This is a genomic window from Paractinoplanes brasiliensis, from assembly GCF_004362215.1.
GTDB classification, from domain to species: domain Bacteria; phylum Actinomycetota; class Actinomycetes; order Mycobacteriales; family Micromonosporaceae; genus Actinoplanes; species Actinoplanes brasiliensis.
Genome location: NZ_SNWR01000001.1, coordinates 5202352 through 5260022 on the forward strand (window position 1 = coordinate 5202352; position 57671 = coordinate 5260022).

47 protein-coding genes and 1 pseudogene (2 of these 48 only partly in view) are annotated in these 57671 nt (G+C 70.2%); 33 read left to right on the plus strand and 15 right to left on the minus strand.

Annotated features, from left to right (window positions below):
• The 6 genes in view from C8E87_RS23680 to C8E87_RS23705 are tightly spaced (each overlapping or abutting the next) and all read left to right on the plus strand, a layout consistent with a single transcriptional unit that may run on beyond the window.
• Positions 1-882: the 3' portion of a glycosyltransferase family 4 protein gene (locus tag C8E87_RS23680; RefSeq protein WP_166661221.1), read on the plus strand. Its footprint begins 243 nt before the window's first position; only the last 882 of its 1125 coding nucleotides appear in the window; its start codon lies beyond the left edge, outside the window; the stop codon is at positions 880-882.
• Positions 879-2810 carry a hypothetical protein gene (locus C8E87_RS23685; RefSeq protein WP_133875126.1) on the plus strand — a complete coding sequence of 644 codons (1932 nt, stop codon included), beginning with the start codon at positions 879-881 and terminating at the stop codon, positions 2808-2810. The genes C8E87_RS23680 and C8E87_RS23685 overlap by 4 nt, the downstream gene beginning before the upstream one ends.
• Positions 2807-3568 (plus strand): hypothetical protein, encoded by a 762-nt coding sequence (locus tag C8E87_RS23690; protein WP_133875127.1) that lies wholly within the window; start codon positions 2807-2809, stop codon positions 3566-3568. The genes C8E87_RS23685 and C8E87_RS23690 overlap by 4 nt, the downstream gene beginning before the upstream one ends.
• A complete protein-coding gene (locus C8E87_RS23695) occupies positions 3562-4845 on the plus strand; it encodes a lipopolysaccharide biosynthesis protein (protein ID WP_133875128.1) in 1284 nt (427 codons plus the stop codon). Before C8E87_RS23690 ends, C8E87_RS23695 begins: the two co-directional genes overlap by 7 nt.
• On the plus strand, positions 4842-6074 hold the full coding sequence (locus tag C8E87_RS23700) for a glycosyltransferase family 4 protein (RefSeq protein ID WP_133875129.1): 1233 nt from the start codon (positions 4842-4844) through the stop codon (positions 6072-6074). The genes C8E87_RS23695 and C8E87_RS23700 overlap by 4 nt, the downstream gene beginning before the upstream one ends.
• On the plus strand, positions 6046-7287 hold the full coding sequence (locus C8E87_RS23705) for a glycosyltransferase (RefSeq protein WP_133875130.1): 1242 nt from the start codon (positions 6046-6048) through the stop codon (positions 7285-7287). The genes C8E87_RS23700 and C8E87_RS23705 overlap by 29 nt, the downstream gene beginning before the upstream one ends.
• On the opposite strand, the gene C8E87_RS23710 is transcribed toward C8E87_RS23705, so the two are convergent.
• Positions 7221-8774 (minus strand): glycoside hydrolase 5 family protein, encoded by a 1554-nt coding sequence (locus C8E87_RS23710; RefSeq protein ID WP_243755156.1) that lies wholly within the window; start codon positions 8772-8774, stop codon positions 7221-7223. The genes C8E87_RS23705 and C8E87_RS23710 overlap by 67 nt on opposite strands.
• 317 nt (positions 8775-9091) lie before the next feature.
• On the opposite strand from C8E87_RS23710, the gene C8E87_RS23715 reads away from it, so the two are divergent.
• From C8E87_RS23715 to C8E87_RS23775, 13 genes are all read left to right on the plus strand, one after another.
• Entirely contained in the window at positions 9092-10849 is a 1758-nt protein-coding gene (locus tag C8E87_RS23715; protein ID WP_133875131.1) for a galactose-binding domain-containing protein, read from the plus strand.
• 85 nt (positions 10850-10934) lie between these two features.
• Entirely contained in the window at positions 10935-11981 is a 1047-nt protein-coding gene (locus C8E87_RS23720) for a LacI family DNA-binding transcriptional regulator (protein ID WP_166661222.1), read from the plus strand.
• A 74-nt stretch (positions 11982-12055) separates the two neighbouring features.
• A complete protein-coding gene (locus C8E87_RS23725; protein ID WP_133875132.1) occupies positions 12056-12769 on the plus strand; it encodes a tetratricopeptide repeat protein in 714 nt (237 codons plus the stop codon).
• A 29-nt stretch (positions 12770-12798) separates the two neighbouring features.
• Positions 12799-13194 carry a hypothetical protein gene (locus tag C8E87_RS23730; protein WP_239079899.1) on the plus strand — a complete coding sequence of 132 codons (396 nt, stop codon included), beginning with the start codon at positions 12799-12801 and terminating at the stop codon, positions 13192-13194.
• An 80-nt stretch (positions 13195-13274) separates the two neighbouring features.
• Entirely contained in the window at positions 13275-13949 is a 675-nt protein-coding gene (locus tag C8E87_RS23735; protein WP_133875133.1) for a DUF6766 family protein, read from the plus strand.
• Between the two features lie 127 nt (positions 13950-14076).
• Positions 14077-15498 carry an Hsp70 family protein gene (locus C8E87_RS23740; protein ID WP_133875134.1) on the plus strand — a complete coding sequence of 474 codons (1422 nt, stop codon included), beginning with the start codon at positions 14077-14079 and terminating at the stop codon, positions 15496-15498.
• 9 nt (positions 15499-15507) lie between these two features.
• Positions 15508-16413 carry a TIGR03619 family F420-dependent LLM class oxidoreductase gene (locus C8E87_RS23745; RefSeq protein WP_133875135.1) on the plus strand — a complete coding sequence of 302 codons (906 nt, stop codon included), beginning with the start codon at positions 15508-15510 and terminating at the stop codon, positions 16411-16413.
• Between the two features lie 773 nt (positions 16414-17186).
• On the plus strand, positions 17187-18212 hold the full coding sequence (locus tag C8E87_RS23750; protein WP_203720454.1) for an ABC transporter permease: 1026 nt from the start codon (positions 17187-17189) through the stop codon (positions 18210-18212).
• Positions 18213-18267: 55 nt separating this feature from the next.
• Complete coding sequence (locus C8E87_RS23755; RefSeq protein WP_203720455.1) at positions 18268-19989, plus strand: ABC transporter substrate-binding protein; 1722 nt, start codon at positions 18268-18270, stop codon at positions 19987-19989.
• Between the two features lie 169 nt (positions 19990-20158).
• Positions 20159-21136, plus strand: a complete 978-nt coding sequence (locus tag C8E87_RS23760) for an ABC transporter permease (RefSeq protein ID WP_133875137.1) — start codon at positions 20159-20161, stop codon at positions 21134-21136.
• Positions 21137-21185: 49 nt separating this feature from the next.
• The gene (locus tag C8E87_RS23765) at positions 21186-22274 is read left to right on the plus strand and encodes an ABC transporter ATP-binding protein (RefSeq protein WP_133875138.1); all 1089 of its coding nucleotides are present in this window, start codon (positions 21186-21188) and stop codon (positions 22272-22274) included.
• A gap of 11 nt (positions 22275-22285) precedes the next feature.
• Positions 22286-23341, plus strand: a complete 1056-nt coding sequence (locus tag C8E87_RS23770; protein ID WP_275408939.1) for an ABC transporter ATP-binding protein — start codon at positions 22286-22288, stop codon at positions 23339-23341.
• Between the two features lie 5 nt (positions 23342-23346).
• Positions 23347-23970: a carbohydrate-binding protein gene (locus tag C8E87_RS23775; RefSeq protein ID WP_239079900.1), complete on the plus strand. Its 624-nt coding sequence runs from the start codon at positions 23347-23349 to the stop codon at positions 23968-23970.
• 30 nt (positions 23971-24000) lie between these two features.
• On the opposite strand, the gene C8E87_RS23780 is transcribed toward C8E87_RS23775, so the two are convergent.
• Together C8E87_RS23780 and C8E87_RS23785 are read right to left on the minus strand one after the other, a co-directional pair.
• Complete coding sequence (locus tag C8E87_RS23780; RefSeq protein ID WP_133875139.1) at positions 24001-24372, minus strand: Hsp20/alpha crystallin family protein; 372 nt, start codon at positions 24370-24372, stop codon at positions 24001-24003.
• A 134-nt stretch (positions 24373-24506) separates the two neighbouring features.
• On the minus strand, positions 24507-24947 hold the full coding sequence (locus C8E87_RS23785) for a cupin domain-containing protein (protein WP_133875140.1): 441 nt from the start codon (positions 24945-24947) through the stop codon (positions 24507-24509).
• 43 nt (positions 24948-24990) lie between these two features.
• Here C8E87_RS23785 and dinB point away from each other — a divergent pair, with 43 nt between their 5' ends.
• Positions 24991-26166 (plus strand): DNA polymerase IV, encoded by a 1176-nt coding sequence (dinB, locus tag C8E87_RS23790; RefSeq protein ID WP_203720457.1) that lies wholly within the window; start codon positions 24991-24993, stop codon positions 26164-26166.
• Between the two features lie 319 nt (positions 26167-26485).
• Positions 26486-26872 (plus strand): annotated as a pseudogene (locus tag C8E87_RS45670) (IS110 family transposase); the annotation flags it as partial.
• Positions 26873-26944: 72 nt separating this feature from the next.
• On the opposite strand, the gene C8E87_RS44630 reads toward C8E87_RS45670, so the two are convergent.
• Both C8E87_RS44630 and C8E87_RS23805 read right to left on the minus strand, forming a co-directional pair.
• A complete protein-coding gene (locus C8E87_RS44630; protein ID WP_203720459.1) occupies positions 26945-28645 on the minus strand; it encodes a caspase, EACC1-associated type in 1701 nt (566 codons plus the stop codon).
• The gene (locus C8E87_RS23805) at positions 28645-29022 is read right to left on the minus strand and encodes a hypothetical protein (RefSeq protein ID WP_203720460.1); all 378 of its coding nucleotides are present in this window, start codon (positions 29020-29022) and stop codon (positions 28645-28647) included. The genes C8E87_RS44630 and C8E87_RS23805 overlap by 1 nt, the downstream gene beginning before the upstream one ends.
• Positions 29023-29117: 95 nt before the next feature.
• Here C8E87_RS23805 and cobF point away from each other — a divergent pair, with 95 nt between their 5' ends.
• Both cobF and C8E87_RS23820 read left to right on the plus strand, forming a co-directional pair.
• Complete coding sequence (cobF, locus tag C8E87_RS23810; protein WP_133875142.1) at positions 29118-29807, plus strand: precorrin-6A synthase (deacetylating); 690 nt, start codon at positions 29118-29120, stop codon at positions 29805-29807.
• A gap of 87 nt (positions 29808-29894) precedes the next feature.
• Complete coding sequence (locus C8E87_RS23820) at positions 29895-30542, plus strand: lipoprotein (RefSeq protein ID WP_203720461.1); 648 nt, start codon at positions 29895-29897, stop codon at positions 30540-30542.
• On the opposite strand, the gene C8E87_RS23825 is transcribed toward C8E87_RS23820, so the two are convergent.
• Positions 30520-31716, minus strand: a complete 1197-nt coding sequence (locus tag C8E87_RS23825; RefSeq protein ID WP_133875143.1) for an MFS transporter — start codon at positions 31714-31716, stop codon at positions 30520-30522. The two genes, C8E87_RS23820 and C8E87_RS23825, sit on opposite strands and share 23 nt — an antisense overlap.
• Before the next feature lie 204 nt (positions 31717-31920).
• The gene (locus C8E87_RS23830) at positions 31921-34641 is read right to left on the minus strand and encodes a putative bifunctional diguanylate cyclase/phosphodiesterase (RefSeq protein ID WP_133875144.1); all 2721 of its coding nucleotides are present in this window, start codon (positions 34639-34641) and stop codon (positions 31921-31923) included.
• Between the two features lie 172 nt (positions 34642-34813).
• Between C8E87_RS23830 and C8E87_RS23835 the strand changes: the two genes are divergently transcribed.
• Positions 34814-37990, plus strand: a complete 3177-nt coding sequence (locus tag C8E87_RS23835; RefSeq protein WP_133875145.1) for a GH92 family glycosyl hydrolase — start codon at positions 34814-34816, stop codon at positions 37988-37990.
• Between the two features lie 187 nt (positions 37991-38177).
• On the opposite strand, the gene C8E87_RS23840 is transcribed toward C8E87_RS23835, so the two are convergent.
• Together C8E87_RS23840 and C8E87_RS23845 are read right to left on the minus strand one after the other, a co-directional pair.
• Positions 38178-38861: a SprT-like domain-containing protein gene (locus C8E87_RS23840; protein ID WP_239079901.1), complete on the minus strand. Its 684-nt coding sequence runs from the start codon at positions 38859-38861 to the stop codon at positions 38178-38180.
• A 204-nt stretch (positions 38862-39065) separates the two neighbouring features.
• Entirely contained in the window at positions 39066-39920 is an 855-nt protein-coding gene (locus tag C8E87_RS23845; RefSeq protein ID WP_133875146.1) for a helix-turn-helix domain-containing protein, read from the minus strand.
• Positions 39921-40105: 185 nt separating this feature from the next.
• Between C8E87_RS23845 and C8E87_RS23850 the strand changes: the two genes are divergently transcribed.
• Complete coding sequence (locus tag C8E87_RS23850; RefSeq protein ID WP_133875147.1) at positions 40106-40843, plus strand: S1 family peptidase; 738 nt, start codon at positions 40106-40108, stop codon at positions 40841-40843.
• A gap of 56 nt (positions 40844-40899) precedes the next feature.
• Here C8E87_RS23850 and C8E87_RS23855 read toward each other — a convergent pair whose 3' ends face one another.
• Positions 40900-41667, minus strand: coding sequence for a phytanoyl-CoA dioxygenase family protein (locus C8E87_RS23855; RefSeq protein ID WP_133875148.1), 768 nt, complete (start codon positions 41665-41667; stop codon positions 40900-40902).
• Between the two features lie 17 nt (positions 41668-41684).
• Between C8E87_RS23855 and C8E87_RS23860 the strand changes: the two genes are divergently transcribed.
• On the plus strand, positions 41685-42119 hold the full coding sequence (locus C8E87_RS23860; protein ID WP_133875149.1) for a VOC family protein: 435 nt from the start codon (positions 41685-41687) through the stop codon (positions 42117-42119).
• Positions 42120-42286: 167 nt separating this feature from the next.
• On the plus strand, positions 42287-44326 hold the full coding sequence (locus C8E87_RS23865) for an NAD(+) synthase (RefSeq protein ID WP_243755157.1): 2040 nt from the start codon (positions 42287-42289) through the stop codon (positions 44324-44326).
• A gap of 84 nt (positions 44327-44410) precedes the next feature.
• Here the strand turns inward: C8E87_RS23865 and C8E87_RS23870 are convergent, their stop codons facing one another.
• Together C8E87_RS23870 and C8E87_RS23875 are read right to left on the minus strand one after the other, a co-directional pair.
• Positions 44411-45469 (minus strand): DNA glycosylase AlkZ-like family protein, encoded by a 1059-nt coding sequence (locus C8E87_RS23870; RefSeq protein ID WP_239079903.1) that lies wholly within the window; start codon positions 45467-45469, stop codon positions 44411-44413.
• 56 nt (positions 45470-45525) lie between these two features.
• Positions 45526-49773 (minus strand): GH92 family glycosyl hydrolase, encoded by a 4248-nt coding sequence (locus tag C8E87_RS23875; RefSeq protein WP_133875151.1) that lies wholly within the window; start codon positions 49771-49773, stop codon positions 45526-45528.
• Positions 49774-50520: 747 nt separating this feature from the next.
• Here C8E87_RS23875 and C8E87_RS23880 point away from each other — a divergent pair.
• Positions 50521-51570 carry a hypothetical protein gene (locus C8E87_RS23880; protein WP_133875152.1) on the plus strand — a complete coding sequence of 350 codons (1050 nt, stop codon included), beginning with the start codon at positions 50521-50523 and terminating at the stop codon, positions 51568-51570.
• Between the two features lie 9 nt (positions 51571-51579).
• Here C8E87_RS23880 and C8E87_RS23885 read toward each other — a convergent pair whose 3' ends face one another.
• Entirely contained in the window at positions 51580-52542 is a 963-nt protein-coding gene (locus C8E87_RS23885) for a helix-turn-helix transcriptional regulator (RefSeq protein ID WP_133875153.1), read from the minus strand.
• 53 nt (positions 52543-52595) lie between these two features.
• On the opposite strand from C8E87_RS23885, the gene C8E87_RS23890 reads away from it, so the two are divergent.
• From C8E87_RS23890 to C8E87_RS23905, 4 genes are all read left to right on the plus strand, one after another.
• On the plus strand, positions 52596-53255 hold the full coding sequence (locus C8E87_RS23890; RefSeq protein WP_133875154.1) for an alpha/beta fold hydrolase: 660 nt from the start codon (positions 52596-52598) through the stop codon (positions 53253-53255).
• Positions 53256-53360: 105 nt separating this feature from the next.
• Entirely contained in the window at positions 53361-54455 is a 1095-nt protein-coding gene (locus C8E87_RS23895) for a sensor histidine kinase (RefSeq protein ID WP_133875155.1), read from the plus strand.
• Positions 54452-55108, plus strand: a complete 657-nt coding sequence (locus C8E87_RS23900; protein WP_133875156.1) for a response regulator transcription factor — start codon at positions 54452-54454, stop codon at positions 55106-55108. Before C8E87_RS23895 ends, C8E87_RS23900 begins: the two co-directional genes overlap by 4 nt.
• Positions 55109-55113: 5 nt before the next feature.
• Positions 55114-55635 carry a P-loop NTPase family protein gene (locus tag C8E87_RS23905; RefSeq protein WP_133875157.1) on the plus strand — a complete coding sequence of 174 codons (522 nt, stop codon included), beginning with the start codon at positions 55114-55116 and terminating at the stop codon, positions 55633-55635.
• Here the strand turns inward: C8E87_RS23905 and C8E87_RS23910 are convergent.
• Both C8E87_RS23910 and C8E87_RS23915 read right to left on the minus strand, forming a co-directional pair.
• Complete coding sequence (locus tag C8E87_RS23910; RefSeq protein ID WP_133875158.1) at positions 55623-55859, minus strand: type II toxin-antitoxin system Phd/YefM family antitoxin; 237 nt, start codon at positions 55857-55859, stop codon at positions 55623-55625. The genes C8E87_RS23905 and C8E87_RS23910 overlap by 13 nt on opposite strands.
• 21 nt (positions 55860-55880) lie before the next feature.
• Positions 55881-56861, minus strand: coding sequence for an alpha/beta fold hydrolase (locus C8E87_RS23915; protein WP_133875159.1), 981 nt, complete (start codon positions 56859-56861; stop codon positions 55881-55883).
• A gap of 63 nt (positions 56862-56924) precedes the next feature.
• Here C8E87_RS23915 and C8E87_RS23920 point away from each other — a divergent pair, with 63 nt between their 5' ends.
• A protein-coding gene (locus C8E87_RS23920) for a helix-turn-helix transcriptional regulator (RefSeq protein ID WP_133875160.1) crosses the window boundary here: on the plus strand, positions 56925-57671 show its 5' portion. It continues 201 nt past the right edge of the window; the window shows 747 of its 948 coding nt (coding positions 1-747); the start codon lies at positions 56925-56927; its stop codon lies beyond the right edge, outside the window.

The following is a 57671-nucleotide window of genomic DNA, read 5'->3' on the forward strand; positions in this document are numbered from 1 at the left end:
CGCTACGACGTGCTGCACGCGCACAGCTACCACGCGCTGGCCGCGCTGCCGGCCGCGCTGACCAACCGCACCCCGCTGGTGTTCACCCCGCACTATCACGGGACCGGGCACAGCCGGCTGCGCGCGGCCCTGCACCCGATCTATCGCCCCCTGGGCCGCCGGATCGTGGCCCGGGCCGGCCGCATCATCTGCGTCACCCGGGCCGAGCGGGAGCTGCTGATCGGTCACTTCCCCGAGGCCCGCCGGCGCATGCTGGTCGTGCCCAACGGCACCGACCCGGCCCCCGACCTGGTGGCCGGGCCCGAGCCGGGTCGCAGCATCCTCTGCGTCGGCCGGCTCGAGCGCTACAAGCGGGTCGACCGGATCATCCGGGCCATGACCCGGCTGCCCGCCGACCACCGGCTCGACGTGGTCGGCGCCGGACCGGCCGCCGAGGAGTGGGAGCAGCTCGCCGACCGCCTCGGGCTGGGCCCGGACCGGGTCGTCTTCCACGGCCGGCTGCCCGACGGCGCGTTCCACGCCCGGATGGCGTCGGCCTCGGCCGTGGTCTCGGCCTCGGCCCACGAGGCGTTCGGCATGGCGGTGGCCGACGCGCTGACCGCCGGCATCCCGACCGTGGCCTCGTTCATCCCGGCGCACCGCGAGCTGGCCGCGATGGCCGCCCCCGGGGCGCCGCTGTGGCTGGTCAACCCGGACGACGAGGTGGCGCTGGCCGACGCGCTGCGGGTCGCGGCGGGCACACCCCGGGCCGAGCACGGCCGCAACTCGCTGCCCACCTGGAGCGACGTCGTGCTGGCGACCCGCGAGATCTACGCCGGCGTGGCCGCGCCGGTGCACATCGTGCAACAGGCCAGGGCAGGCGCCGGAGCCGGCGAGCGATGACCCTGACCCAGCCGGTCGCCGACGATCGCCTCGACCTCGCCGTCGCGAGCACGCCCGGACCGCCCGCGACGGCGTCCCGCACGCCCGCCCTGACCTGCGCGGCCACCCTGGCCGGGACGGGGGTGGCCGGCGCCGCCCTGCTCGTGGCGGCCAACCGCGCCGCCGAGTGGGACACCGGGGACCAGTTCGGACTGTTCTGGCTGGGCATGCTGATCTTCACCCTGCCCGCGGTCGCCTGGCTGGTGCGCCGCGGCTCGAGCGCCCGCCTGCGCCTCACGGTGCTGACCGCGTACGCCGGCTTCACCTATCTGCCCAAACTCCTGCGTACGCCGGACGGCCCGCTCTATCACGACGAGTTCGCCCACTGGCGCCAGGCGCACCAGATCCTGCTGGACGGCCGGCTCTTCGAGCAGAACCCGATCGTCAAGGTGGTCGGCGACTTCCCCGGGCTGCACTCGACGGTCGCCTCGGTGTCGGCCCTGACCGGCGTCTCGATCTGGCACGGCGCGCTGCTCGTGCTGATCGCCGCGCACCTGCTCGTCGTGCTGGGCGTGGCGGTGCTGGCCGAGGAGATCTGGCAGGACGCCCGGATCGCCGCCGTAGCTGCCGTCCTCTACAGCCTGAACAGCTCGTTCCTGTTCTTCGACACCCAATTCGGGTACGAGTCGCTGGCGATCCCGCTGCTGGTGTGGACGCTGGTCGCGTTGCACCGGGCGATGCGCGGGCCGGCCGGACGCACCCGCCTCGGTTGGTCAGCGGTCACGATCGTGCTCTCGGCCGCCACCATCGCCACACACCACCTGACCGCGCTCGGCCTGCTCGGCGTCATGCTGATCCTGTGCGCGGTGGCCACCGCCCGCGCGCTGCGCCGCAGCCATCCGCGCGCGGTCACCTGGACGGCCTGGGCGCTCACGGTCTCGGCGGCTGTGCTGGTGGTGACGTACCTGGCCGTGGTCGCGCCGCGCACGGCCGGGTACCTCGACCCCTACCTGGCCAAGGCGCTCGACCAGTTCGCCGGGATGGCCGGCAGCAGCGGCTCGGGCAAGCGCACGCTGTTCCGCGAGTCGGTCGCGCCCTGGTGGGAGCGGTACGCCGCGTTCGGCGCGCAAGGTCTGGCCGGCGTCGCCATGGCCGCGGCCCTGTGGCGGCTGCGGTACCGCCGCACCGGCGACGCGGTCTCGCGTACGGGGGCGCTCGCCATGCTGGTGCTCGGCTCGCTCTATTTCCCGGCCGCCCTGCTGATCCTCACCCCGAGCGGGGCCGAGGGCGCGCGGCGGTCGTGGGCGTTCAGCTACCTCGGGATCGCGCTGGTCGTGGCCCCGGTCGTGGTGGCGCTGCTCGACCACGCGACCCGCCGCGCGACCCGGATCGCGGTGGCCGGGGCGCTGTTCGCGGCGTGCGCGGTGGCGCTGGTCGGCAACACCGCGGCCGGCATGAACCCGTCCTACCGCTTCCCGGGCCCGCCGGTCTTCGGCTCGGACACCCGCTCGTCCATCCCCGAGGTGTCCGCCGCCTCAGACTGGCTGCGCGCGACCCAGGGCCGGGACCTGCGCATCGTGGCCGACCGCTACTCCGGGCTCATCTTCGGCTCGTACGGGGAGCAGCGGCCGGTCACCGGGTCGCAGTCGTTCCGCACGTACGACCTCTACCTCGCCCAGCCCGGCCGCGAGATCCCGCCGCGGCTGATCGAGCAGCTCAGCTCGTGGCGGTTCGGTTATCTGATCGTCGACCGGCGGATGGCCCGGGAGGTGCCGGAGATCCAGATCTACTTCGAGACCAACGAGCCCGTCCCGCACGACGGCAAACCCGCGTTCACGCTCGGCCAGCTGACCAAGTTCGACCACACCCCGTGGACCATCAAGATCTACGACGGCGGGAACATCGCGATCTACCGGTTCGACTTCTCCTCCTACCGGAGTGGCCGGTGACGACGCCGCGCCTGGTCCTCGGCGTTCACGCCGCCCTCCTTCTGCTCGCCCTGGGCGAGGGGCTGCTGTCCTGGGCGCTGGCCGGGGTCTGCCTGGCCGCGCTGGTCGTGATCGGCGAGCTGTGGCTGCGCGCGTTGACCGGCGAGGCGATGCCCCCGGCGCACCGGATCGGCCTGGCCTGCGCTGCCGGGCTGGTCAGCCTGCCGTTCGTGGCCCTGACACTGCACGTCTGCGGAGTGCTCATCGAGGCCCGCTCGGTCGCCGCGGGACTCGCCGTCCTGGCCACCCTGCTCGGCGCGGTGGTGCTGGTGCGCGAGCGCGGCGCCTCGGCCCCGGCCGATCCGCGTCTTCCGCGCATGATCGGCGCGGTCGTCCTCCCCGGCCTTCTCACGCTGGTCGTGGGGTTCCTCGCCCTTCAGGCGTACGGGCGGCTGCCGCACCCGCCGCAGCCCGGCTACACCAGCCTGGCGCTGAGCGGGTGGGCCGCCGGCATCGAACGGCCGGTCAGCATCCCGGCCCGGGGCGTACGTGTCCCGCTGCTGGTGAGCAGCACCGGGAAGCCGGCCGCGACCGAGCCGCTGCGCGTACGGGTGGGCGGTCGTCTCGTCTCGGGGCGGCCGATGACCGTCAAGCCGGACGTCACCCGGGCCGTCGACGTCCTCGTGCCCGCCCCGCCCGACGGCTGCGTGCACCGCATCGAGATCAGCCTCGGCCCGGCCAGCACGGTCTTCTACGGCCGGGGGCCCGCGACGTGCTGAGAACGGTCACGCGGGACTCGCTGGCCCGCAACAGCGTGCTGATCATGGCGAGCACGGTGGGCACGGCCGGGCTCGGCTACCTCTACTGGCTGCTGGCCGCGCGACAGCTGAACCAGCCGTCGATCGGCACTGCCACCGCGCTGATCTCCGTCTCGACCGTCGTCAGCATGGTGTCCAACCTGGGCCTCGGGCACATGTTCATTCAGCGGCTGCCGGGCGCCGGCGTACGGGAATGGTCCCGGATCGTCAGCGCGGGCCTGCTGACCGGTTGCGTCGCCACCGCGGCCGTCTCGTTCGCCGCGGCCGCCGTGCTGCCCTCGGTCGCCGTCAACTTCGCCTTCCTGCGCAGCTCGTCCGGCGTGGTCGCGCTGGTCGTCACGTCGGTCGCGCTCACCGCCACGACGCTGCTCGACAACGTGTTCGTCGCGCACCGGGCCAGCCACGGCATGTTCACCCGCAACCTGGCCCTGGCCGGCGGCAAGCTCGCCACCCTGGCCGCGCTGACCTGGGCCGGGTACGGCGGGACGGCCGTCGTGCTGCTGGCCTGGACGCTGCCGTCGGTGGCGGTCACCGGGTACACCCTGGCCACGATGCTCGGCCGGCTGCGGCCCGGGGCCCGGCTCACCGGCTCCGGGCTCGCCCCCGAACTGCGGCACGTGCGGGGCTCGCTGAGCGGCCACCACCTGATCAACCTGGCCCAGGCCGGGCCCACGGCGCTGCTGCCGGTGCTGGTCACCGCCCGGCTCGGCGCCGAGGCCAACGCCCACTTCTACGTGGCCTGGATGACCGCGTCGGTGCTGTTCATGGTCTCGCCGGCGGTTGCCTCCGCGCTCTACGCCGAGCGCACCAACGCGGCCGCCGCCGGCCTGGGCCGGGCCTCGGTCGTCGTGCTCGCCGTGACCGGGCTGCCCGCGCTGGTGCTGTTCCTCGCCGGCGAGCGGATCCTCGGGCTGTTCAGCGCGGGCTACGCCGCCGAGGGCGCGATGCTGCTCCAGATCCTCGTGCTGGCCGCGCTGCCCGACGCGATCACCAACCTGGCCGTCGCGCACTGGCGCTCGCTCGGCGAGTTCCGGCGCTGCCTGCGGCTCAACCTGCTGATGGCCACCGTCTGCCTGACCCTCACGTGGCTGTGGCTGCCCGGCAGCGGGATCGAGGCCGCCGGGATCGCCTGGCTCGTCGGCCAGACCACGGGCGCCCTGGTGGTGGCCGTCCGTTCCCTGCCCAACCTGGCTGTCGTCCGTTCCCTGTCGAACCGTCGAAAGGCCCCCGCCGGATGAGAATCCTGCACCTGTCCAACCTGTACGCGCCCGTGATCGGCGGGCTCGAACGCAGCATCGCCACCAGCAGCGAGGAGCTGGTACGCCGCGGGCACGAGGTCACCGTGCTCACGCTGGCCACCCCGCTCACCGCGCACGACGAAGAGATCGGAGGCGTACGGGTCAAACGCGTGCGCAGTGTGGCCAACACCCTGCTGCCCGGGATGAACGCGGACCCCGCCAAGCCGTTCCACCCGACCACGGCCGACCCGCTGACCACCGCGGCGATCCGCAAGGTGCTGCGCGAGGGCCGGTACGACCTGGTGCACAGCCACGACTGGATGATGTACAGCTACCTGCCGCTGCGGTTCGGCCGCGGGGGCCTGCCGCACGTGCACACGGCCCACGACTTCGGCTTCACCTGCGTCAAGAAGACGTTCGCCCGCAACGGCCGTACGTGCGGCGGGCCGCGCCTCGGGCAGTGCGTGCCCTGCGCGTCCCCGCAGTACGGACGGCCCCGTTCGGCGCTGCTGACCACCGCGCTGCGGGCCCAGCGGCACCGGGGGATCGACGCGTTGACCGCCATCTCGCCGGCTGTCGCCGAGGGGGTCAGCCGGGGGCGGCTCCCGGGCGACCTGCCGGTGCGGGTGATCACGTCGCTGGTGCCGGACGGGCTGGACGAGCTGGCCCGCAACACGCCCCGCCCCGCCTGGCTGCCGGACCGGCCGTACCTGCTGTTCGTCGGAGCGCTCGGGCCGCACAAGGGCATCGACGTGCTGTTCGACGCGTACCGCGGGCTGGTCTCCCTCGGCGAGGCGCCCCCGTTGGTCTGCATCGGCACGCCCCGCGACGACACCCCGCCCATCCCGGACGGCGTGATCGTGCGCCACAACGTGCCGCACCCCGAGGTGATGGCGGCGTGGCACGGCGCCGCGGCCGGGATCGTGCCGTCGGTCTTCGAGCCGATGGGCCAGGTCGCGGTGGAGGCCCTGCTGGCCGGCACCCCGCTGATCGCCACGGCGGCGGGCGGCCTGGCCGACATGATCCGCGACGGCGAGAGCGGCCTGCAGGTGCCCGTCGGCGACCCGGACGCGCTGGTGGCCGCGATCCGCCGGCTGCTCACCGATCCCGGCCTGACCGCGCGTCTGCGAACGGCCGGTCACCGGCGCGGGCTCGACTACACCGCCGCCCGCGTCGTCCCGCAGATCGAGGAGGTCTACCGTGCCTGCATCGCCACGGCCGCCCGCTGACGGCCGCACCCGGGTGGTGGTCGTCGGCTCCGGCTGGCGCTTCCTTTCCGGCATCAGCTACTACACCTGCCGGCTCAGCAACGCGCTGGCCACCCGCTACGAGGTGGGCGCGATCCTCATGCGGCAACTGCTGCCGACCCGCCTCTACCCCGGCCGCGAGCGCGTCGGGCAGCGGCTCAATGCGCTCTCGTACGATCCCCCGGTCCACGTTTTCGACGGGATCGACTGGTGGGGCGTGCCCAGCCTGGTCCGCGCGGTGCGGTTCCTGCGCGCGTTCCGCCCCGATGTGCTCGTGCTGCAGTGGTGGACGGGCACCGTGCTGCACTCGTACCTGGTGCTCTGTTTCGCCGCCCGGTTGCTCGGCATCCGCGTGGTCGTCGAGTTCCACGAGGTGCAGGACACGGGGGAGGCCCAGCACCGGTGGGCCGCCCTCTACTGCCGGACGCTGATCAAGCCGCTGCTGCGCCGCACCGACGGGGTGATCGTCCACTCCGCCTTCGACCGGGCCGCCTTGCGCTCCACGTACGACCTGGCGGGCGTCCCGGACGAGATCGCCCTGCACGGCCCGTTCGACCACCACGACCACAACCCGGTCCCCACCGCGCGCCGCGCCTCCGGCGATCACGTACGCCTGCTCTTCTTCGGCACCATCCGCCCGTACAAGGGGCTCGAGGATCTTGTGGAGGCGTTCGCGCAGCTGCCGGAGCGCTACACGCTGACGGTGGTGGGGGAGACGTGGGAGGGCTGGACCCTGCCCGCCGAGCTGATCGCGGAGTCGCCCGCCGCCGGCCGGATCACCTTCGTCAACCGGTACGTGACCGATGCCGAGGTGGACGAGTTCTTCCACGCCGCCGACATGGTCGTGCTGCCGTACCGGCGCAGCTCGGCCAGCGGCCCCCTGCACATCGCGATGAGCCACGGGTTGCCGGTTGTCGTCACGGCGGTGGGCGGGCTGGTCGAGGCGGCCTCCGACTACTCCGGCGCCACCTTCGTGACCGCCGGTTCCCCGCGGGCACTGGCCGACGCGATCGTCTCGGCCACCGCCAACGCGGGAAGGCGGCACACCGACCCCTCCTCGTGGGAGAAATCGGTGGCCGCCTTCACCAGGCTCTTCGCCCGGATGGGAGTCCCGATCGCGCAGAAGGATCAGGAAACGGAGATCACCGCGTCGTCGAACCAGACAGTGCCGGTGTTGGCGCCCGACTTGAGGTGAACCTGCAGGCTGGCCGAGCCGGCCGGGGCGACCCCGTCGACCACCAGCTTGGTCCAGCCGACGGTCCCGTTCGGCAGCCAGTTCGAGGATGCGCCGCCGAGCCACTTGTCGCCGGCGTCGAACCAGCTCAGCGCGATCTGGGTGGTGCCCGTGGTGGCGTTGCCGCGGGCCCACACCTCGCCGTGCCACTTCTGGCCGGCCTTGACCGGGGCGATCGGGGACACCCGGTAGGACGGCGAGCCGGCCGAGGTCTTGCCGGTGTTGGTCAGGCTGACCGACCACTTGCCGGTGCGGGCCATGCTCTGCGTCTTGACGGCCAGGCCCAGTTCGGGCATGTAGGCGCGCCACGGGGTCTGGTTGACGCCCGCCTCGAAGCTCGGGTCCATGAGGCTCGCCGGCATGGCGGCGCCGGTCCAGCCCGCCTTGACCGCGGCGGCGGCCGGCTTGGCCGAGCCGTCGACCCGGTGCAGGCCGAAGTTGTACTGGGCCGGGATGCGGGACACGGCCGAGGACGGGATCGAGCCCGTGGCGAAGTCGTTCAGCGTCCAGGGCGCCACCGACCGTACGCCGGCCGCCTTGGCCGCCTCGAACACGCGACCCAGGTACGCGGCCTGCTCGCCCTCGGTGTTCTGCAGGGTGTTCAGGCCCGTCTCACCGATCACCATCGGGTACGGCGCGACCGTGGCCCGCGCGTTCTGGATGATCGAGAGGGCACGCTCGGAGTTGCCGTACATGTGGAAGTCGTAATAGTCGATGGGGGTCGAGGCCAGCGCGGTCTTGATCTTCGCCATGCCGGGGGCGCCGCTGGTGCCGTCGACCGAGAAGGTCAGCGGCATGGTGGGGAACGACGACCTCATCGCCGGCACCATCTTGCGGGCCCAGGCGACGGCGGCGGAGTTGCCCGCGTTGAACTCGTTCTGCAGCTCGACCGAGAGGACGCGCTTGTCGTCGCGGTACCGCTTGAGCACCGTGTTGGCCCAGTCGATGCTGTTCTGGACCTCGTTGTAACCGTTCCACCAGTCGAAGAGCGTGAACTTGACGGTCATGCCCCGGGCCGCGGCCATGTTCACGAACTGGGCCAGGCGCTGCTGGTAACCGTCGTACGGTTTGGGCCAGCCGAACGTGGTCGGGAAGATGATGATCCGTACGTTGTCGGCGCCGAGCGCGGCGGCCTTGGCCAGGTCGGCGTCGATCCGGTTCGGGTCCCAGTGCATCCACATCCACGTCCAGCTGCCGTCGACCGGGTAGTAGTTGATCGACTTGGCGGTCGTCACCGCGGCCAGGCGGGAGGCCAGAGTGGGCACAGCCGGGGTTTCGGCAGCCTTGACGGCCGGCTTCGGCGCGGTGGTCTTCACCGGGGTGGCGCTGGTCTTCATGACGGACTTCGTCGCCGTGCTGGTGGCGGCGGTGGCCGGGGTGCACGGGAGCGCGGCTCCCAGGAGCAGTGAGGAGGCCAGGAGGGCGGCGCGGCGGCGAGGCGAGAACACGGCGGGTTCGGGCCCTTCGGTTGAGATGTGCGGTCGGGAGCGCCCCCTCAATCGGTCAGATCGTTCGCGCGTGCTGCCTTTCCGGAGTGCATTGCGGTTGCGGTGAAGTGCGGATGGGGTGCAAAGCCCCGGTTCCGGAACCGGGGCGGCCCGTACGTGCTCACCTGCGGTAATTCGAGAAAGCGCTTCCTGAGCTCCTCACCAGGCATTGACAGCGACTGAAGTGCCGGTTCAGAGTGGCTTCACAAAGAGCGCTTTCACATACCGTCCCCGCGGTCGGCGGCGCTCTGACACATCCCCGAACCCAGGAGTCCCCCATGACATCCCCGGTCCTGGACGGGCTCGGGACGCCTCGCAGCAGGCTGTCCCCGGCCCGGCTTCTCACTCTCGGCGCGGCCCTCGCCGGCTTGATCGCCGCCTTCTTCGTCGCCACCACGCAGACCGCCCAGGCCGCCGAGGTGGTGGTCTCGCAGGGCAAGCCGGCCACCGCCTCCTCGACCGAGGTGGCCGGGGCGTACCAGCCCGGCGAGGCCACCGACGGCAACAACGGCACCCGCTGGGCCAGCGCCTTCTCGGCGACCCAGTGGTGGCAGGTCGACCTCGGCACGGCCACCCCGGTGAGCCGCATCGCCATCAACTGGGAGGGCGCGTACGCGAAGGCCTTCACGATCCAGTTCTCGACCGACGGCACGAGCTATTCCCAGGCGTACGCGACCACGACCGGAACGGGCGGCCAGCAGAGCATCGCCGTGAGCGGCGCCGCCCGGTACGTGCGGATCAACCTCACCGAGCGCGGGCTGCCGATCTACGGCTACTCGTTCTGGGAGTTCCAGGTCTTCTCGGGCGGCCCGACGACCCCGCCGACGACCCCGCCCACCACTCCGCCGACCGGCGCCACGCGACTGCTCTCTTACAACAAGCCCGCGCAGGCCAGCTCGTGGCAGAACGACGTGAACTGCAACCCGTGCAGCCCGGACAAGGCGTTCGACAACGACCCGGCCAGCCGCTGGGCGACAAGCTCGACGAACGGCTGGGTCGACCCGGGCTGGATCTCGGTCGACCTGGGCGCGACGGCCACCATCTCGCAGGTCGTGCTGCAGTGGGACCCGGCGTACGGGAGGAGCTACCAGATCCAGGTCTCGGGCGACAACGCGAACTGGACGAGCATCTATTCGACGACCACGGGTGACGGGCTCAAGGACGTCATCACCGCGACGGGCGCCGGCCGGTACGTGCGGATGTACGGCACCGCCCGGGGCAGCGCCTACGGCTACTCGCTGTGGGAGTTCAGCGTCTACGGCACCGGCGGCGCCCCGGTGAACCCGCCCGCCCCGCCCGCCGACCCGAGCTTCCCGGCCACCCGCTTGGTCTTCGAGGACAACTTCAACGACCCGGCAGGCACCAAGCCGAGCACTGCCAGATGGACGTACGACCCGGGTGTCCCGCAGAACGGCGAGATCCAGTACTACACGCCCAACAGCGAGAACGCGCAGACCGACGGCCAGGGCAACCTGGTGCTCGAGGCCCGGCGGCAGGACTATCAGGGCCGCCAGTACACGTCGGCCCGGATGAACACCGGCGGCAAGTTCAGCGCCCAGTACGGCCGGTTCGAGGCCCGGATCAAGGTGCCGAAGGGCAACGGCCTGTGGCCCGCGTTCTGGATGATGGGCGAGGACTTCCTCAGCGGGCGCCCGTGGCCCTACAACGGCGAGATCGACATCATGGAGGTCCTCGGCCGCAACACCGGCGAGATGTACACCACGCTGCACGCCCCGGCCTACAACGGCGGCGGCGGGTACGGCCAGAAGAACGCGGCCGGCGTGGACCTGTCACAGGACTTCCACGTGTACGCCGCCGAGTGGGACAGCCGGGGCATCCGCTTCTTCCTCGACGGCCGGCAGGTCTTCAACGCCGACAAGGCCACCGTGGAGGACACCCGCGGGCCGTGGGTCTTCGACCACAAGTTCTACCTGATCCTCAACCTGGCCGTCGGCGGCGACTTCCCCGGCCCGATCGACGCCACCACCCCGTTCCCGTCCCGCATGCTCGTCGACTACGTACGGGTCTATCAGTGAGGGACCGGCCGTGAACCCGGGTGCCGCCGGCGGAGAAGCTGACGGCGGCGGCACCCGCTCACCCGGCGCTGCTATAACGGACCGCATGACAACCCGGCCCGCGCGCGGTGGGCAGCATCCGACGATGGACCAGGTCGCCGAGGCGGCCGGGGTGTCGCGCGCGACCGTCTCCCGAGTGATCAACGGCGCTCCCAGCGTCGACGCCAAGATCCGCGAGATGGTGCAGCGGGCGATCGCCGAGACCGGCTACGTGCCCAACGTGGCCGCCCGCAGCCTGGTGACCCGCCGTTCCAACTCGGTGGCGCTGGTGATCAGCGAGCCCGACCGGCCCGACAACAACTCTTTCCTCAACCGGATCTTCACCGATCCCTACTTCGGCCGGGTCACGGCGGGCGCGACGGGGGCGCTGCGCCCGCACGACGTGCACCTGGTGGTCATCCCGACCGACTCCACCGACCACCACCAGGTGATCCGCTATCTGCGGCAGGGGCACGTCGACGGCGTGCTGCTGATCAGCAGCCACGAGCAGGACACGCTGCCCCGCCAGGTGCACGAGCTGGGCATCCCGGCCGTGGTGTCGGCCCGGCCCACCTCGCCCATCGCGGTCAGCTACGTCGACGTCGACCAGCGGCTGGGCGCCCGGCTGGCCGCGGAGCACCTGCTCGGCCGCGGGTGTTCCCGCCTCGCCACGATCAGCGGGCCGCTCGACATCCCGTCCGGGCTCGACCGGCTCGAGGGCTTCCGGTCCTACCTGGCCGGCCGCGGCTTCGGCGAGGTGCCCGCGGTCGAGGGGGACTTCACCCGGGCCGGGGGCGAGTCGGCGGCCCGGCGGCTGCTGGCCGAGCACCCCGAGCTGGACGGGTTGTTCGTGGCCAACGACCTGATGGCCGAAGGCGCCCTGCGCGCGGTGCAGGAACTCGGCCGCCGGGTGCCCGGCGACATCGCGGTGGTGGGCTTCGACGACAGCAGCGCCGCGCTCGACTGCCGCCCGCTGCTGACCACCGTGCGCCAGCCGGTCGAGGAGATGGCCGCCGAGATGGCCGAGGTGCTGATGGCGCACATCACCACGCCGGGGCGGCTGCCGCGGTCGGTCACGTTCCAGCCGACCCTGGTGGTCCGCGACTCGGCGTAGTGCCGGGGCGTGGACATTCGACGCCCATCGATGAGGCGCTGCGCTCATTGTGATGCGTCGCTAACGTAGCGTCCATGGGGAGCGAGTCGAGCGCGGGTGCCCTGCTGGCCGCCGGCAACGAGGCGATGCTCGAGGCGGCGTACCGCACCGGCGACTTCCTTTCCGCCTGGCAGCTGCTGGAAGGGGCGCGCCGCCGCGCATGCGACGAGGAGAGCCCGGTCGAGGAGGCGGCCGCCCTGACCCGGCTCGGCATGCTGGCCCACTTCGCGGCGATCGGCGGCGACCTGTCCCGGGCCGACTGGGCCACCGAGGAGCAGCTGTTCAACGCGGCCCTGCGCATCCAGCGCGAGGTGGGTGACCCGGCCGGCGCCGCCGAGTCGCTGTTCGGGCTGGGCCTGGTGCATCAGGTGCTACGGGGCGACTGGACGACCGCGATGCCCTATTACACCGAGGCGCTGACGCTGGCCGAGAGCTACGCCGACGAGATGGTGCGCTCCGAGGTGCACCGGCACATCGGGTTCTTCCACGTCTTCGTCTCCGGCGACACCGAGCGCGGACTACGGCACCTGCGCATGTCACAGGTGCTGCGGGAACGCTACGGCGACCCGCGGCGGGTGGCCGTCGGCACGCTGGCGCTGGGCGAGGCCGAGCTGGCCGCGGGCAACCTGTCGGAGGCGCTGCGCCTGCTGCGCGAGGCCGTCGACCAGGCCCGCAAGGCCAACCTCTCGGCCCAGCGCGTCGGGTGGGCCGAGCATGCCCTCGCGGATGCCGAGCGCGCAGCCGCATAGGTGCTCAGAAAACGGGGAATCAGGCGTACGTGATCTTCCGCAGATTGCTGGTCGCGGCGGTCCTCGCGCTGCCGGCGGCCGGGTGCTCGACGGTCGGCGATCGTGAGGACGCCGCCGCCGATCTGGCCGTACGGCTGCTCACCGCTGTCGACGCGGGCGACGGCGAGGCGGCTTGTGCCCTGCTCGCGCCGGACACGGCCCGCTCGGTGGCCGAGGACGAGCCCTGCCCGCAGGCGATCCTCGACAAGAGCCTGCCCCGCCCCGGAACCGTCGTGGACACCTCCGTCTACGGGCAGTGGGCGCAGGTCAAGCTCGACGACGACACGGTCTTCCTCGGGGCGTTCCCGGGTGGCTGGCGGGTGGTGGCGGCCGGCTGTACCCCGCGGGCGAGCCGCCCGTACGACTGCACGGTCGAGGGGGACTGAATGCGTGCTCTCTTCGTGCTCCTGCTCGTGGTGGTCGCGGCCGGCCTGATCTATGTCACGGCGCTGGGGGTGCTGCACCGATGAGACGCTTTCTGCGCGAGAACGCGATCGGCGTCGTCTTCGGGCTGCTCTTCCTGATCGTGCTGGCCGGGCAGGCGTACGCGGGCCTGGCGGTCTTCAACGAGGGCCAGCGCGCCTCCGGGCTGCCGGACGTCTCGTTCTGGCGTTATGTGACCTCGGCCGGCTTCGGCGTCGACGTGGCGGAGAACTGGCAGTCCGAGTACCTGCAGTTCTTCCTCTTCATCGTGCTGACCGTGTGGCTGCTGCAGAAGGGCTCGCCCGAGTCCAAGTCGCTGGACAAGCCGGGCCGCGAGACCGAGAAGCAGCAGAAGATCGGCCCGTACGCCGATGAGAACTCCCCGAAGTGGGCGCGTGCCGGCGGGTGGCGTACGTCGGTGTTCTCGAACTCGCTCGGTCTCGTGATGGGTCTGATCTTTCTCGGCTCGTGGCTGGCGCAGTCGGTCGCCGGGGTCGTCGCCTTCAACGAGGAGCAGCTCAGCGAGCGGCAGGACCCGGTCTCGTGGGGTCAGTACGTGCTGGAGCCGGATTTCTGGAACCGGACTCTGCAGAACTGGCAGTCGGAGCTGCTCGCGGTGGCGTCCATGGCGATCCTCGCCATCTACCTACGGCAGCGCGGGTCGTCGCAGTCCAAGCCGGTCGGATCGGCGCACGAGGCGACCGGGGTCGAGGGCTGACCTCCGGCTTTGTCCAGCATCGGTCGGATGTCCGACGGATCGACCATCGTCAGTTCTGTCGGCTCCGCGACGAATGTTAACTTGACGGCCAGACGTACCGAGCACCTGCTGGTCACAGGGGGCGGCCTTGACCGAGCATGCCGACGCACACCAGTTCTTCCACCGTGTGGTCGGGATCGACCTCGGCACCAGCTCCTGCGCGGTCTCGGTGTGGGACGGCACGCAGCTGCTGATGGTCCGCGGCCCGACCGGCGCCGCCACCCTCCCCGCCTCGGTGGGGCAGGACAGGGCGGGTCAGGTGGTCGCCGGGGTGCCACCGGCCGAGGACGCGGAGAACGTGATCGCCGGCATCAAGCGGCGCCTCGGCACGGGAGAGAACATCCGTTTCCGAAGCCGTTCCTATCAACCCCGTGAGATCTGCGCGTTCCTGCTGATCGAGCTCAAGCGGCAGGCCGAGGCGTTCGTCGGCGAGGCGATCCACGACGCGGTGATCACCGTCTCGGCCGCGGCCGGGGAGGCCCAGCGACGGGCGTTACGCGAGGCGGCGGGGTTGGCTCAGCTCAACGTGCGGCGGCTGCTGGAGGATCCGGTGGCCGCCGCGATGGCGCTCGGGGTGGGCGCCCGCCCGGGCACGTACGCGATCTACGACCTGGGCGGCGGCACGTTCGACGCGTCGGTGGTGCGGGTCGCCGACGGCACGGTCGACGTCCTGGGCACCTCGGGCGACCAGCGGCTGGGCGGCGACGACTTCGACGAGCTGATCGTCGGGTACGCCCTGCGGCAGATCCGCGAGCGGCACCACGTCGACCTGAGCATGGACGCGACCATCCGGCAGCGCATCCGGTGGGAGGCCGAGATCCGCAAGCGCGAGCTGTCGGTCGCCGACACCACGACCCTCGAGCTGCCGGTGCTGACCGCCACGGTCAGCGCCAGTGTGCCGCTGAGCCGCCGCGCCTTCGAGGCGATGATCGAGCCGGACGTGCAGCGCTCGCTCGACCTGCTCACCGAGGCGATCGCGGCGGCCCGGGCGGCGCACGGCGTGGGGTGGGGCGACATCGACGAGGTGGTGCTGGCCGGCGGCTCGACGCGCATCCCGGCAATCCGCGACCGGCTGGCCGGGTACTTCGGCTGGGGCGCGGCCCGCATCCGGGTCGACCTCGACCCCGTCGAGATGGTCGCGCGCGGGGCCGGGCTGGTGGCCCGCGACTACGAGCCGGCGACCCTGTTCGAGGGCTCGCCGGTCGGGTTGCTCAGCGCCAGCCTGCGCTTGCGGGCCGAGCTGGCCGCGCCCGAAACACCGGCGGCGGAAGAAGAGCCGGCCGAGACGCCCGACCCACCCGGGCCGCCGGGACCGCCGGCCGAGACTCCGGCCGACTTCCGCCGGGTTGCCGAGGCCACATACATGTTGTTGCTGCAGGACGGGGACCTGGGCCCGCTCGGCGCGGCGTACGGCGCCTTCATCTCCGCGGTGCTGGCCGCGGCCCCGGACGCCCGCCTGGCCGAGCTGGGCCGGCGGCTGAGCGCGGAGTACGAGCGGGCGTCGGGCTAAGGTCACGGCATGTTGATCAGTTGTGGCGCTCCGGTTGCGGGGGCGTGGGCCGAGCCGGCGACGCTGGGCGAGTTCGCCGAGCGGGCAGAGGCTCTCGGCTATCACGGCCTCTGGTCGTTCCAGCGGCTGCTGGTCGGGGTCGATCAGCCGATGCTCCCGGTCTATCACAGCGTGCTCGACCCGCTGATCGCGCTGACCTGGGCCGCCGCCCGCACCAGCACGATCCGCCTGGGCGTCGCGGTGATCAACATCCCGTACGTCTCCCCGGTGCTGCTGGCCAAGCAGGCCGCCACCCTCGACCTGCTGTCCGGCGGCCGGCTCGACCTGGGCCTGGGCACCGGCTGGTCGCCGCCCGAGTTCGAGGCCACCGGCTCCGACCCGAACCCGCGGGGCAAGCGCCTCCGCGAGTACCTCGAGGTGCTGCGCACGCTGTGGAACGACCCGGTGGCGTCGTTCACCGGCGAGCTCTATTCCGTGCCCGAGAGCACCACCGGCCCGCGTCCCGTGCAGCCAGGCGGCCCGCCGGTGCTGCTCGGGGGCACGGCCGACGTCGCGTTGCGGCGGGCCGGGCGGCTCGGGGCGGGCTGGGTGAGCAGCAGCCGGCTCAGCTTCGACGACATCTCACGCGGCGCCCAGATCGTGCGGCGCGCGGCCGAGGAGGCGGGCCGGGACCCCGATGCCGTACGGGTCGTGGTGCGCGCCGTGGTGCGTCCCGGTCTGCGCGACGATGCCGTCCCGCTGTCCGGGGACTGGGATCAGATCCGCGCCGGCGCCGAGCTCTACGCCGAGGCGGGGGTCACGGAGCTGTTCTACGACCTGAACTGGGACCCGCTCATCGGGGCGCCCGACGCCGATCCGGTGGTGGCCCGGGAGCGGGCCGGCGAGATCCTCACGGCGCTGGCGCCCCGCCCCTGACGATCACTCAGCGTGGCGAGCTTGATCCGGCCGTGCCATGCCCCGTTCACCCGGTGTCGTCGCAGCGAACGCGGGGGGTGGCGGGGGTGCCCGCGGGCCTGCGGGCGGTTGCCGGCTGTCGCCCGGAGGTAGCAGGTTGTCGATGGGTCATGGTCATCGGCGAAGACGTGGTTCGAAGTCTTATATAGCGTCGAATGGAGGGGGTATTCGTTATCGAAATGGCGGTCGTCTTCCTATGGGGCTCTTTCCCGGCCCCACGAAGAGTAGTTCCGGCGACACGCCGAGGCTTCGGAGATCACCGTCGAACCGCGTCCCGGAACGCGGGATGACCGTCGATACGGCCCCGGGGTGACGTGCCGACCGAAGATCTTGCGCTACCTGGGCCCATGTGCCGGAGGAAACCACGGCGGCCACTCGCCATGATCGACATTGTCGCGAAACCGGGCGGAAACAGCGGCCCGCCGCGTCGGCGATGCGACTTTGATAACTTTGCGCAACAGTACGATTGCCCTCTGGTTTTCCATAACGGACATCGGAGTCATATATGGCAGTCGATACGGGCGATTTCTCCGCTGGAGTGGCGCTTCGCACCCTACGCGGGCGGCACCGGCAGTGAGGTTGAGCATCCAACCCTTTCAGCGGGCTGTTATTCATTCGATGCGTCAACTCATTTCCTACGAGCCAGTTCCGGGCTACCTTTCCCAGCGCAGCATCCGAATACCTCTCACGCGCGGCGCATGTGAGGTGTGTCGTCCGATGGAGGTGACCGACGCGTGGAACCGCTGATCGAGGAAGCCGAGCTTGCCCGGGCCGGCTCCCCGACCGATGCCATGACGAGCCCGGACACCGCCCCTGAGAAGAAGGTGGACACCCGGCGTAAGTCTCCGACGCAGATCGCCCTCGCGCGGCTGCGCAAGGACAAGGTCGCGGTGATCTGCGCGAGCATCTTCCTGTTCTTCGTGCTGATCGCGATCTTCGCGCCGCTGCTGGCGAAGCTCGAGGGGCAGGATCCCACGACCCTGCACCAGGACCTGATCGACCAGTACGGCTATCCGACGATCGCGCCGAACGGCGAGCACTGGTTCGGCGTCGAGCCGCGCCTGGGCCGCGACCTGTTCGCGCGTTTCGTCTACGGCGCCCGGCCGTCCTTGATCGTGGCCTGCTCGGTCACGATCATCACGACCATCATCGGTGTGGTGGTCGGCCTGCTCGCCGGTTTCGTCGGTGGCTGGCTCGACCGCATCCTCTCCTGGGTCATCGACTTCGTCCTGAGCCTGCCCTACCTGCTCTTCGCGATCGCCGTGCCGGCCGTGCTGCTGTCGATCTTCGTCGGCACCTCGGAGAACGCGGCCACGCAGGACGTGGCGAACGCCCGGTTCTACAGCCTCATCATCGTGCTCTCCTTCTTCGGCTGGGCGAGCCTCGCGCGACTGATCCGCGGCGAGGTGCTCTCCCTGCGCGAGCGTGAGTTCGTCGCCGCGGCCAAGGTGCTCGGCGTGCCGACCCACAAGGTGCTCTTCAAGGAGCTGCTGCCCAACCTGGTGGCTCCCATCGTCATCTCGGTGTCGATGGCTCTACCGAGCTACATCGTCGTCGAGGCCGGCCTGACCTACCTCGGCGTGGGTCTCACCGAGCCGACTCCTTCCTGGGGTCTGACGATCTACGCCGCGCAGGCCTTCTACCGGGCCGATCCGCTCTACCTGTGGATCCCGGTGGCGGCCATCACCATCCTCGTGCTCTCGCTGAGCCTTCTCGGCGACTCGATCCGTGACGCATTCGATCCCCGCACCCGCCGGTGACGTGGTGACGCCCAGTATGAGAAGAGGAGAAATGGCAAGGCGATTCAATGTTGCCGTGGCTGCCACTGCCGCCGTGGCACTCGGCCTGGCGGGCTGCAGTAGCCCTTCGTCGAACAACGACTCGTCCAACGGCTCGTCCGACGCCGGCAAGATCACGACGCAGTCCAACGCGACCGACCCGAACGCCAAGGGCCCGGCCAAGGAGATCCCGGGCGCCCGCCCGGGCGGCGTGCTGAACGTGCAGGCGCAGACCACGCCGAACACGTTCGACCCGACCGACATCTACTACGTCGACTCGAACCAGATCGGCAAGCTGCTGTTCCGCACGCCGACCCAGTTCGACATCCGCGACGGCAAGCCCACCCTCGTTCCCGACCTGACTGACCTGGGCACCCCCTCGGCCGACAAGCTGAGCTGGACGTTCAAGATGCAGCCGGGCATCAAGTACGAGGACGGCACCGAGGTCAAGGTCGAGGACCTCGCGTACGCGATCAAGCGGTCGTTCGCCCACGACATCTACGTCAACGGCCCGGCGTACCAGCTGAGCTACTTCAAGGACGGCGACAAGTACAAGGGCCCGTACAAGGACGGCACCACCTACGCCGGTGTGGAGACCCAGGGCACCGACACCCTGATCATCCACCTGGCCACGCCGTTCCAGGACCTGCCGTTCTACATGACCTTCCCGATGTTCACGCCGATCCCCGAGGCCAAGGACACCAAGCAGGAGTACAAGAACAAGCCGCTGGCCACGGGCCCGTACAAGTTCAAGAGCTACCAGGCCGGCAGCTCGCTGGTGCTCGAGAAGAACACCAACTGGGACCCGAACACCGACCCGGCCCGCCACCAGTACCTGGACGGCTACAACTTCCAGTGGGGTGTCGACGCGGTCAAGTCGCAGACGGCCGTCCTCAACAGCAACGGCCAGGACGCCAACGCGATCAACTACGACGTCCTCGACGCCACGCTGATCCCGCAGCTGACCGGCGAGAAGAAGTCGCAGCTGGTGCAGGGTGAGAGCCCCTGCACGATCGTGTGGCAGCTCGACAGCCGCAAGATCCCGCTGGAGGTCCGTAAGGCGATCGCCAAGGCGTACCCGAACGACCAGATCTGGAAGGCCGCCGGCCTCAACGACTACGTCGCCGAGCCGGCCAGCACCGTTATGCCGCCGTCGGTCCCGGGCTACGAGAAGTACACCCCCGTCGCCGACCTGACCGGCACCGGCGCCGGTGACCCGGCCGCCGCGAAGGCCATGCTCGAGGCCGCCGGCAAGGTGGGCTTCGAGGTCAGCTGGTACTTCGACAACCAGAAGCCGCAGACCCAGCAGGTCAGCCAGATCCGGGCCGACGCGTTGACCAAGGCCGGCTTCAAGGTCAAGCCGATCGGAACCTCGACCGCCGACCTGCGGACCAAGAAGGGCGACTACGACGCCCCGGTCAACATGGGCCAGAGCCCCGGCGGCTGGTGCTCCGACTGGCCGTCCGGTGGTTCGTGGTTCCCGGTGCTGTTCCGTTCGCAGAGCATCGCCGAGGGCCAGAGCTGGGGCATGCTCAGCGACAAGGCTCTCGACAAGGAGATCAACGACATCGCGAACCTGCCGGCCGAGGAGTCGACCGCGAAGTGGGCCGCTCTCGACAAGAAGATCATGGAGCAGTACATCGCGGTTCCGCAGTACTACGACAAGCTGGCCGTCGTGAAGGGCACCAACGTCGGTGACACCACCGGCGACCCGACGATGGGCATGCCGAACTTCAGCAACATGTACCTGAAGAGCTGAAGCACCGGTAGTCAGCTGTAAACCCGGGGTGGTCCGGTCCGCTAACCGGCGGACCGGACCACCCCGGGCGTAAAAGTGGCCTCTCGGCGTGTCGGGCTACCGGCCCTGCGCGCCGTGATCAGAGAATCCGGGACATCCACCCGGCGCCGTGTGGAAAGAGGAGCAAGCGGTGCTGCTGTACATCTTGAAACGCGTCCTGAGCGCGATCTCCGTCGTGATCGTGACGCTGGTGGCCAGCTTCGCGTTGTTCTTCCTGGCGCCGACCGATCCGGCGGGCGTGATCTGTGGCCCCCGCTGCACCCCGGAACGCGTCGCCGACATCGAGGCGAGCCTCAACCTCGACGAGCCGCCCCTGGCCCAGATCGGCGCCTACATGAAGGGCATCGTCGTCGGGCGGGAGTACTCCAGCGGCGGCTCCACGCAGCACTGCGCCGCCCCCTGCCTGGGCTACTCCTACACCCTGGGTCAGCCGGTGACGAAGCTGCTGGCCGCGGCGCTGCCCGTCACCATCTCGATCGTCATCGGCGGAGCGGTGGTCTATCTGATCGTCGGCATCCTGGCCGGAACGATCGCCGCGCAAGTCCGCGGCACGTCGCTGGACAAGGCCGTGGTCGGCACGACCCTCTTCGTCCAGTCGATCCCCTACTTCGTCTTCGCCCTGCTCGTCGCCCTCTACGCGACGTTCCTCCCCGACTCTGGCTACCACCCGTTCCTGGACGATCCGCTGTTGTGGGCCAGTGGCCTGCTCGCGGCCTGGCTGTGTGTGGGCATCACCAACGCGGCCGCGTACACCCGATACTCGCGAGCCTCCATGATCGAGGCGCTCGGTCAGGACTTCGTACGCACCGCGACCTCCAAGGGCATCAGCCGGCGTCGCGTCGTGTACCGGCACGGCCTGCGCGCCGGGCTCACCCCGGTCGTCACCATCTTCGGTATCGACCTCGCGTTCCAGTTCACCGGCGCGATCTTCACCGAGACCATCTTCGGACTGCCCGGGCTCGGTCAGCTCACCCTGCGGGCCTTCGGGCAGTACGACCTGCCCGTTCTCATGGGTGGTGTGCTGGTCGGCTCGGTGGCCCTCGTCGTCATGAACCTCGTGGTGGACATCGCGTACACGTTCCTCGACCCCCGGGTGCGCCTCGGATGATCCCGGCCCGCACCCAGGTGTTCTCACCCCGCAGCACGAAGGCGGCAGCATGAGCGACCAGAGCACCCCGGCCCCGCACACGGTGGCCCGCGTTCCCCGCACCCCCGCGGCGAACGAGGAGGCCTACCTCGAGGTCACCGATCTGCAGGTGCAGTTCCCGACCGCGGACGGCCTGGTCCGCGCCGTGCAGGGCCTCAGCTACTCGGTTCCGCTGCGCCGGACGCTGGCCATCGTCGGCGAGTCCGGCTCCGGCAAGAGTGTGTCCAGCATGGCCGTCATGGGCCTGCACGACCGCAAGGTCGCCCGGATCTCCGGCTCGATCAAGGTCGGCGGCCGCGAGATCGTCAACATGAGCGACAAGGAGCTCGAGGGCTACCGCGGCGGCGACGCTGCGATGATCTTCCAGGACCCGCAGTCCTCGCTGCACCCGTACTTCACCATCGGCGACCAGATCATGGAGTCGTACCGGGCGCACCACAACGTCAGCAAGCGCAAGGCCAAGGACCGCGCGGTCGAGATGCTGGGCCGGGTCGGCATCCCCAACCCGCGCCGCCGCGTCGACCAGTACCCGCACGAGTTCTCCGGCGGCATGCGGCAGCGCGCGATGATCGCGATGGCGCTGGTCAACGACCCGAAGCTGCTGATCGCCGACGAGCCGACCACGGCCCTCGACGTGACGGTGCAGGCGCAGATCCTCGACCTGATCTCCGACCTGCAGCGCGACTTCGGCTCCGCGGTCGTCTTCATCACCCACGACTTGGGTGTGGTGGCCGAGATCGCCGACGACATCCTGGTCATGTACGCCGGCACCGCGATCGAGCACGGCCCGGTCAACAAGATCCTCGGCGAGCCCCTGCACCCGTACGCGTGGGGTCTGCTCGAAAGCATCCCGGCGCTGACCGGGGAACCGCAGCCGCTGCACCCGATCCCCGGGTCGCCGCCGAGCCTGCTGGCCGTGCCGACCGGCTGCCCGTTCCACCCGCGCTGCGAGTTCAAGGACCGCGTGCCGGGTGACCTGTGCACCACCCTCAAGCCCGATCTGATCCCACGGACCGGCGATCTGGGCCGCACCTCGCGGTGCCACCTGAAGGAACCCGACAAGGTCTTCGAGACCGAAGTCCTGCCCCGGCTGCCGTAAGAGGACCGATCATGACCGCAACCACCACCGCCAAGTCCGGGGTCCGCTCGGTGCCCGGCGCGCCGCTGCTGCAGCTCGACGGCGTCAAGATGCACTTCAAGACAAAGGGCGACGGCTTCTTCGCCCGCGGCACCAAGTGGGTGCAGGCCGTCGACGGCGTCGACCTGACCATCGCGCCCGGCGAGACCGTCGGCCTGGTCGGCGAGTCGGGCTGTGGCAAGTCGACCACTGCCCGCCTGATCACGCGGCTGCTCGAACCCACCGCGGGCGAGATCCGCTATCAGGGCGTCGACATCGCGCACATGAGCGAGCGGCAGCTGCGCCCGTACCGCCGCGAGATCCAGCTGATCTTCCAGGATCCGTACTCCTCGCTGAACCCGCGCCACACCGTGGGCACGATCGTCGGCACCGCCCTGCGCACACACGACATGGTGGCCAAGAGCGGCGAGCTCAAGCGGGTGCAGGAACTGCTCGAGGTTGTCGGCCTGAACCCGGAGCACTACAACCGCTACCCGCACGAGTTCTCCGGCGGTCAGCGCCAGCGCATCGGCATCGCCCGCGCGCTCGCCGCCCGCCCCAAGATCATCGTGGCCGACGAGCCGGTCTCCGCGCTCGACGTGTCGATCCAGGCCCAGGTCATGAACCTGCTGGAGAGCCTGCGCAAGGAATTCGGCATCGCGTTCGTGTTCATCGCGCACGACCTCGGCGTGGTGCGGCACTTCTGCGACCGGATTGCCGTCATGTACCTGGGCCGGGTGGTCGAGGAGGGTCCGCGCGACACGCTCTACGAGAAGCCGCAGCACCCGTACACCCAGGCCCTGCTCTCGGCGGTGCCGGACATCGGCGTGGTGCGGGGCGTGCCGCCGAAGAACCGGATCCGCCTGGTCGGCGACGTGCCCAGCCCGGTCGACCCGCCGTCGGGCTGCCGGTTCCGCACCCGCTGCTGGAAAGCGCAGGACATCTGCGCCACCGACGACCCGGCCCTCATCGAGCGGGCCCCGGCCCAGCGGGTGGCCTGCCACTTCGCCGAGCCGCCGGTCGAGTCGATCATCGCCGAGACGGCCTGAGCCTGGTGGTCCCCCCGCCCGCTCCCTCCGTCTATCGCACCAAGGCGTACCGGGTCCGGCAGCGCTCGTTCGTCGCGCTGGCCGGGCTCGGCCTGCTGGCCACGGGCTACGGGCTGGGCCGCTGGCAGGACTCGCCCGTCCCGGCCGCGGCCGTGCCGCCCGTGGTGGTGACCAGCGCGCCCTCGGCTGCTCCCTCGGCGGCGCCGCCCACGACCGAGGCCCCGGCGCCGACGGTCTATCCGAAACTGGAGGCCGAGGCGGCGGACGGCAACGTGGGCATCCAGTCCCAGGAGACGACGGACGAGGGCGGCGGGCAGAACGTCGGCTGGATCGCGGGCGGCGACCAGCTGCGCTTCGACAACGTCGACTTCGGGCCCGTACCGGCGACGAAGCTCGACGTACGGGTGTCGAGCGACGCCGAGGGCGGGCGCATGGAGATCCGGCTCGACGGCGCCGACCAGCCGCCGATCGGGACGCTGAACGTCACGCGTACGGGCGGGTGGCAGAACTGGCGGACCGACCAGGTCGACATCACGCCGACCGCCGGCAAGCACACGGTGTTCCTGACTTTCGCCCGCGACGACGGCGGCGAGTTCCTCAACATCAACTGGCTGCGGTTCGTGCATTGAGAGAGCCGCGCTGTCGCGCGGCTCTCTGTCTCAGACTGCTGTCAACGCCGCTTCTCTCACCACCGGGATGGTGAGGGTCACGACTCCGTTGTCGCACTGGGCCTCGAGGCGATCGGTGTCCAGGCTGTCCGACTCGCGCAGATCGACCTCGCGGGTCACGGGGGCGCCGGCCGGCTGACCGGCCTCACCCTCCGCCGCGCGGCGCTCGGCCCGAATGGTCAGGACGCCGTCGTCCACCGAGACGTCGATACCGGCCCTGTCGATGCCCGGCAGGTCGATGTCGACGAAGAAGGTCCCGTCGATCCGGTACGCGGCGAGCCGCGCCCCGGAGCTGCGGGTGCTGTCGAACACGCGGCACGTGAGCTGGTCGAGCTCGCGGACCGTCGCGCCGTGAGGCGACATGGTGGTTCCTCCAGGCGGAGTTCTTCTCGGCTGGATCGGGCGGGGTGGGCCCGGTCCGGTATGACCAACGGAGATTGTGGTCCTCGGATTCCCGTTTGGACATGACCGGCGTCACGATGCGGCCTGTTACCTCATTACGATCCGTTGTCGTCGAGCCGGAAGTCGTCGAACTCGAAACCCGGGGCCACGACGCAGCTAACCAGAACATATTCCGTGCTCGCGGGCTCCGCCGCCTGCCACACCCCGGCCGGCACGAGCACCTGCGGATGGTGCCCGTCGCCGACACCCAACGTGACGGTCCCCTCCTCGGCCGGGTGCTCCCCGTCACCACCGAAGCGCAGCGTCAGCGGACCGCCGGCGTGCCAGAACCACAGCTCGTCCGAGCGCACGACATGCCAGGCCGAGGCCTCACCCGGGTGGAGCAGGAAGTAGATCGCGGTGGCGGCCGAGCGTTCCCCGGCGTACCCCTCGGGGTGGAACGTCCTCTCCGACTTGTAGGTCTGCCGGAACCAGCCGCCCTCGGGATGGGGCTGAAGGTCGAACTGCCGGGCCAGCGGCGGGCGCGTGTCACTCATGCCGTAACCGTAGTGGCTCGAACATGTGTTCTATAGTGTCGCCGTGGCGATCCTGCATGCCGACCTCGACGCCTTCTACGCGTCGGTGGAGCAGCGCGACGACCCGGCCCTGCGGGGGCGTCCGGTGCTGGTCGGCGGTGGGGTGGTGCTCGCCGCGAGCTACGAGGCAAAGGCTTTCGGCGTACGCACCCCGATGGGCATCAACCAGGCCCGCGCGCTCTGCCCCCGGGCGGTCGTGGTGCCGCCGCGTATGAGGGCGTACACGGTGGCCAGCAAGGCCGTGTTCGAGATCTTCCGGGACACCACGCCCCTCGTCGAGGGCATCTCGATCGACGAGGCGTTCCTCGACGTGGGCGGTCTGCTCCGCGTCAGCGGCACCCCGCGCGAGATCGCCACCCGCCTGCGGGCCGAGGTGCGCGCCCAGGTCGGGCTGCCCATCACGGTCGGCATCGCCGGGACGAAGTTCCTGGCCAAGGTGGCCAGCGCGGTCGGCAAGCCGGACGGGCTGCTCGAAGTGCCGGCCGGGGGCGAACTCGCGTTCCTGCACCCGCTGCCGGTCGAGCGGCTGTGGGGCGTCGGCCCGGTCACCTCGGCCAAGCTGCGCGACCGGCGGGTCAACACGGTCGGCGACGTCGCCCGCATCGGCGAGGCGGCCCTGGTGTCGATGCTCGGCCCCGGCTACGGGCGGCACCTCTACGCGCTTGCCCACAATCGAGACCCCCGCCGCGTACGGGTCGGGCACCGGCGCGGCTCGATCGGCGCGCAAAGTGCCCTGGGACGCCGGCCCCGCCCGTTCGCCGAGGTCGAGGCCACACTCGACGCGCTGGTCGACCGGGTCACCCGGCGCATGCGCGGCGCCCAGCGGGCCGGCCGCACGGTGACGCTGCGGCTGCGCTTCGACGACTTCGGCCGGGCCACCCGGTCGCGGTCGCTGCTCAAAGCCACCATGCAGACCCGCCTGATCCAGGCGACCGCCCGTGACCTGCTGACCGAGGCCCGCGAGCTGATCGCCGCCCGCGGCCTCACCCTGGTCGGCGTGGCAGTGAGCAACCTCGACGGCGACGGCCACGTGCAGCCCTCCCTCTTCGACGACGCCGACGACGACCGTCTCGACATCGCCATGGACGCGGTCCGCGACCGCTTCGGCTCGACCTCCCTGACCCGAGCGGCCACCATCGGCCGCGAACTGGGTCCGTCGGTGCCGATCCTCCCGGACTGAGGTCCACCCGCCCGAAGTTGTCCACAATCCTTGGTTGTCCACGTTGAGATGCTGGGTGGGCCTCGGCGGCGGGTTTTGACTCGTTGTCCACGTGGCGTCTGCGGTAGAACTGGTGGATCTTCGGTGATGGTCTGACCCGTGTTCCACCGGCGTCCGTGTGACTGCCTTCCGGCTGAACTGCCGGCCGTCGCCGAGGCCACCACCAGGCAGGGAACGTGACTTGACAGGAGCTTGGCTAGAAGCCCCGTCAACGTGCTGTCCACCCCTGCCCGGCGGTGTGCCACCCGGTTCAGAGCAATGAAGGGCAGCAGGCTCCACGATGCCAGAACAAACCATCGAGGTGATCGGTGGTGTCGACACCCACGCTGACACCCACACCGCCGCGCTGATCGACCAGACCGGGCGGCTGCTCGGCCGTGAGCAGTTCCCCGCCGATGTGGCCGGCTGTCAAACGCTGCCGGCCTGGATGCGCAGCCACGGACCGATCCGGGCAGTCGGCGTCGAAGGCACCGGCAGCTACGGCGCCGGCTTGTCGCGTCACCTGCACCAGGAAGCTGTCACCGTGCTCGACGTCGACCGGACCGACCACAAAACCCGCCGCCGACGCGGCACGAGTGACCCCATCGACGCCGAAGCCGCCGCCCGATCAGTGCTGGCCGGCACCGCGACCACCATCCCGAAAACTCGCCACGGCATCGTCGAGGCACTCCGCGCGATCACCGTCACCCACGCCGGCGCGGTTCGCGCTCACACCGCGGCCAAGAACGCGGGCTGTGGGTTATGGGCCGGCGGAGACCCGCACGTTGCAGTAGAGGCTGCCCAAATAGACCGTTTTTCGGTCTGCCGGGTCGAGCAGCACGGCGCCGGTGCCGGCGGCGGCCTCCCGGGCGGCCAGCGCGCGGCCGTCGGTGGCGTCGTGCAGGGTGAGGTCGCAGGAGTTGTTGCCGTGGTCGTCCAGCACCTCCACGGTGACCTGGCCGCTCACGGGGAACGCGTCGGTGTCACCCAGCCGTTCGGTGGTGAACGGCAGCGTGGCCGTTCCCGCGCCGGGGCGGTGCAGCACGATGCAGCCCGGGTCGTTGGCGGACGTGCGGAACTGGCCGGATTCGCGCACCTGGAATGCCGTTGGGGAGAAGAGGCCGGTCGGGATCGGCAGGGGGCGGCCGCTGTCGACGTGGGTGAGCGTGACGTCGCAGCCGTTGTCCTTGTCCTGGATGTTGTCGTCGATCGTCAGCCGCCACGGCGCCTGGGCGGTGAAGTTCTCGCTCGAGACCCGCCCCTCGCCGCTGCTGCCGTTGTCGTTGCCGAGCAACACGAAGGCGAGCGCCGCGCCGGCGATGAGGATCACGGCGGCGGCTGCGGTGAGGAGCGTGCGCCGCCGGGACGACCATCCATTCGCGGCCGCGATCTCGGCAGCGGCAGGCGGTGACTCAGGGCCGGCGGCGGACTTGGCGTCCGCGGCGGGCGGCGACCCGGCGTCGGTGTCGGGCTCCGGGGCGGGCGGCGATTGCTCGCCGGTCAGGGCGGCGGTGGCTGCGCCTGACACCGTACGGCTGTCGTCCTTGGACAGATGCTCCAAGGCCTCGCGGGCGGCGAGCGCCATCCCCGCGTGCCGGCCGTGGGCGAGGCGGGCCAGTTCCTGGACGGCGCCGGCCCGGACGCCGCTGATGGGATGGCCGATGACCGCTTGCAGTTCCGGGGGCAGCGGCGCGGGTTGTGTCACCGGGCGGCTGCGGCGGGCCACGTACAGCTCGCCCTGCATTTCGACGTCGCGGCTCGGGGTCTGGTGGGGGTTGCGTTCGCGGACCCGGTCGAAGACGTAGTCGTAGAGCTCGTTCAGCGACACCCAGCCGTCCTGGTCGCGGTCGGCGTCGCCGGTGGACAGGCCCTCGACCAGCGCGGAAGTGAAGACGGACGGGCGGCGGCTGTGGTCGTCGGCCAACTGGTCGCCCTCGAAGGCGTACTCCATGGCGCTCGACGCGGTGATGACCGCGCGCCCGCGGCTGCCGCCGGGGAAGTTGTCGAGCACGTTGACGTCGCCGGCGGCCCGGACGGTCACGCCCTTGCTGAACGCGCCGCCGTAACAGCAGTCGAGCAGCAGGACGATGCTGCGCGACCGGCTGGCCAGCATGCAGCGCTGCACGAAGCCGGCCGACACGGCGGTCGACTCGAGGCGGTTCGGGCGGGTGTTGCGGGTGGCGAAGAACAGCTCGCCGGAGTCGCCCTTGAGCCCGTGGCATGAGAAGTGCAGCAGCAGCACGTCGTCGGGGCGGCTGTCGGCGAACAACTCCTCGATCTGCTCGCGAATCACGTGCGCGGGCTCGTTGCGTACGACATGCACCTGGAAGTCACCGATCGCGGCGTCACCGAGCACACCGGCGAGCGCGTCGGCGTCGGCCTGCGGCGCGAGCAGATGGCCAAGCCCCTCGTGGTCGTAGGTGTCGTTCGCGACGATCAGGGCCTTGCGCGCGGCGGTCATCAGGTGCCGTGCCGGCTCACGAAGAGGTCTATGAGCCGCCGCTGGTCGTCGGCGGTCGCCTCGGACAACTCGAGCACGTCGTCACCGAGCTCGAGCCGTACGGTGCGTTTGGTCCCGTCCGAGCGCCCGAGCCATCCCCGTACGGCCTCCACGACCGACCGCAGCACGTCGGGGTTCTGCCCGATCAGGACCAGGATCGCGCCGACGGTCTCCGTGGCGAACGCCCGCGAACCCGGCGGGGGAGGGCCGGCCGGAAGGGCCCGTACGTCGTCGATGTCGAGCTGCCGCAGCTCGGAGCGCAGCTGCCCGGTCAGGGTGCCGAGCCGCTCGGCGTCCGCGCCGTCCTCGGACAGGAAGACCCGCATTCCGTCACTCATCGATCCACCATGCACCCGCGGTAGTGGCATGGGAACTATCCGAAAGGCGACCCTGCTCCGACGGGTGCCCGAGCCGGTGCGGCACACTGGTGCGGGTGCGGAAGATCTTCCTGATCGGGCTCGGCGCGGGCGACCCCGACCACCTCACTCTGCAGGCGGCCAAGGCCATCGGGCGTACGGACGTCTTCTTCCTGCTCGACGACGGCGAGCCCCGGGCGAGCCTGGCCGACCTGCGGGAACGCATCGTCCGCGGCTACTCCAAGCCGAGCCGCCGCACGGTCGCCGGGCGCTCCCCGGCCGATTCGCAGGCGGCCGAGCGAATGCTGGCCGAGCACCTGAAGGAGGACGAGACCGGCTCGTTCCTCGTCTGGGGCGACCCCACCCTGTACGACCTGTCGCCTGCGATCCTCGAGGAGGTGCTGGCCCGGGGCACGGTCGAGTTCGAGTACGAGGTGATCCCCGGCATCAGCAGCGTCTCGGCGCTCGCGGCCAAGCACCGTGTGCCGCTCAACAGGTTCCAGGTCATGACCGGCCGGCAGCTGGCGGAGGGCTGGCCCGAGGGCGTCGACGAGCTGGTCGTCCTGCACGACGAGCAGCAGGCCTTCGCCGCCCACCCCGACGCGGACATCTTCTGGGGCGCCTACGTCGGGACGCCCGACGAGATCCTGCGCTCGGGCCGGGTGTCCGAGGTCGCCGGCGACATCGCGAAGACTCGCGCGGACGCCCGGACCGAGCACGGCTGGATCCTCGACACGTACCTGCTGCGCCGGCCGCGGGCTCATTAGTTGACGACGGCGGCCCGGCGGCCCGGCAGGCGGAGGATGAGGTAGGTGCCACTCTTTTCGCAGCCGGGGGCCTAGACTCTCGAACCCGTGAGACTCTTAGCCCTGGCCGGCCTCGGCGCCGCCGTACTCGCCCTGACGGCCTGTGAAAGCAACGAGTCCGTCTGGACCGCGCCGGGCACACCGCCCGCGTCCTCGGCAGCCTCGTCGGCCGGGCCCTCGGCGGCCCCCTCGGTGGTGCAGCCGGCCGCGTCCGAGGCGGCCCGGGTCGGCGCCTCCGGCAGCGGCTGCGAGCTGCCCGTGACGTTCGGGCTCGCCGAGTCGTACAAGCCCAAGGCGGTGAAGGTCGAAGCCGGGAGCGCGCTGGCCGAGCTCGCCGAACGCGGCCCGTTCACCATGGTCTGCGAGATCGACGCCAAACCGGCCGGCAACATCGGCTTCCTGCGGGTCTACACCGGCTCGTCCGACGACCTGCGGGCCGGTCTGACCGCGTTCGCCGGTGACGACGCCCAGGGGTTGCTCTTCCGCAACGTGCGGCTCGGCGCCCTGACCGGGTCCGAGGTGCGGTACAAGGCGAAAGACCCGGTCGAGGGAGCCCTGGAACAGGAGCGGGCCTTCGCCGTACGGGCCGGTTCCGACGTGGTCGTGGTGGCTCTGGACAGCTTCGACAGCGGGGAGCACCAGGCGATGCTCCCCGCGTACGAACTGGCGAAGGTCAGCCTGCGACCGGCAAGCTGACCTCGGCCGGGCGTCGCGCGGTGGCCAGCGTGAACAGGGCCACCGCGGGCACCACGAACAGGCCCGCCACCGAGATGCCGGCCCCGACCGCCCGGCGCTGGGCCACGAACCCGGCCGGCGGGCCACCCGCCACCTGCCCGAGCGCGTCGGCCTGGGACACGATGGAGAACACCGTGGCCCGCGATTCGGGCGCCGTCGCCGAGACGAGCCACACGTTGAGCACCGGGCCGGCCGAGTCGCGCAGGAGGCGTACGCCCAGATAGAGCGCGACGGCCGTCCACCACTGGCCGGCGAACCCCAGGCCGATCATCCCGGCCGCCGTGAGCGCCTGCACCACGGCCAGCGCCTGCCCGGCCCGGTGCGGACGGAGCACGTCGATCCAGCGTCCGGCCAGCCCCGTCACCACGATCGAGCCCAGCGCGGCCACCATCGCCAGGCCGCCGAAGACCAGCTCGATCGGGTGGCCGCCGAGGAACGGGATCAGGAACGGCTGGCTCAGGCGGTCGAAGCCCTCGCTGCTCATGCCCGCGAACACCGTGCCGCCCAGGATCGCGGCCAGCACCGTGCTGCTGCGTACGGCCCGTACGCCGGCGGCGACCTGGCCACCCGAGGGCGCCTCGGCCGGGCTCCAATGGTTCTCGGTCATCAGCAGCGCGAGCGTGACACCGAGGGCCAGTGTGATGACCGCGCCCACGACGATCGGCAGCGCCGGCTCGATCGCGGTGAGCCCGACCGCGGCGACGATGCCGAACAGCGCGCCGGCCTGCGAGAACTGGCCGCCGCGAACGAACGCCCGGGTGACCCGTTCGGGTTCGATCTCGTCGGCGGCCCAGGCCTCCTCGGCGCCGTCGGCACAGACCGCGCCGATGGCCCAGATCACATTGGCAGCGAGAATCGCCCCGTACGTGGGGAACAGGCCCCAGACGAGCAGGCCGACGCCCATGAGCAGGTAGCCGGCGATGACCGACAGGCGGCGGCTGTACCGGTCGGCGATCACGCCGGTGGGCACCTGCGCCACGAAACAGACGGCCTCCATCAGCGTGCCGACAAGCACAAGCTGAAGTGGCGACAGCCCGACGACGGTCGCCTGATAGATCAGGTTGAGGGTGAAGGCGGTGCGGGACGCGAACGACCCGACGCCGGAGATGAGCAGGTAGAGCCGATAGGCAGACATGCGGAAGCGCTCCGGGATCGTGACGACCCGGTGCCGCGGGGTGTGGCGCTGCTGCTAAGGGGTCATCAGCCCGGCAGACGACACAGGGCACCGGTGAAGCGGACGATGCCGTGCGCAGTTGTCATGCCGCAGATGATCGCGGAGCGGGCCCACGGGGTCAACCGAGATGCGGCGCCGCGTGCCACAGCCCGGCCGATGAAACGGTCAGCGCGCGGAAGCCGGGGCAGGGGTGGCTTCGCCTTCGAGGAAGAGACGGCCGGCTTCGGAGGCGGGGACCGGGCGGGAGAAGTAGTAGCCCTGGGCGAAGTGGCAACCCATCTCGCGCAGCGCCTCCAGTTGGCCGAACTCCTCGATGCCCTCGGCCACGGTGTCCATGCCGAGGCTCTTGCCGAGCTGCACGATCGTGTCGGCCAGCGCGGTGTCGTCGGTGAGGGCGCCCAGCCGTTCCACGAACGAGCGGTCGATCTTCAGCGTGTCGACCGGGAAGCGCCGCAGGTAGGCCAGCGACGAGTAACCGGTGCCGAAGTCGTCGATGGCCAGCGTGACGCCGAGGGCCTTGAGGCGTACGAGCTGTTCGAGGTTGTCGTCGGTGTCGGTCATCAGCACGCTCTCGGTCATCTCGAGGCAGAGCTGGTTGGCCGGCATGCCGGTCTCGACGAGGATGCTCGAGACCACTTCGACCAGGTCGGCCCGGTCGAACTGGCGGACCGAGACGTTCACGGCCATCTTGATCGGGCGGTCCCCGGCTTCCCGGCTCCACGTGACGGCCTGGCGGCACGCCTCGCGCAGCACCCAGCGGCCCAGCGGCACGATCAGCCCGGTGGCCTCGGCGATCGGGATGAACTCGGCCGGCGGGATCAGACCGCGTGTCGGGTGCTCCCAGCGGGCCAGCGCCTCGAACCCGATGACCTCGCTGGTGGCCAGGTCGATGGTGGGCTGGTAGTGCAGGTGCAACTGCTTGCGTTCCACCGCCAGGCGCAGGTCGGCCTCGAGTTCGAGCCGCGCGACCAGGCCCGACAGCATCTCGGGGTCGTAGCTGGCGTAGCCGCTGCCCCCGGCCGACTTCGCCTTGTACATGGCCAGGTCGGCGTTGCGCATGAGCTGTTCGGCGCCGTCGGTCTCGCCGCTTTCGAGCAGTCCGGCGGCGGCCAGGCCGATGCTGGCCTGTACGTGGAGGTTGCGGCTCTCGCTGGCGAACGGCTCCTCGAGCACGTCGATGATGCGCCGCGCCACCCGTTCGGCCTCGGCGCCGTCGGCGGGCGCCTGGATGAGCACGGCGAACTCGTCGCCGCCGAACCGGGCGACCAGGTCGTCCTCGCGTACGGAGGCTCGCAGCCGGTCGGCCACCTGCACGAGCAACTGGTCGCCGGCCAGGTGGCCCAGGCTGTCGTTGACCTCCTTGAACCCGTCGAGGTCGAGGAAGAGCACTGTCACCTCGTCGTCGTCCGGCTTGGTGCGCAGCGCCTCGGCGACCCGTTCGCGGAACAGCGCCCGGTTGGCCAGCTGGGTCAGCGCGTCGTGGTACGCCTCGTGCACGAGCTGGTCCTGCAGTTCCTTGCGTTCGCTGATGTCACGGGTGTTGAGCACCAGGCCGGCCACGCTGGGGTCGCTGAGCAGGTTCGTGATGGTCATCTCGGCCTGGCGCAGCCGCTTGTCGCGGTGCCGCACGGTCAGTTCGAGCACGGTGGTGGCGTACGGGCGGCCGGCGACCTGCCGCAGCGCCTGGGCGAGACGGATGCCCGACTCGGGGTCGATCAGGTGGGTCAGGCGGCGGCCGGTCAGCGCGTGCGCCGGGTAGCCGAAGACGCGCTGCACCGACTCGCTCTGGTAGAGCACGTCGGCTTCGGGGCTCACCACGGTGACGACGTCGGAGCTGTGCTGCACGAGGGCGTGGAACCGCTGCTCGCTGGCGAACAGCTCGGCCGTGCGGGCGGCCACGCGGGCTTCGAGCGTACGGGTGAGGTTGCGGTTCTCGCGGAGGGTCAGCAGCTGCCGTCCCACCATGAGCAGGATCAGCGCCGAGCGGGTGTACGCGACGAACAGGTTGTTGTGCCCGGTCTTGGCGTACCAGACGACCGACGTGATCAGGGCCGCGAGCACCGCCACGTACGGGAGGAGGATTCCCACCGGTTGCCGGCTGTCCTCGTCGGTGGCGTCGTCGGTCTGCTTCACCGGCATGAGCGCGGCGAGCAGGATCAGCGAGAAGCCGGTGAACCAGCCGATGTCGGTGAGGCCACCCGTCCGGTACTCGCCGACCAGGTTGAGGTAGGCGTACGCGACGTCGGAGACAGCGAACGCCGCGATGCCGGCCCCGACCAGGGCGAGCTGACGGAACGTGCGGCCGCTGCGGCGCTGCCGCGCGAGCATGTACAGCACCATGGTCACGATGACCACGTCGCCCAGCGGATAGGCGAGGCTGACGTAGAGGGCAAGTCCGGCCCGGCCGTCGGCGAGCAGCGGCACGATCACGAAGATCCACGCGATCAGCACGAGCGAGGTGGCGATCATCAGCCCGTCGAGGAGTGCGCGGATCCGGCCGGCCAGCGTTTGCACGTGGCTGGGCAGCACGAGCAACCCGAGCGGGGCCAGCACGACCATGCCCAGGTAGCCGATGTCGGCGTGCGAGGGCAGCGACGCGTTCTGGCCCGTCAACGTGTAGACGCAGGCCGTCACCTGGCCCAGGCCCCAGCTGAGCACGCCGAGCCCGATCAGGGCCCAGCCCCAACGCCGGCGTCCGGTGAAGCGCCGGGCGGGGTGAACGCAGGCCACGGCGGCGGCGAGCGCGGCCAGGCAGAGGCCGAAGCCGGAGACGAGTCGAGCCAGGTCGGGACCGCCGATGCTGAACACGACCACGACGGCGAGGAGAACCGCGCCGACGACACCACACAAGCGGTACCAGTTGGCCGCGCGGGTGCTGGTTGCCATCAACGTCTCCCCAGATAGGTGGTCCCGCGGAAGATCGGGCCGGGCGGCACCGCCTTGAGGGGTTCGGCCGGGCACTGGGTTGCGAATCGGGTGCAGAACTCATTGACGTACGTCACTGCCGAGTGACAACGTTGTCAAAGGCTGATCACGCCGGTCACGGGAGGTTCATCGAATGCACTTCTTGCTCAGCGCCGTACTGCTGATCCCCGGGGTGGCCGCGCCCCAGGCCGAACCGGCGCCGGTCGACCTCGTACGGCCCTTCGTCGGCACCGAGAACTTCGGCAACACGTTCCCCGGGGCCGCCGCGCCCTTCGGGATGGTGCAGGTCAGCCCCGACACCGGCGGGCAGGGCGGATACGACTACAAGCAGTCGACGATCTACGGGTTCAGCCAGACGCACCTGTCCGGCGTCGGCTGCGGCGTGGCCGGCGAGCTGCCGATCATGCCGACCACCGGCGCGATCACCAGCGTCGACCCGAACGTCTACCGGTCGGCGTACAGCCACGACGACGAGGAGGCCTCGCCGGGCCACTACCGGGTCGGGCTTTCCACGTACGGGATCGACGCCGAGCTCACCGCGACCGAGCGCACCGGCTGGCAGCGCTACACGTTCCCCGCCACCGGCGCGGCGAACGTCCTGTTCAACACCGGCAAGGCCAACCAGTCGGTGTTCGACTCCGAGATCCACGTCGTCGACGACCGGACGATCGAGGGCCGGGTGGAGGCGGGCAACTTCTGCGCCGGGCAGGACGACCACACGGTCTACTTCACCGCCTCCTTCGACCGGCCGTTCTCCGCGTACGGGACCTGGCGCGGATCGACGGTGACGGCGGGCAGCCGGGACGCGGCCGGGGCGGGCTCGAACGGGGCGTACGTGACGTTCGACGCGACCGCCGACCGCGATGTCGTCGTCAAGGTCGGGCTCTCCTACACCGGAGTGGCCGGGGCGCGGGCCAACCTCGCCGCGGAAACCAAGGACTACGACTTCACGGCGGTTCGCGACGCGCTGCGCGCCAAATGGGTCTCGACACTCGGCAAGGTCAAGATCGGCGGCGGCACGGGGGAGAGGCGCGCCGCGTTCTACACGGCCCTCTACCACTCGCTGCTGCACCCCAACCTGGCCGGCGACGTCGACGGGTCGTACGTGGGCTTCGACCGGGCCGTGCACAAGGCCGAGGGCTACACGCCGTACCAGAACTTCTCGCTGTGGGACACCTACCGCCCGCAGAACCAGCTGCTCGAACTGCTCACCCCCGAGGTGGCCCGGGACGTCGCCCTGAGCGTGCTGGCGATCGGCCGCGACGGCGGGTGGCTGCCCCGCTGGGCGCTCGTCAACAGCGAGACCAACATCATGACCGGCGATCCCGTCACCCCCTTCCTCGTCGAGGCGTGGTCCAAGGGCCTGCTCAAGGGCCACGAGCAGATCGCGTACGCCCTGCTGCGCGCGAACGCCCTCAGCGAGCCCCCGGCCGGGTCGCCCTACAACGGGCGTACGGGCATCAAGTACTACAGCGACCGGGGGTACATCCCGTCCGGGCTGAAACTCGGCGCCGACTGTGTGCACAAGGGCGGCGACAACGACTGCGTGCACCCCGCCTCGGCCACGCTCGAGTACTCCGCGGCCGACGCGTCGCTCGCGCTCATGGCCGAAGGGCTGGGCAAGACCGCCGACGCGCGCCTGTTCGCGGCCCGGGGCCAGTGGTACCGCAACCTGTGGGACAGCTCGGCCAAGCAGTTCCGGCCGCGCGCCATCGACGGCACCTGGCTCACCCCGTACGACCCGGTGGCGGCGGCCCAGCAGTTCCACGAGGGCGGGGCCTACCAGTACCAGTGGCTCGCGCCGCAGGACCCCGCGGGACTGGTCGGGCTGATGGGCGGACGGCGGGCCACCGAGAAGCGGCTCGACGACTTCTTCGCGTACGGGAAGCTCTTGAAGGACCCGGCGGGGACCGCGCGCACCGACTGGATCGCCGCGCCGTACGACTACTACGCCAAGGCGACCTACAACCCGAACAACGAACCCGACCTGCTCGCGCCGTACATGTACCACTGGGCCGGCGCGCCCGCGAAGACCGCGACCGTGGTCCGCGCGGCGATGACCCTGTTCACCACCGGCCCCGACGGCATGACCGGCAACGACGACCTGGGCACGATGAGCGCCTGGTACGTCTTCTCGTCGCTCGGCCTCTACCCGACGATGAGCGGCGCCAACTTCCTGGCCGTGTCCTCACCCCAGTTCCCGTCGGCCACCGTCTCGCTGGCTCGCGGCCGCACCCTGACGATCACCGCACCGGGCGCCTCGGACCAGAAGCGTTACATTCAGCGCGTACGGGTCAACGGGTCCTCGCTGACCCGGAACTGGGTGCCGTGGTCGGCGGTCGGCTCGGGCGGGACGATCGAGCACACGCTCGGCGCCACCCCGTCCGCGTGGGGCACCTCGGTCGCGGCCGAGCCACCGTCGGTCAACCAGGCCCCGCTCGACAACCGCACCCACCTGTCGGCCGCCGTCCGCCCGGCCACAGCTGCCGTCCCGCCCGGCGGCAGCGCCACGCTCACTGTCGACATCGTCGGCCAGGCACCCGGCGCCCTGAAACCCCGTGTGACGGCCACCGCCCCGGCCGGCTTCCAGGTGGCTGTCCGGCAGCCCGGCACGATCGTGTCGAAGCACCTGCCCACCTCGGCCACGGCAACCGTCACCGTGACCGCCCCCGCCGGCGTCGCCCTGGGCAGCTATCCGCTGACGGTCGACGTCTCCGGGGTCAAGAAGACGGCCGACTTGGTGGTCACCACCCCGTCCACCTGCGCGTCGTCGATCTCCGGGCAGTGCGCGGTGGTGCTGTCGCCGACCCGCGACGGCACCGCCACCGTGGCCGCCTCCGACCAGGGCAACTTCGACGGCGTCGGGTGGAGCTACGACGCCGCCCTGCTGCCCGCCGCGGGCCCGGTGACGTGGGACGGGGTGACCTACAACGCACCCGACCCGACCGGCACGGCGGCCAACTTCACGGCGGCCACGGGCCGGACGCTGCTTGTGCCGCCCGGTTCGCACACGTCGGCCAACCTCGTGCTGACCAGCCACAACGGCCCGGTCGGCAGCTCGGTGACGATCGGCTACACCGACGGCACGTACGCCTCCACGCCGGTGACCATCGCCGACTGGTGCGGATCGGCGGCGGGCACGACCGCTGTGCTCTCGATGCCGCACCGCATCAAGGCCGGTCAGGGGGTGGACGGGCCCCCGGTCTCGCTCTTCGGCGTCCGGCTGCCGGTGGCCGAGGGCAAGCAGATCCGCTCGATCACCCTGCCGGACGACGCCCGCGTCTACGTGTACGCGCTGACGCTGGCCTGACCTGCTCGGGCATCCGGCCGGTCGCATTGCACCCGGGCGAGACCCCGGGCGAACGAGGAACAAAGAACGGCGCCTGCTACCGGAATGTGGGCCAGTGCTCCGGCCGTCAGGCCGGGGGTGAAGGCCCGCTGCACCTGTGCACGGTTGCCGGTTCGTGCGCGCCTCCCTCTGCGCGTCCCCGCCCGGTTCAGGCTCGCCGGGCGGCGGCGAACGCGACGCTCAGCAGGCCGGCCCGGGTGCGCACCTGGTAGCGGCTGCGCCCCCGTTTCTCCACGGTTCCGGTCAGACCGGCGTACTTGCCCGTGCCGGTCAGCCGCACCCGGTCGCCCACGGCCACCAGCACCGGCGGTGCGTGCGTGGGCTCGGGTCGCGGGTTGAGCAGCCGGGCCAGCTCGGCCGTGTAGCGGGGGTCCATCGGCGCGGGCTGTCCGTGCCGGGTCCACTCGAAGCGGGCCGAGACGTCGAACGTCTTCGAGCACTGCGGGCACGACCGCACCCGAATCGGGCGGCGATGCGCGGTGGTGCGATGCCCGGCCGGGCAGGTCCCGGTCCAGGCCCCGTCGACCTTCGGCGCGTCCGCGGGCAGGCACCGCCCACCGGTGTAGCCGATGCGCCGCGCGATGGTGCGCCACTTACGGTCGTGGCCGTGTCCCGCGCCGGCCAGCGCGTGGGCGATCTCATGCAGGATCGTCTGGGTGACCTGCTCGGCCCCGTACAGGCTCATCAGCGGCCGCGACAGAGCGATCTCGCGCCGATCCGACCGGCATGCCCCGGCGCGGGTCTTGGCGTTGTCGAACACCAGCCGCCAGTCGTCGAGCCGATGCTGCTTCATCAACCCGGTGGCGAGCTCCTTGACGTCCCCGAGCTCCAACCCGCGCACTCCTTGTCCCCGATGAGTCCGCCACCGATAGTGCCACGCGATCACGTCATTCCGGCCGGTGCTCCGTGGTGATGATGATCTTGCCCGGGAACTCGTCCGCGGCGGCCTGGGCGTGGACCGCGGCAAGGTCGGCCGGCGCCGAACCTGCTTCCGTGAGCACCGTCAAGGCACTCGACGTCGCAGGTTCCGCCGTGATCATCGTGGGTCGGGTCGGCCCACCCTGATCACGGCGGGTTCCCCGGCGTCGTCGACGATCTCGGCCAGGCGGGCCGCGTCGGCCGAGCCCGGTGCCGCTGTGAGTATGAGAGCGGCCAGGTCGTCGCCCGGGATGGCGAGCAGGTTGCCGACGAGCGTGACGGCGTCCCCGTCCGGATGAACGAACGAGGCGCTGCTCTCGTAGGCGGTCACCGGTCGCGGCGCACGCCACAGGGTGTCGAACAGGCGGCTCCGGCTCCGCAACTCGTCCACCAGTGCGGCCAGTGCCACGTCGGCGGGGAAACGCAACCGCGTACTCATCAACTGGGCCACCAGGACCGACTGGTGATCGGTCGCTTCGGCCGGGGACTGCTGGAATCGGTGGAACGGGTCGCAGAAGGTACGCCAGGCGATGTTCCATTCCCACGGATCGCCGGTCAGTTCCCAGTGCCCCAGAGCCAGGAACGCCTTGTTCACAGCGACCAGGTTCATCGCCGCGTCGGAGACGAACATCGGGGTGTCGGTGAACCGCTCCAGCAGCCGCATCGCCCCCGGACCGATCTCGTTCGGCACCTGCCCGTCCGCGGCGGCGTACCCGGCCAGCGCGCAGAGCCGCTCGTAGTCGGCCCGCCCGACCCGCAACGCCCGCGCGATGGCGTTCACCACCCCGGCCGACGGGTGGCTGCGTCCCTGCTCCAGCCGGCGCACATAGTCCGCCGACATCCCCGCGAGGTCGCCGAGCTCCTCCCGCCGCAGGCCTCGCGTCCGCCGACGGCCGGCGGGCAACCCGACAGCCGCGGGGGCCGTGTCCTCCCGCAACTGGCGCACAGCGGCGCCGAACTCGTGACGATCCACGGCCCCAGTGTGCCCGGACAGCCCGGACGGCAGGTAGTGGGCCGCAACAGACTCCGGTCGCGGTGAGGTCCATCACGCGACGATAGGCCCCAACTGACATGTATCGACTTTCATCTATTCAGGGCTACCGTGTGGCCGGGCCACCGGCCCGTCGTCACCTCGTACCGGCAGACAGGACAACACCCATGCGCCTTCTTGCTCGGACCCTGCTGGCCGCCGCCGGCGTGGTGGCCGCGGGACTGCTCGCCCCCTCCGCCGCGGTCGCCGCCGAACCCGTGGTGGGACCGTCGGTCGTGGGCGGGCAGCAGGCCACGGAGAACTACTCGTTCATGGTGTACACCTCGGGCTGCACCGGGTCGCTGATCAAGGCGAACTGGGTGGTCACCGCCAAGCACTGCCCGACCCCTTCGTCCGTACGGGTGGGCAGCATCAACCGCACGAGCGGCGGCACCGTGGTCTCGGTGCGGCGCGCGGTGAACCACCCGAGCATCGACGTGAAGCTGTTCGAGCTGGCCTCGTCGGTCAGTCACGCGCCGGCGCCGATCCCCAGCACCTCGGGCGCGGTCGGCACAGCCACCCGCATCATCGGCTGGGGTCAGACCTGCGCGCCGCGGGGGTGTGGGTCGGCGCCAGTGGTCGCGCACCAGCTTGACACGTCGATCGTGGCCGACAGTCGCTGCTCGGGCATCAACGGTCCGTACGAGATCTGCACCAACAACACCGGTGGCGTGGCCGGCGCCTGCTACGGCGACTCGGGCGGCCCGCAGGTGCGCTCGGTCAACGGCCGGTGGAACCTGATCGGCGTCACCAGCCGGGCCGGCAACAACAACTCCACCTGCGCCACGGCCCCGTCGATCTACGGTGACCTGCCGTCGATCCGCTCCTGGGTCAACACCCAGGTCGGCGGCCTGCCCACGGCCTGACCGGGAAGCCGGGCCGTCCGCCGCTCAGTGCCCGGCGGACGGGCCGGCAGAACGGGTCACGTCTCGCGCAGCGCCTGGCGGATGGTTCGGGCGATGGGGCCGTCGTTTCCCTCGTACGGCCTGAGCAGGTGCTCGTCAGTGGGTGAGATGCACGGCTGGGACAGGAAGCGCGGCCGGGCGCCGTGATTCGGCTGGGCCGCGTGCACCAGGAACGGGTGGCAGACGAAGACGTCACCCGCCCGGCCCGTGGCCAGAACAGTCGTCCGGTGAGCCGAGGCCGCGTCCACCTGCGGCCCCAGCACGGCCCCGGACGCGCCCTCTTCCCCGTACGGAAGCAGCACCCGCGGAACGTCGAAGTGCGAGCCGACGCGGATCCGGGTGGGGGCGGTGTCCTCGTCCACGTCGGTGAACAGGAACAGCAGCAGCAACGCCCGGTAGCTCGAATGGACGTTGGTCCAGTACGAGCTCTCGCCCGGCGGCATGTAGGCGCCCTCGATGTGCCACCCGGCGTCGTCCGGCTCCTCGGCGTGCGGGAAGCGCAGCGGGAAGGCGCCCATCTCGTTGCGCGGCTGCCAACGGCCCGGCCCGGCCAGCGTGTCCATGGCGTCGACCAGCACCGGCACGTTCATCGCCTTCGCGAACGGTGGCTGCGCCAGGTTGCCGACCCAGTGCACGGGCTGCTTCCAGGTGCTGGGGTCGTCGGGTTCGGCGTCGATCTGCTCCCACAGCAGGCGCGCGCAGGCCGCGGTCACGTCGGGCGGGACAGCCTGCTCGAAGTGCAGGAAACCGTCGCGTACGAACTGGTCGACAAGGGCAGCTTCCACGCCTTTACGGTAGAGCCATGACGTCGATCAAGCAGTTCCAGGTGACGTTCGACTGCGCCGACCCCGAGCGCGTGGCCAAGTTCTGGTGCGAGGTTCTGGGGTACGTCGTGCCGCCGGCGCCGCCGGGTTTCGAGAGCTGGGACGCCTACAACCGCGCGCTGCCGGACGAGGAACAGGGGGCGGCGTTCGCCTGCATGGACCCCAACGGCGTGGGGCCACGGCTTTTCTTCCAGCGGGTGCCCGAGGGAAAGGTGGTCAAGAACCGGGTGCATCTGGACGTGCGCGTCGGCACCGGGCTGGTCGGGCAGGAGCGCCTGGACGCGCTCGAAGCGGAATGCGTGCGGCTGGAGGCGCTGGGCGCGAAGCGGGGCCGATTGCTGGTCGCCGACGGCGTGAACGAGTCGTGCCAGAACATGCAGGATCCGGAGGGAAACGAGTTCTGCCTCGACTGAAGGAGCTCAGCCACCGGGAACATCCCGGTCGTGCGCTACGGCCGTGCGCACCGCTCAGCTCGCAGTCACCCCCGGTTCGGCGTGGGTGCGGTTGGTTCGCGGTGACGAGGCGTACGGGAAAGGGGTGGGGTTGGCAGGACGAAAGGCCCAGCCTTGACCATGATGGGGTGGTGAACTTCCGGTCTCTTTATCAGCACGGGTTCGCGCGCGTGGCCGCGTGTACCAATCACGTCGTCGTGGGGGATCCGGCTGCCAATGCGGCGGCGATTCTGCGGCAGGCCCGCGAATGCTCGGATCAGGGGGTGGCGGTCGCCCTCTTCACCGAGCTGGGGCTGTGCGGTTATTCGATCGAGGACCTGCTGATGCAGGACGTGCTGCTCGACGACGTGCTGGCCGGTTTGCGGACGGTGGTCGAGGGGTCGGCCGATCTGCTGCCGATGCTGGTCGTGGGGGCGCCGCTGCTGCACCGGAACAGGATTTACAACTGCGCGGTGGTGATTCACCGGGGGCGGATTCTGGGGATCGCGCCGAAGTCGTATCTGCCGAACTACCGCGAGTTCTACGAGAAGCGGCAGATCGCGGCGGGCGACGACGAGCGCGGCGGTTTCTACGCCGGCGACATCCCGTTCGGCACCGATCTGCTGTTCACCGCCGAGGACGTGCCGGGGCTGGTCGTGCACGCCGAGATCTGCGAGGACATGTGGGTGCCGATTCCGCCCAGTGCCGAGGCGGCGCTCGCCGGGGCGACGGTTCTGCTGAATCTTTCGGGCAGCCCGATCACGGTGGGCCGCGCCGAGGACAGGCGGCTGTTGTGCAAATCGGCGTCGTCGCGCTGCCTGGCCGCGTACGTCTATGCCGCCGCGGGCCAGGGCGAATCGAGCACCGACCTGTCGTGGGACGGGCAGACAATGGTCTACGAGAACGGCGTGCTGCTGACCGAGACCGAGCGTTTCCCGTCGGACGACCGGATGTCGATCGCCGATGTCGACCTCGATCTGCTGCGGCAGGAAAGGCTGCGGATGGGGTCGTTCGACGACAACCGGCGCACCTACGCCGACCGTACGGGCGAGTTCCGGACCGTGCGTTTCCGGCTCGATCCGCCCGACACGGACCTCGGGCTGTGCCGCGACATCGAGCGTTACCCGTTCGTGCCGGCCGACGTGAGCCGGCTCGCGCTCGACTGCTACGAGGCGTACAACATTCAGGTCGCCGGTCTGCAGCAGCGCCTCGCCTCGATCGGCAACCCGAAGGTCGTGATCGGGGTGTCGGGCGGGCTCGACTCGACGCACGCGCTGATCGTGGCGGCGCGGGCGATGGACAGGGCCGGGCGGCCCCGCAGCGACATCCTCGCGTTCACCATGCCCGGCTTCGCGACCAGCACGAACACCAAGGACAACGCGCACCGGCTGATGCGGTCGCTGGGCGTGACGGCGGCCGAGCTGGACATCACGGCCACGGCGAAGCTGATGCTGACCGAGATGGGGCACCCGTTCGCGTCGGGCGAGCCGGTCTACGACGTCACGTTCGAGAACGTGCAGGCCGGGTTGCGCACCGACTACCTGTTCCGGCTGGCCAACCAGCGCGGCGGCATCGTGCTGGGCACCGGCGACCTGTCGGAGCTGGCGCTGGGCTGGTGCACGTACGGCGTCGGCGACCAGATGAGCCACTACAACGTCAACGGCGGTGTGCCCAAGACGCTGATGCAGCACCTGATCCGCTGGGTGGTGTCGGAAAAGATCTTCGACGCCGAGGTCGGCGCGGTGCTGACCGACGTGCTCGACACCGAGATCAGCCCCGAGCTGGTGCCGGGCGCCGAGCTGCAGTCGACCGAGGACACCATCGGCCCGTACGCCCTGCACGACTTCGCGCTGTTCCACGTGCTCCGCTGGGGTCTGCGCCCGTCGAAGATCGGCTTCCTGGCCTGGCACGCGTGGCACGACGCGGCCGCCGGCGACTGGCCGCCGAACTTCCCCGAGAGCAAGCGGGTGGCCTACGACCTGCCCGAGATCCGGCACTGGCTCGAGACGTTCTGCCGCCGATTCTTCGCGTTCGCCCAGTTCAAGCGGTCGGCCATGCCCAACGGCCCGAAGGTCTCGGCGGGCGGCTCGCTCTCCCCGCGCGGCGACTGGCGGGCGCCGTCGGACGGCAACGCCAACGCGTGGCTCCGCGACCTCGAACGCTGGGACGCGGTGGACGCCTGGAAGTAGGACTTTCGTCGGCGATCGCCGGCCGTGGATTCCTGGGTTCGATCCGTGCTGACGATTGGTCCGGGGCCCGCGGGCAAGCACTGATCAAGCGGGTAGGTCCAGCCCGACGCCCAGCCAGCGGGCCAGGTCATGGAGTTCGGTGTGGACGGCGGCGAGCACGTCGGGGGAGAAGGGCTCGTCCTGGTGGATCGCGTCGACCCGCAGGACTCCGTGGGCCCGGTCGGTGGTGGCGTCCACCTTTCCGATCAGGCGGTCGTGGTGCAGGATCGGCATCGCCCAGTAGCCCCAGCGGCGCCGGGCGGCCGGCTTGTACATCTCGAGGTTGTAGTCGAACTCGAACAACTCGGCCATCCGCCTGCGGTCGAAGATCAGGCGGTCGAGCGGGGAGAGCAGCGCCGTCCGGCCCTCGAACGGACCGTCCAGGAAGGACGGCTCGACGCGCCACCTACCCCGTACGCCCTCGACCTGCGCTTCGACCCCGGCGTCGATCTTGCGGGCGATGCCCAGGGAGCGCAGCAGCCGGGAAGCGCGGATGCGCAACGCCTCCTCCAACGGCACGACCTCGCAGGGGTAGACACGGTGGGCCAGGTCCCACAGGGGCTCCCGGCCGTCGCGGTCGGCCAGCGCCACCTCACCCCTGACGACCAGGCATTCCAGCATCATGCCGACGTTGCGGTTGTTGTTCCAGCCGGACGAGCCCCACGGCACCCGCGCGGTATCCGGAATGCCGGACCGCGGCACCGGTCCGTCGCGGTCGAGCAACGCGAGCACATCCCGCCGGAACCGATCGTTCGCGTCGACCCAGTGCTGGGCGCCGGGAGTGCCGAACTGCGAGTCCGGTGCGGAATGAGCCGCCATCTCTGCCCGGAAAAGCGGAATATCAGACATGGGCCGGATCATGCCGCGCAGCGAAACGTAGCTCCGGTCGGCGAGCCCGTCAGACAGCGAAGCCGGCCGATACGAAGACCCCAACCGGCTCCACAGAATCAGATCATGGCTGAAGGCGACCGCCGCGGTCTGGTCGTACTGCAGAAACGTCAGCCCGGTGAGCACCTCATCGAGAGAAGCCGGCCGCGGAAGGGCCAGAAGCTGAGCCCGTACGGCGATCCGCCGCGCCTCGGCCCGGGTCAGTGCGACGCTCACCCGCCCATTCTTGTGCATCAGGGGGCGACGGGTTGTCCCCGCCGCCCCCTGTCAGCTCACAGCTTCGAGCACTGCCCCAGCCGGAGGCCCGTACCCGTGTTCCTCAGGCCGTTGTTCACCGGCGCCGGCTTGTTCGCCGTGCAGGTCAGGGCCCCGTTGATGGTGTTGCCGGCGACCACGGTCGAGGTCTTGCCGCCGGTCAGCGTGACGATGCCGCGCACCGTGGAGCCCTCGATCGACACCGGTCCCGAGTCGGTGGCCGTGACGAAGCCCGACACCGTGCTGGCGGCCAGGGACACCGCGCCCGAGCCGGTGGCGGTGACGGAGCCGGACACGGTGCTGTCGATCAGCGAGACGGTACCCGCGCCGGTGGCCGTCAACGCCGTGCGAAGGTTCGCTCCCGTGGCATGAAGGGAGGCCCCACCCCGTACGGTGACCAGGCCTTTGACTGTTGCCCCGGGGGCCAGGCAGGTGACACCGGAGCTGATCGTGAGCGCCCCGGACACCTCGTCCGAGATGGTCGTCGTGCAGGCCGGCGCCGGTTTGCCGAGCAGTTCCACCTCGGCGAGCGTGCCCTCGGCGACGATCGAGTAGTGCTTGTACCGGCCCGGCGACGCGATCTTGAACGGCCGGGTCTGCCGGCGCCAGGAGAACTTCTCGCCCGAGCGCGTGTCGATCGTCGTCCAGGTGGTTCCGTCGTACGAGCCGCGCACGATCCACGACGACGGATCGCCACCGGCCGCCGAGCCCGAGGTCAACGTGTAGTACGTGGCCTGCTCGCCGGTGCTGGTGAACTCGTACGTGAAAGGACCGCTGCCCTGGGTCGTGCTGGTGTCGTCGACCAGCGCGGCCGTCGAGGCGGTTCCCTTACCCGGACCCGTCAGGTCACGCAGCGGGTTGGCGGGGGCGTTACCGGTGGTGATCGACGGCGGCGGGGCGTCAGCGCCCCACGACGACGGGTTCGGGCCCATCGTGAAGTCGAGCACCGCGCCGCCGGCCAGCTTGTCGTGCGGGATCGACGTCGACTTGTAGGGAGCCCCGTTGATCTTGAGATCCTGGACGTAGACGTTCTCGGCGCTGTTGGCGGGCGCGTTGATGACGATCTTCTTGCCGTTCTCCAGGTTGACGGTCGCCTTCTTGAACAGCGGAGACCCGACCGCGTACGCCGGCGAGCCCATCTGCAGCGGATAGAAGCCGAGCGCCGAGAACACCTGCCAGGCCGACATCTCGCCGTTGTCCTCGTCGCCGGGGTAGCCCTGGCCGATCTCGCTGCCCAGGTACAGCCGGGACAGCGCCTCCCGCACGAGCTTCTGCGCCTTCGCGGGCTGCCCGGCGTAGTCGTACATGTAGATGATGTGGTGCGACGGCTGGTTGCTGTGGCCGTACTGGCCCATCCGGACGTCGCGCGCCTCGAGCATCTCGTGGATCGTCCCCCCGTACGAGCCGGGGAAGGTCGCCGTCTCTCCAGTCGTGAAGAACTTGTCCAGCTTGTCGGCCAGGCCCTTCTTGCCCCCGTACAGGTTGGCCAGCCCCTGGCCGTCCTGCGGCACGTGGAACGCCATGTTCCACCCGTTGGTCTCGGTGTAGTCGTAGCCCCAGACCCGCGGGTCGTAGTTCTCCGGCGACTGCCGCCACACGCCGGACGAGTTCTTGCCCTGGAAGAAACCGACCGACTTGTCGAACATGTTGACGTAGTTGAGCGCCCGGTTGCGGAAGTACTCGGCCTCCTCGGAGTACCGCTTCTCGCCGGTCTTCTCGGCCAGCGCCGCTGCCATCTCGCTGATACCGAAGTCGTTGATGTAGCCGTCCATGGCCCAGCTCATGGCCTCGCCGGTGGCGTCGCTGGGCGTGTAGCCCTTGAAGATCGCCGTCGCCAGCCCCTTGCGGCCCACGTTCTGGTTCGGCGGCGTCACCGTGGCGTTCCTGACCGCGGCCTGGTAAGCCTCCTCGACGTCGAAACCCTTCACACCCTTGCGGTACGCGTCGGCGAACGCGACATCCGAGCTGGTGCCGACCATCAGGTTGGCGTAGCCCGGCGCCGACCAGCGCGAGATCCACCCGCCGTCGCGGTACTGCTGAACGAACCCGTCCACCATCTCGCCCGCCATCTTCGGGGTGAGCAGCGCGTACGCCGGCCAGGTGGTGCGGTACGTGTCCCAGAACCCGTTGTTGACGTAGACCTTGCCGTCCTTGACCGGCGCCCCGGTTTCGGTCGGGGTGCTGCCCGGGCTGGTCACGGCCGACTGCACGGTGTGCTTGTAGACCGGCGACTCGTTGCTGCCGGTGTTCTCGAAGGCCGAGTTCGGATAGAGGAACAGCCGGTACAGATTGGAGTAGAGCGTGACGAGCTGGTCCTCCGACGCGCCCTCGACCTCGACCGTACGCATCTTCGCGTCCCACGCCGTACGGGCGGCGTCGCGCACCGACTCCAGCGTCGCGTCGCCGGCGATCTCGAGGTCGAGGTTGTGCTTGGCCTGGGCCACGCTGATCAACGAGGTGGCGATCCGCATGTGCACGGTCTTGTCGGCGAAGCTGGCGTACCCGGTGGACGGCCGGTTGCCCGCGGCCAGTGAACCGCTCGCGGTCACCGCCTTGTCGAACGTGGCGTACACGAACATCCGGGTCCAGCCGGCGGAGAGGTCGCCGCTGTTGACGTCGGTCCAGCCGCTGATCGCACGGTTGGCGGCGTCGATCGTCAGGCCGGCGTCGGGGTTGACGTTGTCCAGGATCAGGTTGCCCGCGTCGCCCGGGAACGTGAACTTGAACAACGCCGCGTGGTCGGTCGGCGCGAACTCGGTCCTGAGCCCGTTGTCGAACGTGACGCCGTAGTAGTACGGCTTGGCCACCTCGTTGTCGTGGCTGAACGGCAGCGCTCGGGCGGTGCGCGAGGCGTTCAGGGCCGTCGACGGCATCACCTGGAACGTCTGGCGGTCGCCCATCCACGGGCTCGGCTGGTGGCTGGCCGAGAACGCCTGGATCGTCGGCTTGTTGTCGGCGTTGTTCTGCCGCGACCATTGGTAGAGCCAGTTCGTGGCGCCGGCGTCGGTCACCGGGGTCCAGAAGTTGAACCCGTGCGGCACGGCGGTGGCGGGGAAGTTGTTGCCGCGCGAGTAGTCGTTGGACGACTGCGTGCCGCGGCGCGTGTCGGCGTACTCGGAAAGGTGGGCCCGCGGAGTGGGCGGGGTGACCTCGCTGATCGAGATGTCGTCGAACCACGTGCGGAAGCCGGCGGGGCCGTTGGGCTTGTCGTAGCCGACGAGGATGCGGTCGATCGTCTTGCCCTTGGCCACCTGGCCGATGTTCGCCTTTTTGAGGTTCCACTGGCTGGTGTAGAGGGTTTTGCTCTTGCCCTGTTCACTCGGGCTCACCTTGATGCCGTGCTGGTCCCGGGCTGGCATCTCTGACAAATACGATCCGTCGGTAAAGGCCAGATCCACCGCCGTGTACGTGGCAGGGTTGCTGAGATCCTTGCGGTTGAACTCCGGGAAGATCAGGTACGACAACTCGGATTTGTCGGTTACTTCGATATTGACGTCGAAGACCTTGTTGTACGAGTACCCGCGGCCCTCGGCCGTCTGCCGCCCGGCGATCTGGAACGCCTTGAGGCCCGTGTAGCCGACGTTCGCCTTGGCAGTGGGGGAGCTGGCCGGCCCGTTGCCGACCCGGCTCTGCATCGGCCCGGTCGGCGGCGGGGTGACGTTGCCGTCAGCGAGCTCCAGATCGGCGAGCTGGGTGAGGTTGCCGGAGGGGTGCCCGGTGATGTTCAGGCGATAGATCTTGAAGCTCGCCGGGTTGGCCACCTCGTACGTCTTGGTCTGGAACCGCTCGTCGAAGGTCTCGTCGCTGCGGGTGTCGACGGTCGTCCAGTTCGCGCCGTCGGCCGAGCCCTGCAGGTTCCAGTCCCGCGGGTCCCGCTCCGGGGCATCGTTGGCACTGGTCAGCGCGTACCTCAGCACCTCGGCCGGCTCGTCCAGCGTGTACTGCGCCCAGCTCGTCGGCGTGTCGACCAGCCACTTGGTCGCCTCGTCGCCGTCGTTGAGGTTGTTGCCGCCCTCGTTCGCGTTGGGCTGCGCGTTGACCGCGATCGCCGTGACCCGCTCGCGCAGGCTCCCCGGCATGCCGACGATCACGGTGCCGTCGACGCCACTGGCCCGTTCGCTGGTATCCGTCCAGTCAGGCTGCGCTTGACCCGCCTCGAACGACGACGCGAAGCCGGCCGCCTTTGCCTGGGCCGGCGCCCCCATCAGCATCGTCCCCACCATGGCCAGGGGCACTGTCGCAGCTATCCACCGTGGTCGGCGCATCCGACCTCCTCCGATCAGTCCACGTAACGTCCGCGACACATCGTTACCGGTAAATCAATCGATGGGCAAGACCAGATCGAACACAATCGCGCAGCCAATGACATCGATGTCAGCCGGGCCTTGTGTCCGGATCTGCCAGCCGATATGGTCACTTCAGACGACCGGCCCGACCGACCGTCATGTTCATTCATGTGCGATTCTCTCGACGGTCCGCGGGTGGCTCCACCGCGCCGTCGCCGAGGCTCTCGCTATGCCGCCCCCACGGCCCTGTCACGGTCGGCGGCGAGGCCGTCATCATCCGTACGCTCCGTCTCGCCTGACCTCACCCCGGTGGTTCCGGCGGCGGGCGACCCGCTGCCCGAGACGCCGTGTCCGTGACGACGAGGCAGCGCTCGTCCACGACGGCGACAGACAGATCAAGCGGAGCCGGTAGGACGATGCGGGTGTGATCTTGGCCGAACGCCGTCCAGCGAGTTCCTTTCAGCTGCTCCGGGTGGCCGGAAACGAGGCGGGCGCCGGATGTCCGGCCGAAGGCCGCGGCATCGGGGCGCGGCGATCACCTGCTCTGCGGATGCGGAGCAAGCCGATGTGCGGGCGTCGGCCCGACTCGTGAGTTTGTGCATGGGCATGCACCTTGCGCGGGCGGCCGCATGGTCCTGCTTCGCTGTGCCAGGATTTCAAGTCTCGGCGCCGGCGCCAAAGGGGTGCCGTTTCTCGCCCCTTCGTGAGCGCGAGGAGGAGCACACGATGAAGGCCCTCGCCGAGCTCGTCCCGCAAGTCTTCTTCGACATACTCGCGCGGTATGTTCCGGGCCTCGTCCTGCTCGGCTCCTGGATCATCATGTTCGGTCACGATGAATGGCGATGGCTGCTGAACGCTGTCGTGGGGGGCCAGCTCAACAGCGGCAACGCGATTGCGGCGGCGACGCTGGTCCTGCTTTTCGTGCCGTTCGTGGTCGGATACGTGATCGCGCCCGCGGCGAAGATCGTGCAGCGAGGCAACGAGCACGGCTGGTGGCTTCCCCCGTTGCCGAGTCGTTCCGTGTACGAGGGCGCCGATCGGCGGTGGCGCCCGAAGTATTGGTGGGTCATGAGCGACAAGGCCGCGGGAGACGGGTACGACTGGCTCCGGAAGAACGCTCCGGAGGCGGGAGCTTTCGCGGCGAAGATCCGCGCCGAGTTCACGATGCACAACGCGCTGGCGGTCGCCTTCCTGGCAATTTCCGTCATGGCTCTTTTCGCCGGGGAAATCTTGTGGGCTGCCGCAAGCGGCTCGATCGTCCTTCTGATGGTCCGTCGTGGAGCAGAGACCGAGAAGACCTTTCAGAGCACCACTCGGAAGCTCTGCCGGGCAGCTTCTCAGGACAGCTCTCAGAACCCGGCCCGCCCCGCGCCCGAGCTGGATCCGGCGCCGCGGCTGATTTGGTTGATACCTGGGAACAGGAACGACCAGTTCCTTTGGGAGGACGGCAAAGACTGGCTGGACGAGCTGAAACTGTGGCTGACGCTGGAAACCCGGCGGAAGCGCCAGGATGAGCTGAGGCGGAAGTGGTTGAGGGAGCTCGTGGACATGGGCGTTGACGAGCGGACGTTGCCGGGGACGTCGCAGCGTGAGAGCACTGCCGAGACAATCGCTGCGGTTAAGAAGTGGGCCGGGACCGCGGGGAAGATTTGCAGCCGGTCGGGCCGCAGAACGTTCCGTGCAGAAGGCAGGAAGTGGGCGCGGAAGCTTCAACATGAGGCGGCACCCGAGTTCGTGTTTCGTCGGCCCGGCATCTTCTGGCGCATCAAGCCCTAGAACGTCACCTCAGTCCGTACGAGCGGCAGCCGCGAACCGGGCGGCCACCTCGGCGACGGCCTCGCGCAGTTCCGGGCACTCGACGACGGTGAACGGGTAAGGCACGGCGGGCAGCCACTCCTGGGCGTACATGCGGGTATTGGTCGTGCTCCCGATCAGCACGCACTCCTGTGGGCCCGAGGGTTCGAGGCGGCCCATGGTCGGGCGGATCCAGGGGGCCACTTGCGCATGCGGGGCGTGGAAGACGATGCGGGTCGGGTATTTCCAGCCCGTGGCCAGGTTTTGTTCCAGCGCGGCGACCGGGTCGAGGTCCGCCGGTGGGACGAAACGCTGCGGGAGTTGACGGGCGGCGCGGATCCGGTCGATACGGTACGTGCGGATGGCGTCGGCCCGGTGCGAATGGCACAGCAGATACCAGCGGCCGAAACGCACGACGACGGCCCACGGGTCGGCTTCGGCGTCCCACTGGTCACCGGTCTCGTTGGCGTAGGTGACGGCAACCCGGCGGTGTTCGGCGACGGCGGCGACCAGGGTGCTCATGACGGCGGGGTCGGCGCGCGCGGCTCTGCGGTCGGGGGCGGCTGACGCGTACGCCCGTAAGGCCGCCGCCTGCCGTCCGATGCGTTCGGGCAGGGCGCGGATCACCTTGCTCAGCGCCGACCCGACCAGGTCGTCGGCGTCGATCGCGGCCGGCTGACCGTCGAGCACGGCCATCACCAGCCCGAGGGCCTGCTCCTCGGTGAACACGACGGGTGGCAGCCGGGTGCCGCGGCCCAGGCGATATCCCCCGTACGGGCCTCTGATCGACTCGACGGGGATGCCGGCCTCGCGAAGGATCCCGACGTAACGGCGTGCGGCCCGCTCGGTGACGCCCAGCTGGGTGGCGAGCTGCTCGGCGGTCGTGCCGGGGCGGGCCTGCAGGATTTCGAGCGTGCGCAGCGCCCGGGAGGTGGGACTCGAGGGATTCTCCACGCCTCGGAACTTACCGGAAGCAGAACGTCCGGAACGGGTCCTAGGTTGGGGTCATGACTGATCAGATCGTGCTTCTCGGTGGCCTGTGGCTCGACGTTTCCACGTGGGACGGGGTGGTCGCCGAGCTGACGAAGCAGGGCCGCCGCGCGGTGGCCGTGAACCTGGACGTGCCCACGCTCGACGAGCAGGTGAGCGCGGCCCTCGCCGTGGTCGACGCGGCCGACGGGCCCTCGGTGGTGGTTGGGCATTCGGCCGCCTGCACCCTGGCGTGGCTGGTCGCCGACGCGCGGCCGGCCCGGGTGAGCAAGGTCGTGATGATCGGCGGCTTCCCCAACGCCGACGGTCAGCCCTACGCCGACTTCTTCCCGGTCGAGAACGGCGTGGTGACCTTCCCGGGCTGGGAACCCTTCGAGGGCGCCGACTCCGCCGACCTGTCCCCGGCCGCCCGCGCCGAGTTCTCGGCGAACGCGATCCCGGTTGCGGAGGGCGTGGCCAAGGCGACGGTGCGCCTGTCCGACGAGCGGCGCTACGACATCCCGGTCGTCATGGTCTGCCCCGAATACAGCCCTGCCCAGGCTCGCGAGTGGATCGACTCCGGCGAGCTGCCCGAGCTGGCCAAGGCCAAACACGTCGAGCTGGTCGACATCGACTCGGGCCACTGGCCCCAGCTCAGCAAGCCCGCCGAACTGGCCCGTCTGTTGGCGGCTGCCTAGCCCGGGGATACTTCAGACGGTGTAGGCCGTAGTCGGGAGGCGTCGATGGAAGTGTCCGCCGCCGGACGACGTGCCGTGGGCGCCGACGACCCTAACGTCCGGGCCATGACCAGATATCTCGCTCCTGTCCTCACTCTCGCCGGGGTTCCGGCCGGCCTCGCGATCACCGGCGGTGACGTCGACACGATCATGACGCTCACGTTGGCTGCCTGGCTCGCGGTGTTCGCCTGCTTCGTCCGCCGGTCCCCCCGTACGGTCCTGGTGGTCTCGCTTCTGCTGGTGGCCGGGATGCGTGGCGCCGACCTCGTCGGGTCGGGCTGGGCATGGCCGGCCACCGCCGCGTTCGTGGCCGTCGTGCTCGCCGGTGGGCTGCGGTTCGCGTTCGTCGCGGGTGGGCTCGCACTGGCGTACGGGATCGCCTGGGACGGCTTCGTCAACCAGGACCACGACGGCACCTGGGCGCTCGCGCACGTCGGCGGTGACGCGCTGTGGCTGGCCGCCGTGCTGGCCGCGGCCAACGCCTACCTCAGCACCCGCCGCTGGCAGCACGAGATGGCGCTGCGCCTCGAACAGGAGCAGCGGCAACACGAGCTCGACGCGCGGCGGCGCCGGGCCGAGGAACGTGTCGGCATCGCCCGCGACCTGCACGACGTTGTTTCGCACACCCTCGCGGTGGTGGGCGTGCACCTCAACGTCGCGCTCGACGCCTTCGACACGGACCCGGAGGAAGCCCGCACGTCACTCCGGCTGGCTCAGGACGTACGGGGGAAGGCAATGTCCGACTTGAAGTCGCTTGTCGACGTTCTGCGCGAGGGGCCGGTGGAAAGCCTGGACGGGCTTGACCGGCTGGTCGAGCAGGTGCGTGAGGCCGGGCTGCCGGTGTCGCTGAACGAGTTCGGCGAACGGGCCGACGTGCCGGCGCCGGTGGCCACGGCGGTCTACCGAGTGGTGCAGGAGTCGCTGACCAACACCGTCCGTCACGCGGGGGCGCAACGGGTTGTCATCACGTTGCGCTATGCGCCGGCGAGCGTGGTGGTGGACGTGCAGGACGACGGCACCGCGCCCGAGACGGTGATCGACGGTCACGGGATCGCGGGCATGCGCGAGCGGGTGGCCGCGCTGGGCGGGGCGCTCACGGCCGGTCCGGGCAAGGCCGGTTTCTCCGTACGGGCGACGATCCCCTACGGCGGACGCGGATGATCTCAGTGCTTCTCGCCGACGACCAGCACCTCGTACGGGCCGGCTTTCGCAGTCTGCTCCGGCGGGACCGGGAAATCCAGGTCGTCGGCGAGGCGTCCACCGGCGACGAGGCCGTCCGCACCGCGCGGGAGCTGCGGCCCGACGTGATCCTGATGGACATCCGCATGCCGGGGATGGACGGGATCGCGGCCACCCGGGCGGTGCTCGCCGAGCTCCCGGAGACGCGCGTGATCATCCTGACGACGTTCGAGACCGACGAGTACGTGTTCGCCGCGCTCGCCGCCGGGGCCAGCGGGTTCCTGACCAAGGAGGTCGGGCCGGACGGCTTGCGGCACGCGGTCCGGGTCGTGGCGGCCGGTGACGCGCTGCTCTCCCCGAGCGTCACCCGGCGGGTCGTGGGGCAGTTCGCGCACCGGCCGGTGGCGGCTGCTCCCGGTGGCGACCGTCTGGCCGTTCTCACCGATCGTGAACGCGAGGTCGTACGCCTCGTAGCGGCCGGACTGTCCAACGAGGAGATCGCCCGCGAGCTGGTGATCAGCCCGCTCACCGCGAAGACCCACATCACCCGGGCGATCGCGAAATTGGGCGTACGGGATCGGGTGCAGTTGGTGATCGTGGCGTTCGAGGACGGGTTGGCAGGGCCGCTGTCGTGACCCGCATGCGGCGGATCCTGGTGTACGGGGTGACCGGTTCCGGCAAGTCCACGCTGGCCGCCCGGATCGGCGAGCGGCTGGGGTTGCCGTACCACTCGATCGACGACCTGATGTGGCAGCCGGGATGGGTGCCGTTGCCTCCGGATCAGCAGCGAGAAGTCATCGAGAAGCTGCTGGCCGCCGACGAGTGGGTCATCGACGCCGCGTACGGGTATTGGCACGACCTCGTTCTGGCGCGAGCCGAATTGATCGTCGGGCTGGATCTGCCCCGCCGGCGCTCGGGATGGCGTTTGCTGCGCCGCACGGTGACCCGGATCGTGCGCCGAACCCCGGCCTGCAACGGCAACTACGAGACATGGCGGGCGTCGTTCTTCGACCGCGATTCGATTCTGTGGTTCCACGTGCATTCGTACGCCCGGAAACGCCGCCGCATGAGGCAATGGCAGGCGAGCCCGGAGTTTCCGGAAACGGTGCTGTTGCGTACGCCGGCCGAGGTGGAACGCTGGTTGGAAGCTCAGCCGTCCTGACCGCCACTGCGCTCGGCCCTCAGGTCGGCGGTCCACCCCGGGTCGGTGGGTTGATCGAAGACGCCGGCGAGGTCGTCCCACTTCCGCCAGGCGCGCGGGCTGACCGGGCCGAGCACGGCAGCCGGGCGACCGGCGACGGTGATTGTCACTCGCTCCCCCGCCTGTGCTCGGCGCACCAGGGCGCCGGCGTTCTGCCGCACCTCCCGCAGTCCGACTTCGCTCACCAACCCAAGGTGGCACATGCGCTACAGCTCCGCGCGCGACGGAATTTTCTGTGTTCGCGGTTGCTGATCGGCTTCCCGCTGGTTCAGCCACTTCAGGATCGCCTCGGTTGTTTCCGTCGGCTTCTCCTGCTGGATCCAATGGCCGCAGTCCAGGGTGACCACTTCCGCGTTCGGGACGAATTCCGTCAGTCTTCCGGCCCTCGCGACCGTGTCGCGGTCGCCGTAGATCATGAGGGTGGGGTGCCGGATGATCGGGTCCACGTCCGCCAACAGGCGCCAGTTGCGGTCCAGGTTTCGGTACCAGTTGATCCCGCCCGTGAACCCTGTCGACTCGAAGGCGGAGACGAAGACGGCCAGTTCGCTGTCGCTCATGACGGGCTCACCGAGTGGGGTTCCCGCTCTCGCGAGGTTGATCAACGCATTGCCCGGCTGAGGCTCTGCCGGGGGCACGTTCTTCCGGTACAGGTTCCGAAGGAATCGGAACGTGTTCTCCTCGAACACCGCGTCCGCGACGCCCGGCTGCCGGTTGAAGTGGACGAAATAGAAGTCGGCGCCGAGCACGGCCTCCATGAACTCGATCCAGGGCGTCTCTCCGCGCTCCTGGTAGGGCACGCTCAGCGCTACCACGCCGTTGACCCGGTTCGGGTGCAGCAGGGTCAGGCCCCAGACGACGAAGGCGCCCCAGTCATGGCCCACGAAGGTGGCATCGGTGTAGCCGTAGTGATCGAGGAGGGCGACGAGGTCACCCGACAGGTGCTCGATGTCGTAGTCCGTCACTTCGGCGGGACGGGACGAGTTGCCGTAACCGCGCTGGTTCACAACGATGACGTGGTAGCCCGCCGCGGCCAGAGCCGGCACCTGATAACGCCAGGAAAAGGCATGCTCGGGCCAGCCGTGACAGAGCACGATGGGGTTTCCCGCGTTCTGCCGGCCGGCTTCGAAGACTTCGAGTTCCACGCCGTTGACCGGAATGCGCGTGGGCTCGGGAAAATCGGTTGTCATGCCGGCATCATGCGGTCCGATACCGGTCAACCCCTGACCGGTTTCCCTGGCAGTGTTGCCCGGGTGCGAGCCGACCGGTTGATCTCCATTCTCCTTCTGCTGCAACACCGCGAGCAGGTGACCGCGGCGGAGGTCGCCCGGGAACTGGAGGTCTCCGAGCGCACTGCCCGCCGCGACCTCGACGCCCTGGGCATGGCCGGGGTGCCGGTGTACTCGGTGCGGGGCCGGGGCGGCGGCTGGCGTCTCGTGGGCGGCGCCCGCACCGACCTGTCCGGGTTGACCGCCAGTGAGGCACGCGCCCTGTTCCTGGTCGCCGGCCCGGCCTCGTCGATGACGCCGGCTGCGAAGGCGGCGCTGCGCAAACTCGTCCAGGCCCTGCCGGAGCCCTTCCGGGTGCAGGCCGAGGCGGCAGCGTCGTCTCTCGTCATGGACCCGCAGCGGTGGGGGGCGAGCTGGGTCGAGCCCCGGCCGCCCCGCTTCCTCGACGAGCTTCAGGACGCGGTGATCCACGGCGTCCAGGTGAGGCTCGGCTACGTCGACCGTGAAGGCAGCGAAACCGAGCGAACTGTCCACCCGCTGGGCATCGTCGCCAAAGGCCCGTCGTGGTATCTCGTCTCCGACACCGGGACCGGCCGGCGGACCTTCCGGATCGACCGCGTGTCGTCCGTCGGCCTGACCGGCGATCCCGTGCGCCGGCCCGAGGGATTCGACCTTGCCGAGAGCTGGCGCGCGATCGCGGACGAGGTCGACCGCAAGCGGACACCCCTCGAGGCCCGGGTGGTGTGCGCGCCCGAGGGGATAGATGTGCTC

Excerpts from the sequence above, each read along its gene's own strand:
- C8E87_RS23850 (WP_133875147.1), top strand. The coding sequence starts at position 40,106 with ATGCGCCTTCTTGCTCGGACCCTGCTGGCCGCCGCCGGCGTGGTGGCC.
- C8E87_RS23685 (WP_133875126.1), top strand. The coding sequence starts at position 879 with ATGACCCTGACCCAGCCGGTCGCCGACGATCGCCTCGACCTCGCCGTC.
- C8E87_RS23735 (WP_133875133.1), top strand. The coding sequence starts at position 13,275 with ATGAGACGCTTTCTGCGCGAGAACGCGATCGGCGTCGTCTTCGGGCTG.
- C8E87_RS23915 (WP_133875159.1), bottom strand. The coding sequence starts at position 56,861 with ATGACAACCGATTTTCCCGAGCCCACGCGCATTCCGGTCAACGGCGTG.
- C8E87_RS23745 (WP_133875135.1), top strand. The coding sequence starts at position 15,508 with ATGTTGATCAGTTGTGGCGCTCCGGTTGCGGGGGCGTGGGCCGAGCCG.
- C8E87_RS23860 (WP_133875149.1), top strand. The coding sequence starts at position 41,685 with ATGACGTCGATCAAGCAGTTCCAGGTGACGTTCGACTGCGCCGACCCC.
- C8E87_RS23785 (WP_133875140.1), bottom strand. The coding sequence starts at position 24,947 with ATGAGTGACACGCGCCCGCCGCTGGCCCGGCAGTTCGACCTTCAGCCC.
- C8E87_RS23720 (WP_166661222.1), top strand. The coding sequence starts at position 10,935 with ATGACAACCCGGCCCGCGCGCGGTGGGCAGCATCCGACGATGGACCAG.
- C8E87_RS23825 (WP_133875143.1), bottom strand. The coding sequence starts at position 31,716 with ATGTCTGCCTATCGGCTCTACCTGCTCATCTCCGGCGTCGGGTCGTTC.
- C8E87_RS23700 (WP_133875129.1), top strand. The coding sequence starts at position 4,842 with ATGAGAATCCTGCACCTGTCCAACCTGTACGCGCCCGTGATCGGCGGG.
- C8E87_RS23765 (WP_133875138.1), top strand. The coding sequence starts at position 21,186 with ATGAGCGACCAGAGCACCCCGGCCCCGCACACGGTGGCCCGCGTTCCC.
- C8E87_RS23835 (WP_133875145.1), top strand. The coding sequence starts at position 34,814 with ATGCACTTCTTGCTCAGCGCCGTACTGCTGATCCCCGGGGTGGCCGCG.
- C8E87_RS23780 (WP_133875139.1), bottom strand. The coding sequence starts at position 24,372 with ATGTCGCCTCACGGCGCGACGGTCCGCGAGCTCGACCAGCTCACGTGC.
- C8E87_RS23900 (WP_133875156.1), top strand. The coding sequence starts at position 54,452 with ATGATCTCAGTGCTTCTCGCCGACGACCAGCACCTCGTACGGGCCGGC.
- C8E87_RS23830 (WP_133875144.1), bottom strand. The coding sequence starts at position 34,641 with ATGGCAACCAGCACCCGCGCGGCCAACTGGTACCGCTTGTGTGGTGTC.
- C8E87_RS23880 (WP_133875152.1), top strand. The coding sequence starts at position 50,521 with ATGAAGGCCCTCGCCGAGCTCGTCCCGCAAGTCTTCTTCGACATACTC.
- C8E87_RS23770 (WP_275408939.1), top strand. The coding sequence starts at position 22,286 with ATGACCGCAACCACCACCGCCAAGTCCGGGGTCCGCTCGGTGCCCGGC.
- C8E87_RS23725 (WP_133875132.1), top strand. The coding sequence starts at position 12,056 with ATGGGGAGCGAGTCGAGCGCGGGTGCCCTGCTGGCCGCCGGCAACGAG.
- C8E87_RS23875 (WP_133875151.1), bottom strand. The coding sequence starts at position 49,773 with ATGCGCCGACCACGGTGGATAGCTGCGACAGTGCCCCTGGCCATGGTG.
- C8E87_RS23895 (WP_133875155.1), top strand. The coding sequence starts at position 53,361 with ATGACCAGATATCTCGCTCCTGTCCTCACTCTCGCCGGGGTTCCGGCC.
- C8E87_RS23715 (WP_133875131.1), top strand. The coding sequence starts at position 9,092 with ATGACATCCCCGGTCCTGGACGGGCTCGGGACGCCTCGCAGCAGGCTG.
- C8E87_RS23805 (WP_203720460.1), bottom strand. The coding sequence starts at position 29,022 with ATGAGTGACGGAATGCGGGTCTTCCTGTCCGAGGACGGCGCGGACGCC.
- C8E87_RS23890 (WP_133875154.1), top strand. The coding sequence starts at position 52,596 with ATGACTGATCAGATCGTGCTTCTCGGTGGCCTGTGGCTCGACGTTTCC.
- C8E87_RS23905 (WP_133875157.1), top strand. The coding sequence starts at position 55,114 with ATGCGGCGGATCCTGGTGTACGGGGTGACCGGTTCCGGCAAGTCCACG.
- C8E87_RS44630 (WP_203720459.1), bottom strand. The coding sequence starts at position 28,645 with ATGACCGCCGCGCGCAAGGCCCTGATCGTCGCGAACGACACCTACGAC.